Raw genomic sequence first — 57,671 nt, 5'->3', positions numbered from 1 at the left:
TTGAGCTGTTCCAAGTGACTTAAGATAGCCACACAAAGGGTGCCGGAGCCTGCACCAAATTCAAATAAAACAGGCGACTCTAAAGTAGGCAGTATTTGTTGGCATTGGTTAGCAAGAGCCTGACCAAATAAAGGGGTTAATTCGGGGGCTGTAATAAAATCCCCTTGTTTACCCAGTTTTTGCAAGCCCGAACTATAATAGCCTTCACCAGGAGCATAGAGCGCGAGTTGCATGAATTCCACGAACGGCATTTCTTGCTGCTCGGTCAGGTGTGTATGCAGTGTTTGTATTAAACTCATAATGGATTAAATGACTTAAAAATGGGGAACATACCTTGAATCAAGCAAACAAACAAGAAGCGAAGGTGGCTTTGGTGACTGGTGGAGCGCGGCGCATAGGCGCCGCCATTGTAAAAACGGTACATGAAGCAGGGTATAAGGTGGTAATTCATTGTCGTGGGTCTTTGGATGAGGCTCATGCGCTTGCTGTTCATTTGAATCAGCTGCGCATCGATAGTGCCTTTGTTTTATCTAGAGAACTGACGGAAACTGATGCTCCTCAGGAAATGATGACTACCATCATTGACTGGGCTGGTCGTCTGGATTTATTAGTCAATAATGCGTCCACTTTTATTCGTACAGAGTATCCTTTATTTAATCCAGAAGATTGGCAGGCTCTTTTTGATACTAATGTGAAAGCCCCCCTTTTGCTCAGTCTTGCGGCTTATCCTTTCTTAAAGACCCAGCAAGGGGTTATTATTAATATAACCGATATCCATGCCGAAAAACCGCTCAAAGGGTATTCAGTGTATTGCCAAAGCAAAGCCGCTCTAAAAATGCAGACCGAAAGCCTGGCTCGTGAATTTGCTCCAGAGGTTCGAGTTAATGCGGTTGCTCCAGGGGCAACGATTTGGCCCGAGGATGCGAATGTATTGAAAGAGGTTGAAAAAGAAAAAATCATCGCCAATACGCCTTTAAAAGCTCACGGCAAACCCGAGTACATTGCTCAAGCCGTTTTAGCTTTAGCCCAAAATCCATTTATCACCGGGCAGACATTAAAAGTGGATGGCGGCAGGAGCTTGATGGGGTGAGTTAGAGAGGCATCGCTTTTTTAAGCAATAATGCACCTCATAGGGTCCATGGAATATGATTTCCTGCTTTAATGCTAACAACATTTTGTATTAGACTAGGGACGTAAATAATAAATGCCAAGGAGTGAAACACATGCGACAAATGTATCTTTTTTGCGGATTCGTTCTTCTTGGGCTCTGGGCATTTTTTCCCGTTCAAACTGCTGCTGCTCGGTTTACACGCACACTTCCACCTGAATTGGCAACACCAAGCACTCCCATCAATCTAGATGACCTTTATCGTCAAGCAGACGCTGCTAACCAACTGGCAGACCAATTTTTAGCGGCCATGGGGCAAACTAAAAAAGTACATCCTAAAATGTCTATTCATAATGCACAACCGCGTGATATTGAAGTTGTATCCAATGCCCTTTATGATCAGGTTCGTGCATTAGCCTTTGAATATACGCGAGAAACATACGAACCTCAGGTAAAAGGCGATTCGCTAGAAAAGTCCTGGGAGACTCTTAACCAGTTGTTGCGAATTCTATATGAATTACAACCCATATTAGATCAGAGTAAACCACTGTCAATTGCTCAAATTAATGCAAAAACTCCCTCGGATCTGGTGCTTTTGTTAATCAATTTAAATGAAAAAATGGATGATTTGGCATGGTTTGAATACTCTCCTTCAAAGGCTTTTCAAACCGTTACTCAAGGGATCTATATCGCTGCGGTACTTATCGAAAATTCACCCATTCCTCAATCGATTCCACCAGCCCCTGTTTTTATAAGAGGTAAGACTTCCCAGGAAAATTACCAACGCTTATTCGCGATAATGAAGACGCTAAATGACATTGCCAAATTAAAAAATATCCCTTTCATTCAGATTGAGGTAGAAGACGTCTCAAGTGCTATAACATCTGATGTGCATAATTTAGCCACTTTAATTAACGCTCAATTACTTTATCTTTATCATCAAGTCATGCCTGATGGTTCCGTTATGCAAGCTTATTATCCAGGATGGAAATTCCCATCTCACATTTACCAGCGATCCGGCGTATTGGAACAGCAAATCAATCAATTGCTTCACATAGCACGTGTTCATTCCAATTGGTTATTGCATAAGCAAACTCAAAATGGATAAAGAAATGGAACAAAAACTATCCAGGTACAGTCTTTTTTGGCGATGGCTCCTTTTGGGGCGATGGAAAACGCTACAGGGAAAATTTTTACATGCTTTTTTGAATATTACTGTTGCCGCTATTTTGATTTTGGTTGCGGCGATGATTACTTTTTTTTGGTTACAAAATTATGCCCTCTTGCTGGCCGAAAAAAACGCGCCTATGTTTCAAACTGCTGCCGGTCTTGAGATTGGATTACAACGAAGTTTAGCCTCGATTCGCGGCTGGATTTCTGTCGCTGACAAGACCTTTCTGGAACAGCATCAAAACGCGTGGAACAATCAAGTATGGCCAAACTATCAAAAACTCTATGACCTCAGTAAAAAATTTGATGATCAATATAATTTAGCGCTCTTTAAAAAAACAAAAGCCAAACTGGTTAAGCTTTATAACATTCAGTGGTCTGTGGGAGATGTGGCGCATACCTTGGGCAATAATCAAGCGTTCAAGGATATTTATCTGAAAGTCCATCCGGTATATGTTGACTTGATTGGGTTAATTCTGGGTACGAGCGCCATACAGGCGCAATCGAAATCATTTATTCGCTTTGAACAAATCAGGAAATTAAATCAACTGCAAGATAATATCGCATTAAGCTTGCATACATTACAAAATTTCGCTCTGACCGGCAGACGAGTTGATGGCCTGGCATTTGAAGACTATTTAAAGCAGTGCTTGATGATTTTCAGTTCGTATAAAACCATCCAAAATGCAAGCGACCTTAACTCCTGGTTTCGCTTGGAAAAAGAGAGTTTGGAACATTTCTTGGCCTTGGAGTTTAGGGCTTTTCAAAAACTGACAAACCAAGTTCAAAAACAAGCAGACACAGGGGTCTTAAATATCGCAGAGAAGATTTTGCAAGAACAGGCAATACCTCTGGAAAAAGAGGTCTCTGCCATTTTAGCGGATATGGTTTTACATCAGCAAAACATGATGAAGCTGGCAAGAGAGCAAGTCAGCTGGATTAGTCTGCTAGCTCCCTGGGTAATGTTAATCCTGATTATTTCCTTATTAACTATTGCTGTCTCATTAGCTATATTTGGCGCGATGCAGCTGGTTCAACCGATCTCTACTCTTTCAGAAGCAACAAAACTATTGGCAGAGCATCAATTGGGGGAGGATATCCCTATCACCAGCGAAGATGAAATGGGGCAGCTTACCGTATCATTCAATAAAATGAGAGCATCACTCCAGGCTTCTGAAGAACAAACGGAGCGTTTGTTGCTGAATATGTTACCTAAGTCTATTGTAAGGCGTTTGCGAGAGGGGGAGGAGTTCATTGTCGATCCACTGGAAGATGTAAGCGTCATCTTTATAGATATTGTAAAATTTACCAGTCTGGTATCCAATATCTCTCCAAAACTGCTGGTCGATATTTTAAGTCAACTGTTTTCGGAGTTTGATAAATTAGTTGTAAAACATCACTTGGAAAAAATCAAAACCATTGGCGACGCATACATGGTTGTAGGCGGCGCACCAGAGCCTGATCCAAGACATTTGGAGAATGCAATTGAGTTTGCATTGGACGCGCTAAAAACGGTGAAGCCATTTAATGAAAAATATAATCAGGATATTCAGTTAAGAATTGGAATGCACCGCGGTCCGGTAGTAGCCGGCGTGATTGGTCAAAAAAAATTCTCTTATGATTTATGGGGTGATACCGTTAATATTGCCAGCCGCATGGAGTCTCACGGGATTCAAGGCACAATTCAAGTTTCTGAAGCGGTATATCAAAAATTAAAAGATAGATATTCTTTTGAAATACGTGGCAAAATTGAAATTAAAGGGAAAAAAGACACACAGATGGCTTATTTATTAAGGCCAACAAGCAACGACTGATACGTGACAACTGCCTATGATATTTTGCGTCATAACGGCCTGGAAATAGGGAAAATGGATTTTCTGGGTGGCGTTTGATTTTGGTGAATAAATAGAGAAATTAAATAGCAAGTAGCCTGGTTGCTTGCAGCCAGGATTTCCATTCCACTTCACTAGCCCCAGAATATTCACCTTTTGGATGGTTTTACGGCAGGCTTAGGATGCACCAGTTGGCTTTTTATAAAGTCTTGTTGACTTTATTTTGCTCACTGCATATTATTAATATGTATCCTCACATTATGCGTTGGCGCTATGCAAGAAAAAAATGAACGTCCAAACCCCTTTTACTTTATGGCAACTTCTCCTGACGGATGGTTACCCCCCTCGCTTACAAATACTCTTAGCGTTCAAGATTTTCTTAACGACATTCATAGTCATTCGCAAAGCGATATAATAACGCCAGAGTTTCGTAAAAATAATCCTTACATTAGTTACCATCTCTGCAATTTAGGCAATATTCCTTTATTAAGAGCCTGGCATAATGAAGATATGAAGGCTGTTGCCCGTGAGCTTATTATCGCCCCGTTAAGTCATTATGAAGACGAGATGCGTGAGAAAGGGTTAAGGCAAGATGAAATTAATGCGGAGCTAAAAAAAACTACATATTATTTGATTTCACTAGCACTTAGAAACTCCTCCGAAGGCGATGTACGTGAGCTCACCAAAATAGCTTCAGAACTCCTTGCTGCCACCGACTTAAGAAAAGGTTTTAATGAAGGCCAAAAAGATGCATTCAAAGCATTTGAGCGTTGGGGCTGTCAAATTGCCCGCTATAGAAAACCAGAAGAATTGGCACTGCTTAGTGAACGATACTTATCTCCACAGAAAGGTCCTGACTTCATTTCTCTGGATCAAGAAATAGCTTATGGTGAACGTTCCTTTAAAGATGCAGAACAAGCCCTGAAGCTTTGCACAGATGATAAAGAAAAACCGAAAAATAAGAAGTTGGATTTTTTAAACACAACACCAGATAGACAGGGGATGCGCTTAGCTGTTGAATATCTCATCGAACAACATGCAAATATTTCAAGAGAACGAGGCTATCCTAATAATCTAATGAATACAGTCCGTGTCGACCCTGATTGCTATACCCCGTTAAAAGGCTATGTTTGGGCAACACCTATCATCGAAGAAATGGTGCATCTAGCCAAAGATGGAAGCATTCCGGACTTAAAAGCAGTTCAAGAAAATCAATTTGAAGGTTTCGGTTTTGAATGTCTTTATCTTTATGAGAATGAGATATACTCTGTTCATGAATTTCGCTATACACACCCCAATCGCGTCAATAAACAATACGCACTGCCGGCTCTGCACATCCTTCATATCGACAAGTGGACCCATGGGATGGTCTCTCTTGAAAAATTATGGCCCCGTCTTGAAGAACTGCACCATGAAGTGATGACATTTCCATTAGACCGTGACGACGCTGCAAGTTTAATGGAGTTTTATGATAAGGTTATTGAAACAATATGGCTTCTGGGTAATCTTACTCCTACCGTAAGAGGCACGGGTAAAACAGTAGAGCAATGGTTTACTATGGCCCATCTGCAACATGGCCTTAGAACTCCAGCATTGCAGTTAAAAAATCCGCAATTAGACGTCCTTAACATCACGCTTCCCCTAAGCCTTTATAAACAGCGATTTTTTCAGTACTTTGAACCGGAAAGCTTGCCGCGACCTATCGCTCAAATGTTAAAAAAGCAAAGGTCAACAGAGCAATATATTGAAGAACCTGAAACACAAGTCAAAGCAGCAATGCAACCAAGCGAGACCGCAGAGATAGCGGAGACAGCAGTTAGGGTAGAAGAGAAACCCATTGGGACAGTAGGGGCAGTGGAGACAAGCGAGACCGCAGAGATAGCGGGGACAACAGTTAGGGTAGAAGAGAAACCAATTGAGATATTAGAGCGGCAGGAAATTACTTTATTACGTCAGCTCTTATTCAATTTTAGCAATCACATTGAATCATTAGAAGATACACCAGAGAATAGCAATGTTTTAGCCATAGCCGAGGAATTAAAACGAGCATTAACCGGGGCTATCGATATATACGCAGCAAGCCGTCCTTCAAAAAAAGCGCAAGAAACATTTATTACCAGTTGCACAGAAGCTATAGAGAGTGCAAAAGAACTATTAGGAAGGGAATTGGATTGGGGTAATTACTTAACCAATCTCTTAAAGTCTTTGGCTAACATCGTCATTGCCACGACCAACGCCATAGGTGACACTGCAGGATTTAATCCTCGGTATTCTCTTTTCACACCAGTCAAATCACCATTAATACCGGAGGTAGAAGAAATTGAAACAGATCTTAATAAACAATTCCCACCCGCCAACAACTAAACCACATTTAGAAAAGACTTGACCCAATGCCCCACAGTTGGCGGCAAATAAAAACTTATTTTCTACAAGAGATGTTGGAGTATAGAAAATCCTTGTTAAAAAATCAGCGCAATGAATATATAATTTTTGGCAAAGCCGTTTAGGGGACATCGAATTTGAGATGAAACTGATTTTTGCCCGCATGTAAATTATATTGATTACGATCCAGTGAAACATCAATTGGTTTAAGCAGTAGGTAATTGGACTTTGTATCGATGGCTCTGGACATTGGCCTTTTTTACCCAGCTGATTAGTAAATGGTATTAAAATCAAAAAATTAACTTCAATTAGGCTCTCTTACTATGACTATTGATGAAAGATTTAGTCTGCTAACTCTAGGAATAAAAGTAATATTATGGAATAATTATTAACCAATAACGATAATATTTGTCTATTTATATGAAAATAAAAGCAATTTCTTTAATGATCTTTATTTTTTTCCCTGTTGCTTTATTTGCGAGTACTGCAACGTGTCCTTTATCAGACGGAATCAATGTACACACCAAAAAGCGAACTTTAAATATTTGTAAACATGGCTCGGTAATTAAGACCTTTAAAGTCGCTCTCGGATACAAAGGCGTCGGTAAAAAACAAGCGGGAGATAATAAAACTCCAATTGGTTTATATAGATTAGCTCATCCAAGAAAATCCAATCAATTTAAAGTCTTTATTCCGATTCTCTATCCGACTTCAAAGCAATTAGCTGCAGGATATACAGGTAGAGATGTAGGGATCCATGGGCCAACGCAGTCATCTGGTTTGTTGAATTGGTTAAACAACTTACCAAGTTCAACGCGTGGATGCATTGCTGTTGGCAAAAATAACTACATTGAGTATGTGGCTAATTGGGTAAAAGCTAATCCTGGCACTAAGGTTTTAATTATTTAAATTGAGACAAAATCAGTGACCTTTCTCCCCCAAAATAAGACCATGACATTGATGAGATTTCCATTAAAATGGCAGCATTGGAGATCTCAAGATGAAAAAACGATATACAGAAGAACAAATTATAAGAGCCATCAAATCCCATGAAGCTGGGACTAAAGTTGATGACATATGCCAAGATTACAAGATTTCCTCAGGCACTTTTTACAATTGGCGGAGTAAGTATGCAGGGCTCGAGGTAAATGAAGCAAAGAGACTTGGTAATCTTGAGTCCTAGAACAATAAGCTGAAAAGACTTCTAGCTGATACTATATGCCTGATTTCTTGGATAATCAGCCTTAATCACTGTTTTTTGTAACCTAAATCATTTTCTTCATTCAATTGAATGATATTTGCTTTCGCATCCTCAATAATTCGGATAACGGCAATCAAATCCGAGGCACAGTACTCCGGTGGTGGCGTATCATATGCAACCATCTCATGCCAACCCAAACTCTTATAGAATGCAAAACCTGCACCCAACTGAGTTTTTTCATCCAGAAAAGATTCATAGTTCACTGTGATCTGATTGAAAAAGTTCATCTCTCTCTCAAAATCATTCAAATAAGAAGGAAGGGGGTAAAATGGTAAATTCTTCGCACAGTAACATTGCGCAAGCCAAATTACCTTCGTCTGTATTTTTCCAATTTTATCCCAAGAAGCATTAGTATCTAATCCATTAGCCCCTAGCCTCATGCATTCTCTATAAGCACTCGTCAGTTCATTAAATGAATTGCAGCTATCCTGGTAGCTTATTCCATTATCTTCATACCGAATACCTTCACGTTGAAGAGAACAGTTTAGAATTTTGGCAATCAATTCATATTCTTTATTACTTGAACGTCTTCCAGAGTTATTTTCCATTTCTTCAAAAGATTTTTTGAATTCTTTGAAGGCTTGTTGATCTTCATTTGATTCTAAACGAGCGTCAAGTTCCACGATTTTCTTTTCTTTTCGATTAACATAGTAGAAATGTACTAATTGTTTATTATCTTGGTAATAAATAATCCCGTCTGGATTTTCTAATAAAGGGAAAATTACCGAGTGCTGTGTTTCATCAAATAAATTAAAGGTTATTTGGAGTTCAGTAATTCCTACAAAATCCTCTCCTGCTATCAGGTTTGGGTCTGTGTCTAGTTTGATTAAATCACAACCGCCTACCCCCATTTCGTTCTCTTGTACTTGACGTATTTTAAATAGAGTTTTAGGAATGAGAGGATTGATTTTATCCTTCAGGTTTTTATCACATAAAAATAAAATAAGTTGGTAAGCAGAAACATTATAAAAAATCCGTCCCCAATTGTCGGTGGCATGTCCTTTGTTGAATAAGGCTTCGGGTGTATGTTGAGCGATTAAAGATAAGCCGTACTCGTCTCCCAAAAGCGCACAAATCCGGGCTTTCGTTCCTAACGGTGTAAGAAAACTCGGTTGAAATAATTTACCAATAGATTTAGAGGTAAGTATCAGGTTTAGGTGGTCTTTAATGGATAATTGGTTTCCAATCATACCCATAATATCGAAGGGTAAATGTTTAAAAGGGTTATCCTTTGATGAGACTAAAGATGAATCATTTTTACTTTTTGCCATATAACCCTCACAATTAACAATTAGTGACTATTTGGTAGTCATTATGGGCATATATTGTTAACTGTGTATTAAGGCGTCTTAATAATATTTACATCTAACTACTTTTTAGAAAAGTGCAAGTTTTTTGTTAATAGGAATAATGCCTATAAATTAAACAATAAATATAGTGAGCATGAATTAGTTTTAGAAGAGGGAAAGTCGGATGATTAAATTTGCCGTACCGCCGGGTGCGACTTCATGGGGCCTATTATTCTTTTAGCCCAAATAGTATTTCCTGCTACTTTGCGTTAGCTCGATTCAAGCTCCAACACACTCATTAAAAAGTATTTTGATCTATAAAGAAAAATAAGCCTGCAGCGACATATGATCTCGGCTCGACAAGTTAAAGAGCTACCCAAAACAATTACAGAAAATCAATTTATTCAGCTAAGTAATACACGCGTTAATTATCGTGATAAATTTTTAATCTGGTTTTTATATGAAACGGGACTGCGCATAGGTCAGGCTTTATCCTTGCGTCATAAGGATATTATTTCGTGGGATTTTGAATCAATTACCCGATTTATCACGCATCGGGTAATATACAGTCAATTAAAAATGTTTATCGGATACACTTTTGACTACCTTCCTGCTATCAATAATTATTGATAACCAAGAGAAAGGTTATAATCACTAGCTAAGGACTCCATTTGCTCTTCAATTTGGCGAGCTACTTTTATATATTGGTCCTTGTTTTGACTGTCAAACAGTTGGTCCATGAGCTTCTGACCATTGGGGCTATCAATAAAATCACGTTGTTCTTTGGTTGCAACAAGGACGGTGCAATTGTCCATTACCCATTTGAATGGGGTAACTGGCTTGGATGCTTGAAAATAATTTGGTTTAAATCTCATTTCACTTCTCTTAAGAAATAACGGAGTAGCGGATAATAACTTATAAAGGCTTAACAGATTATTAAATGCACATAAAATATGTTCATTTGGAGCATAATTCAATCATATGCGCGGACAATAAAAGGCGCTTATAGGGGGACGACAGTTGTTTAACCTAATTGTCAACTCGTCTTATCCCGTTCATTTGGTAACTACTATGGACTACCCAAACGTTTAGAGAAAACAGTGTAAAAAATGCTATTTAGTGGGGTTTTCTTTAACCCAATTAATTAGCCCACCCAACTCAAGTATTTCTTTTTGACGTTTGGATAGCGTTTGCTGGACAATAATCTCTTTCTCATTAATTTTTATTTTGAACTCTTCTTTTTCTAAAACAGCTGGCAGGTTCTTTATTTCAATGACATCCTTTAAATTAATAGCATCATAATCTTTAGGGTTTTTAAAAACTAAAGGTAAAATGCCAAAATTGATCAAATTTTGCCAATGAATGCGCGCAAAGCTTTTGGCGATCACCACGCGTAAGCCCAAATAACGAGGAGCCAGGGCTGCATGTTCGCGACTGGAACCTTGACCGTAGTTATCCCCTCCTATGATCGCATGACCTCCTTTATGCTTTTTGGTGCGTGCCACATATTCCGCATCAACATGCGTATAGGTGAATTCGCTGATTTTAGGAATATTACTGCGATAAGGAAGTACTTTTGCTCCTGCCGGTGAAATTTCATCGGTTGAAATGTTATCTCCCACAATAAGTAATACAGGTAAGGTTAGTGAATCAGGCAAGGGGGCTAATTCAGGTAATGAAACGATATTAGGCCCTTTGACTAAAGCAACTTTTTGCGCCTCTTTCAACGATAAAGGCGATTCCATACAGGCGCGATTCAATATTCTGTTTTTGGGAAGGGTGACATGAGGATAAGGCATTCCCAAAGTTCTTGGATCAGTAATAACCCCCATTAAGGCTGAGGCCGCAGCAGTTTCAGGACTACACAAAAATACATGATCTTCTGGCGTACCGGAGCGTCCTGGGAAATTACGAGGTACCGTACGCAGACTGTTTTTATCGGTTGCGGGAGCTTGCCCCATACCAATACATCCATTACAACCCGCTTGGTGGATTCGCGCACCAGAGTGGATAAGACTCCCTAAATGCCCATCGCGAGCCAGTTCTTCTAAAATGGTTCTTGAGCTGGGATTAATATCAAAAGATACATTGGGTTTAACAGTTCTTTTTTTTACTATTTCAGCAGCAATGGCAAAATCACGATAACCAGGATTAGCGGATGAGCCAATGTAGGCTTGATAGATTTCTTCACCAGCAATTTCTGCGACAGGAACCACATTACCGGGGCTTGTGGGTTTAGCAATCAGTGGTTCAAGGGTTGATAAATTGATTTCTTCATACCTATCATAAGTTGCTCCTTTATCGGCAACAAGTTCCATCCAATCTGTTTCGCGTCCCTCGCTTTTTAAAAATTCATGAATGATTTCATCGGAAGGGAATACGCTGGTGGTTGCACCTAATTCTGCGCCCATATTGGCGATGACATGCCTGTCCATTGCTGTTAAATAGTTTAGGCCCTCACCATAATATTCAATAATATATCCTACTCCGCCTTTTACATCATGACGGCGTAACATTTCCAGTATTACATCTTTGGCACTAACCCAGTCAGGTAATTTTCCAGTTAATTTAACCCCCAATATTTTGGGCATTTTAATATAAAGAGGATAACCGGCAATAGCCATTGCTACCTCCAAACCACCGGAACCAATCGCGATCATTGCCATTGATCCCGCGGCACAAGTATGGCTGTCCGAACCCGTAAGTGTTTTGCCGGGAATGCCAAAATTTTGCATATGAACGGCATGGCTAATTCCATTTCCTGGTCTACTGAAATAAATACCAAAACGTCTGGCTGCGCTTTCAAGGAAAAGGTGGTCATCAGGATTTTTATTGTCTTCCTGAATTAAATTATGATCGACGTATTGAGCTGAAATTTCGGCTTTGGTGCGCTCCAGACCCATGGCTTCTAATTCAAGCATCACTAAGGTACCCGTAGCATCCTGGCAAAGGGTTTGATCTATCTTCAAGGCTATTTCTGTACCAGGTTCCATCTTGCCTTTAAGAAGATGAGCTTGAATTATTTTTTGAGCGACATTCATTGTCATTGGTTCTTCCTTGCAGCGAGGTTTATTGGTTAATAATAGCACATTTTTTTTGATGAATTTTATGGCTAAGAGGGCATTAGATTCAAGTTTTTATTATGTCAATCTTTAATACATATATGGTTTATATTTAATATTGAAATTCTAGTGTACCTGGAAATTTTTATACTTAAATAAACTTAAGTTTATACTTATGCTAGATGATTTATCCGCTTATCCTGGCGACAATACTATGCAAACCTAGCTTGTTGCAGATAAAGTTTTATTTCTTCTACAGAGCGCAGTTTATAAAATTGAGCCAATTGCGGTTCGTCCAGCTGCTTTTTGAAATAATAACGTACCAGAGACTTACTTTGGAGTACTGCTTTAAATTCATCTTCAAGCTGAGCCAAACCCTCAAGATGCTGGAGGAAAAGCTTTATTTGCTCAGCGGGGGTAAATTTTATTGATTGTTGTTCCAGCAGCTCCTGATAGAGCCAGGGACGACCGCTGCCAGCTCGGGCTATCATAAAGGCATCACAAGTACTGATTTCCAGCGCTTTTTTTAAGGTGACCGAATTACTTATATCGCCATTGGCAATCACCGGAATATGAATGTTTTGTTTGATTTTAGCAATTTGGTGTAAGTCACACTCAATATCATAATCATCCATCCAGCGTCGGCCATGAACGATGAGTGCATCGGCTCCTGCCTCGACTATTTTTTTTGCCAGTACGGTATCGTTTTCATTGCCTTGAATGCGAATTTTAACCGTCAAGGGAATAGAGATTGTTTCCCGCACTTTTTTAATGATGTTGACTAATTTTTCCGGTTCATCCAACAAGGCACTTCCAGCGCCCTTTTTACGAATTTTAGCTTTTGGACAACCACAATTAATATCAATTAAATCGGCACCTTGGTTTTGTAAAAGCAGGGCTGCCTGCGCCATAATTAGTCCGTCATTGCCGGAAATTTGATAAGCAAGAATCTTTTCCTTGGGGGAGCGAAAAAGGTAACGGGATTGAGGCATATGTTTGTGGAGTATGTCGATTGCTGAACTCATTTCCGTGACGCAAAAAGCAGGGGGGGTAAATTGATAAAACAACTCCCGAAATGGCGCACAACTGTAACCGGCCAAAGGCCCCTGAATCAGCCGGTGGGGGAGTGTTAAAGAGCCTATTTGCCAAGGAGTATTAATAAAGGTGTGCATCAAAAGAATTCAAGGATATAATTGCAGTTCATTTTACCATACATCCAGTATGAAAGAGTATGTTATAGGAAAGACTCCATTATGGACAAGCGTTACTTATCTCCTTTGGAATTGCTTAGTATAGCGACGCAGCACGCCTATTCAGCTGATTATCTATTGCAACAGATAACCAGTGGAATGATGAGAGGGACAGATACCATCGATGCATTATCACCTGTTACTTCGATGATGTATGTGGCTTTTCAACTGACGTTCAAAGCGTATTGTTTGCATGAACACAGACCGATAAAGGAATACAAGAATTTAATAGAACTGGTTGAATTAAACAGTCATCTCGGTTTTTCCAGTCAGGAGCTGATCCTTTTAAAAACGTTATCGCGCCAACAAGTGTTTAATAAAGGCATCAATTATGATTTATGGGAAAATCAACAGCAACTGCATGTTTTTTGCGAAGAAATTATCTCTTTGTATGAGCGCGTGCAGGAAATGATGCCCCTGGAATTGCAAAGTGACTACCAAACATGAGCGAACTCTGAAAAAGTCTGAAAACCTAAGTCAGACCAGACTTTCATACCCAGGAACTCTACGATGTATGGAGTCCTCAAGATTAGAAGGGGCCTGACTTTGGCAGAATCACGCAAAACTGCAAATCTCATGCCTAATTAATTTCCTCTATTTTTGAGCATGAGCCATTGATTATGTCTGCTTGATGCGGTCAATGGCGCGTGATAATGTGGGTAACTATTGAGATCCATTCAAGGGATTTATATTATATAATCTCAAGCAATGGACTAGATAATGACTGTGCTTGGCATCTGACTTGATTCACGTTAGGATTAGATTTTTTTTAAAGGGCGAATGTAATGGAGCAGTTAGACGATAAAGTTGTGGCTTCGGTGCAACAACAAGTGTTGCAGCTAAGTAGCCATCTTAATTCACAGATATTAGGTCAAAAGGGCTTGATTTCCCGCCTGTTAATTGCTTTGCTTGCAGACGGCCATTTATTGGTAGAGGGTGCGCCTGGTTTGGCAAAAACGCGAGCAGTTAAAGAGTTATCGGATGGGGTGGAAGGAGACTCTCATCGGATTCAATTTACCCCAGACTTATTACCAGGTGATTTGACTGGTACGGACGTGTACCATCCACAAAATGGTTCTTTTGTTTTTCAACCAGGTCCTATATTTCATCACCTGATTCTGGCAGATGAAATTAACCGCGCTCCAGCTAAAGTACAATCTGCTTTGCTTGAAGCGATGGCAGAAAGACAAGTGACTATTGGTGGTAAAACCTATCCGTTGCCCGAATTATTTTTAGTGATGGCAACACAAAACCCAATTGAACAAGAGGGGACTTATCCTCTACCTGAGGCCCAATTAGATCGATTTTTAATGTACGTGAAGATTGGTTACCCTGATGCCAAAGTGGAGCAGGAGATTTTAACCTTGGCACGAAAAGAAGCCTTGGGAACTTCTGCAGAGAAGGGAATAAAAGTACCTAAATTATCGCAAAAGACACTTTTTGAAGCACGAAATCAAGTCCTTAAAGTGCATACCAGCGAAGCTTTAGAGAATTATCTGGTACAACTGGTAATTGCAACCCGTAATCCCGGGGTCTACAGTGAAGAGTTAGGTCGATGGCTACGTTTTGGAGCCAGTCCACGAGCTACTATCGCTTTGGATCGATGTTCTAAAGCGCATGCCTGGCTTGCTGGACGAGATTATGTGACGCCGGATGACATTCATGCTATTGCCCATGACGTGTTGCGTCATAGAATCCTGTTAAGTTTTGAAGCCGAAGCTGAAGGAATAAGCAGTGATGATTTTATTGATGCTTTATTGCGTTTGGTTGCAATTCCCTAGAGGTTTTTATGGCTGATGGCGTTACCGCAGAATTAAATGAATTGATAGGTCTTCGACGTTATGCTCAATCGGTTCAATATCAACCTGAGATGAAGGCGTTACGCTCTGGAAATCATTTGTCTAAATTACGCGGTCGAGGGATGGATTTTGCTGAAGTAAGAAATTATCAGGCCGGTGATGAAATTCGCCATATGGAATGGCGTGTCACTGCTCGAACGGGAAGGCCTCACGTTAAAATTTATCAAGAAGAACGAGAACGGCCAGTGGTCATTCTCGCCGATTTCAATCCCTCCATGATTTTTGGTACTAAAATCGCCTTTAAATCAGTCATAGCAGCACGGCTAGCCTCCATATTAGCCTGGACTGTCATTAAGCAAGGGGATCGAATTGGCGGATTCTTTTTCTCAGCCACTGAGCACAGTGAATTTACTCCGCGAGGGCGTGATTCTGGAGTGCTTCCATTACTGGCTTCCCTGAGCCATTATACCGCGCAGACTGACGAACAGCGCGAGGAAAAGCCGCGAATGCTTAGCGATGCCTTGGTCAGATTACGTCGGGTAATAAGACCTGGCAGTATTTTAGTATTAATCAGTGATTTTTATTCTATGGACAGTGAGTGTGAGAAACACTTAAATCGGTTGCGCGCCCATAATGATATTCTGGCTTATCAAATTTGTGATCAAGTGGAGCTTGCCCCCCCAAAACCACAGCAATACGCCATTACTAATGGACAACAAGAAATAATTCTCGATACCAGTCTTGGGACTGTGAGTACGGCTTATGAACTTTATTGCCAGCAAAGAATAGAACAATTAAAAGAGCAATTTAAACGCTTGCAAATTCAGTATGTACAAGTCATGTCCGACACTGATCTGGCGCAATTGGTACGCCAGACTTTTCCCCGGAGGACTCGTGGCTAAAGCAGACGCATTAGCGCAATTAAAAGACATACATCTTCCCGAGTCTATCGGATGGTGGCCCTTGGCTCCTGGTTGGTACGTAGTCATGCTGCTTGCTTTGTTTTTACTGATCGCTGTGGCTTGTTGGGCTTATAAAAGACATGCTAATGCCTTAGCAAAAAATCAAGCTTTGGAGTTGCTGAATAGCTATAAAGAACAATATGAAAAAGAGGGTAATGCTCAATTGGCTAGTGCTCGGATTTCAGAATTATTAAGACGAGTGGCCCTCGTATATTATCCGCGAGCTGAGGTTGCCAGTCTTCATGGCGATGCATGGGTAGCATTTTTAAATCAAACCGGTAAGGGAGTTGATTTTGAACCAGTGAAATCGATGCTCTTAGATTCACCGTTTAAAACGTCAGAAACAGTAAATCTTAAGCCGCTGATCATGCGGGCACAACGCTGGATTAAACAAAGAGGAGCACCATGTTCGAATTAGCCGCTCCATGGGTATTAGTGCTTCTTCCCCTTCCTTTGATCTTTTGGTATTTATTACCGCGTGCCAAGGTAAAACTTCCTACCGCCTTAAAAGTTCCTTTTTTTGACGCGATGGTCGGAATAGTGGAGCAAGAGAAGCGCTCTATTTCGGCCCAATCCTTATTATTAATTCCTGCTTTGATTTGGTTATTATTAGTTTTTGCTTTGGCCGGGCCTCGCTGGGTTGGTGAACCAAGGCCGGTCGCTCGCGACGGTTATAACATTATGATGGTTCTTGATTTATCAGGGAGTATGGAAATAAATGATATGCTGTTGCATGGACGGCCAACAAGTCGTTTAAACGTCGTTAAGCGTGCTGCAGAACAATTTGTTCAGGATAGAGTTGGCGATAGAATCGGTTTGATCTTGTTTGGTACTCGTGCCTACTTGCAAACCCCCTTAACCTACGATAGACATAGTGTTTTAATGCGTATTGAAGATGCCACCGCCGGTCTGGCTGGTAAAACAACTTCAATAGGCGATGCTGTCGGCTTAGCGGTTAAACGTTTGGAAAACGTGCCAAATGCAGGACGAGTTATTATTCTGCTAACGGATGGGGCTAATAATTCGGGAGTATTGGCTCCCTTAAAGGCTGCAGAGTTAGCCAAGGACGATGGAATCAAAATTTATACTATAGGTTTGGGTTCTGAAGCCGATCCCAGAGCCCTGAGCAATGACTTTTTAATCATGAATGCCTCGGCAGATCTGGATGAAGACACCTTAAAAAAAATGGCAGCAATGACCGGCGGCCGTTATTTCCGGGCAACCGATACAGAAACATTACAAGCAATCTATAAAACGATTAATGAACTGGAAACAGCCAGTCAAGAACAGGCAACCATTCGTCCGCAAAAAGACTATTATCCCTGGTTTGTGGGTTTTGCTTTACTCTTGTGCTTTTATTGGATGGTGGCAAAAGCCGATTTGGTTTCAGAAACGAACTCTTTGTTTCAGCGGCGGGAGGAATTTAAGTCATGATGGCTGAATTTCACTTTTTAAGGCCATGGTGGCTAATGGCCATAATTCCTTTAATAGGGCTTGCCATCATTTTATGGCGACAAACTCCCCAATTACATGCGTGGAGTGAAGTATGCGATAGTCATTTGCTTGAGCATCTCTTGCAAAAGAAAGGGAAGGGTAAGCGTATGACCTCTTTGTCCTTTTTATTTTTGAGCGCCTTGTTTATGATTTTTAGTATGGCAGGTCCTACCTGGCATAAATTACCGGTGCCAACTTATAAATCCATACTGCCAAGAGTTTTACTATTAGATATGTCTTCTAATATGATGATTTCCGATTTAAGCCCTAACCGTTTGAGTCGCGCGAAATTTAAATTACACGATTTATTTGAGCGTAAAGATGTGGGGCAAATAGGATTAATCGTATTTACAGGAGAGCCTTTTGTGGTATCTCCTTTAACCGATGATGGGCAAACTATTTCTTCTCTGTTATCTACGTTAACCCCCGATATTATGCCCGTAGGAGGGCAAAAATTAGATGTTGCATTGAACGAAGCGAGCCAATTGATTCAGCAAGCGGGTTATAAACAGGGGCAAATTTTAGTTTTAACAGCCGATACCCCTTCGGTTAAAGCGATGGAAACAGCGAAACAATTAGCCCAGGCAGGAATTATTTCCTCCATTATGCCAATAAAAGCCGATAAAGATTTAAATCCCTTGTTCCAGCAATTCGCTAATTCTGGGGATGGACAGTTAATAAAGTATTCCCCCGACTCAAGCGATTTAGAGCAATGGATAAATGCCGGTAGTAAAAACAAACAATTCGCGCTTAGTTCCGAAGATGATATTCCTCTTTGGCGCGATGAGGGGCGTTGGTTTTTAATAGGTGCATTACTTTTTTTATTGCCAGTATTTCAGCGTGGTTGGTTGCAGAGGGTGGCAGTATGATACGTTGTCTGATCGTTTTATTAATCTCATTACTCTCGTCTCCTGTTTTGGCATGGAGCTGGCGAGACTTGTGGTATACACCCGATCAGCAAGGGCAATCTTTAATGGAAAAAGCACAGTTTGCAAAAGCAAAAGAGACGTTTGCACGCAAGGACTGGGCTGCAGCCGCTGCGTATAAATCGGGAGATTATCAGCGTGCCATGGAGTTATTTAAAGAGCTCAACAATGAGCAAGGCTATTATAATCAGGGCAATGCATTAGCTCATTTGGGGCAATACGAACAAGCTATAAAGGCTTATGACAAAGCGTTGGTCTTAAATCCCAATAATCAAGATGCAATTTATAACCGTAAATTAATTGAAGATTTATTGAAGAAAGATAAAGAAAAAAAACAAAATAAAGATCAGCAAAACAAAGATCAACAAAACAAAGATCAACAAAACAAAGATCAGCAAAACAAAGATCAGCAAAACAAAGATCAGCAAAACAAAGATCAGCAAAACAAAGATCAGCAAAACAAAGATCAACAAAACAAAGATCAACAAAACAAAGATCAACAAAACAAAGATCAACAAAACAAAGATCAACAAAACAAAGATCAACAAAACAAAGATCAACAAAACAAAGATCAGCAAAACAAAGATCAACAAAATAAGACTAATAAGAATCAGCAGAATCAAAAACAAGATCAAAATAAAAAAGATAATGAACAGAACGAAGGCGAGGCACAATCCGAAGCGGATCGAGAGAAACAACAAGCAAAAGAACAATGGTTACGCTTAATCCCGGATGATCCGGGTGGATTGATGAGAGAGAAGTTTTTACGTGATCATTTAAGAAGAGAGCGTGGGTGGTATCAATGAAAAAGTTAATCCTGTGGGTTTTTTTAAGCTTATTTAGCGTGCTGGTACATGCCGAAATACAAGTGCAGGTTGATCCTTCTCAGGTTACTATCGGAGAAGCCTTTAAGTTAACCTTAATTCAAGCGGATCCGCAGAATGGAGGTGTACCTGATCTTACTGTCTTGCAAAAAGATTTTGTTATTTTGGGTACGGAAAGAAATGTTAATTATTCCATTATCAATGGACAAGCTCAATCATCCAGTCAGTGGGTGGTAGCCCTAAGAGCGAAAAAGTCAGGTATATTGACGATACCCGCAATAAAAATTGGCTTGGAGCAAAGTACACCAATCACCATTAACGTGGAGGCTGGTTCTAAGACCCAAGACTTACAACTTAGCTCAGAACAATCGCAAGATGTGTTCTTGACTACGGAAGTTGATGAAAAAAATCCCTATGTTAATCAACAAATTATATATACCGTTAAACTTTATTACAGTAAGCAATTATTGAATGCGGATTACCAGGGGCCGCAAGTGGAAGATGCTTTACTGATTCCTTTAGGTGAAGAAAAACGTTATCAAAAAGTACAAAACAATACTAATTACATGGTTGAAGAACAACGTTATGCCATTTTTCCACAAAAAAGCGGCTCTTTAAAAATAAAGTCCCCTATCTTTACTGCTCTGATTTATGACATTGACCCGCAACGAATTCAGGCAAGGGACAAACCTATCAAATTAACGGTGCAATCAATCCCTAATCAATTCAAGGGAAAAATATGGTTACCGGCTAGACAGGTTCGATTGAGCGAACACTATGAAAATTCCAGTCAAAATATTAGCCAAGGAAGTACTTTAACGAGAACAGTTACCTTGGAAGGAGTTGCTATCCCCGCTCAATTACTCCCCTCTCTTGATTTTAAAGAAACGGATGCATTTAGTGTGTATCCTGAGAAGGGTGCTGATCATAATCAAGTAAAAGAAGGGCAATTGGTCGGTAGCACAGAAATTAAAGTGACTTATTTATTTAATAAAGCAGGAAAAATAACTATTCCTGAATTACGTTTGCCCTGGTTTAATACAGAAACTGGCAAGGAAGAAACAGCCATTTTAGCTCCGCGGAGTTTGGAGATTACCCCTTCAAGTTCAGCAGCAGTGAATAATGCTTCCTCTTCTCCGACAGCTAATAAGGTAGGTGCCACCAAGCAACCTTCTTCTGACTCACTATCCCCTATCCAAGCCTCTAATAATTGGGCTTGGGTAGTGGCGGCTCTTTTTGCTCTGGCCTGGCTCCTTACCCTAGGACTATGGGGGTGGCAGCGACGATCAAGAAATTTAGGAAAAGGCCAGTATAAAAGCGCTTTAGACGAATTGGATAAAGCCTGTTCTCAAGGTAATCCCCAGAGTGCTCGTGATGCTTTATTAAAATGGGCTGCTCTGCATTGGCCAGATGCTCCCTTATTAAATCTGACTGACTTGACTAAATTGGTTAGAGACGCGCATTTAAAAAAACAATTGCATGTACTGTCCCAAGTTTTATATGGCAGCGAAGATAAAACTTTATGGCGTGGCGATGAATTATTAAGAGCGGTTCATTCCGTCAAGCGGGCTCAGACCAGATCAAAACGAAAACCACAAGTCTTACCACCAATTAACCCTTTTTAAGTTTTGTCCGACTTCTGCAAGGTCTAACTGGCGTATGATTGGGAACCATCTATATAGGTAAATTACCTCCTATAAACAGGATGTGTTTTTTAAGGAGCATGAATGTTAGTCAAGGAATACATTCGTTGTGATGTCCACGACCTGGTCAGCCTTATCAAAAGCCGCCAGGTAAGTGCTGAAGAAGCACTGGATTGTGCTCTTGCACGAGTAGATGAGGTCAATCCTGCCGTTAATGCCATTGTGATGGATTGCTCACAGTTTGCGCGTCGGTGTCTTGCTAACATGCGCGGTGATGAGCCTTATTACGGCGTTCCACTATTAGTTAAGGATCTGGGGCATGCTATTGAAGGAGTAATAAGTACTGAAGGTTCTCGCTTTTTTTCCAGTAATATCGCTCCTCAATCAAGTGATTTAGTGACCAAACTGATTTCTTTAGGATTCGTTCCTTTTGCTAAAACAAATATTCCTGAACTGGGATTATCCTATGTTACCGAATCTGCTTTGTTTGGTCCTTGCCGTAATCCCTACGATCTCAACAGAACTGCTGGGGGATCTTCGGGAGGATCGGCTGCTGCCGTGGCCACAGGAATTGCACCGGTCGCTACAGCAAGTGATGGGGGTGGCTCTATTCGTATTCCTGCCGCTTGTTGTGGTTTATTTGGTTTCAAGCCGACTACCGGTCTAACGCCTACTGGTCCCCTGGTTGATGAGTTATGGTCTGGGATGGCCACTAATTTTGTGATTAGTCGCTCTGTTCGGGACACCGCGGCTCTTTTTGAACAATTGACAAATCAAAATCGAGCTCATGTCCTACCCCACCACAAAAAATCCTTAACCATTACTTACTTGGAAGGTGCTTTTGCACCTGTAGCTGTTGATCAGCAATACCTGCAGGCAATAGAAAAGGTCACGGAATTATTAAAAAAAGCAGGGCATCATCTTAATAAAAAACATTTAAACTTGGATCTTAATGCTCTAGGAGAGTGTACTATAACTCTAATTGCAGCAAATACTTGTGAGATGATCAATTTACAACAACAGCGATTAGGGAGAAAAGCAAAAAGAGAAGAGTTAGAGCCGATTACCTGGGAGTTCTATCAACGTGGCCAAGCTCTTTTGGCGCATGAATTTATTGCTGCAAAAAACAGACTATATCAATTAGTGCGTCCCTTACATGAATTGTTAAATCACTCTGATGTGGTGCTTACTCCTGCTTTGGCTCAGTTACCTATAGCAATAGGTCAATTAAGAACGGATGATGAGTTTTCCAGTTATTTACAAAAAAATACCGAGTTTTCCCCTTTTACGTCTTTATTTAATCAAGCGGGTTTGCCTGCCATGTCCTTGCCGGTATTATTTCATCATCAATTACCCCTTTCTGTTCAGCTGGGAGCAGGAAAAGGTAAGGATTTACTTCTTTTGTCTTTAGCCCGGGAATTATCCGCTATGGCACCTGATATTATTCCAGTTCCTCCCATCTGATTAATTAAATTTGTATGAATACTTGATAGCTCTTAATTTTATTGTACGTTAATTTATACCGCAGAATAGAACGGATTAATTCATTTGTTGATTTGTTTTATTCGTTGGTTATTAATTATACTGATTATTAATTATAAAAGGACTATTAATGAAAACATTACCATCCAGCGTAATTTTTATTGGAGCAGGCCCCAGCGCATTATTTGCCGCTCGCAGGCTGAAGCAATTGGCCAAAGAACAAGGCAAAGAGATAAAATGTATTCTTGTTGAGCGGGAATTAGAAGTGGGGGGGAAATGCCGTACTTTTTCCGATCCGGATCATCATGAACTTAAAACAGAGTGGGGCGCCGGAGCAGTTGCGGCCAATTATGGTGTGGTGATTGATGCACTAAAGGAGCATGGGATTGCTTTTGAAAACATGTTGCCCATCGAGACTCAAACAATAGAACTAAGGCAGAAATATGACAAGCTGACGATCTCTGAAAAAATGATGTTCATAAAAAAATTGGTTGAAGAGATTACCGTTTTTAATAGTGATTATGATGTTTATAAAAATGCAAAGCAAAATAAAATGGAGCTTCCTGAGGAGTTAAGCAAGCCTTTTGAGAAATATGCAGCACTTAAAAAAATGGAGCATCTGCCTCTTTTTTTGAAACCACTGGTGCCTGGTTTTGGCTATGGATCTTTATCACATTGTCCAACCTACAGCATATTAGAGTATTTAGGTAAAATGACTATTCCCGAGATTCTTATCGCGGAAAATATATTGAAGCAACCTGGTTTGCTGGCAATACATGGCGGCTTTCAGCTTTTAATGGCGAAAATAGCGGCTGGCTTTGATGTTCGTCTGGGAGCCCAAATAACTCAGATTGAAAGAGCGCTTGATAAAGTGACAGTCCACTATCTACAAGATGGTGTAGAGCATAGTGAGACGGCAGAAGTATTGGTACTAGCGACCTCGCCCAAAAATTGGCCATCGTTGAATTTGAAATTAACAGATACGGAAAAAAAATGCGTTAATCAATTGGAGTATTACCGTTATCCTGTAGCTGTTTATCGAATTAAAGGCTTACCGCCAAAACAATATTATTTTCCCAAAGCCTTGGAGGAGTCGGGTTTTGGTCATTTGGCGCTGATCACCTCCAGAGACAATCGCAAAGAGCCAGAAGAGGGGCGTTTATGTACGATTTATATCAATTTGCCTTCCAATAATAATAATTATGTTATCGATCATGAGCTTATTCAGCACGAATTAAAATCTATTGGAGGCGTCACTGGTTCAGTCCTGGTTAAAGATAAAGTTTGGGAAGATTATATGTCTACTCTTCCTTGGGAGGTTCGATTAGAGCTGGATAAAGAGCAGCAAGACAGTAATACCCTTTATTTGGGGTCTTATGCTTTGGGAGGATTTGAAGATGTGGTGTGCGTTGCTAATAAAGCGACAGATACAATTAATGAATTCTTTTCTCCAAATATGAGTTATGAAGAGAATGGTAAGCTTGAAAACATCAAACGCGCTTGGTATTTTTTCAGCGATCCAGTTTATGCCCCTATAAGTTCTTTTGATAAGCATCCGGATCCGACGAATCGATGCATGCTTTTTTAATAAATAGGTCTTTTTTATTTTGATGTAGCTGACGCGATGCAGGATGTAAATCTACTTCATTCCTGTATTCGCTTTTAGTGCAGCTGCACGTTAAAGGCCGTTCAAAACAAAAGGTTAATAATTGGTCATTTTTTGGTAAAATTGTACCTATTTCTCGCCATTTGTGACGCTTTAGATTATACTTATAATTACTTGTAAGAGAGGAATTCTTGGTTAAATCTTGTTTTTCGTGAAAAATCCTTCCTTGGTTGTATTAAGTAACGAATTTATAGCGACCAAAAATGATGAGTTTTACTTTGAAGAACTTCTTGCAAGGATATATTTAATTTTATTTGGAAAGTAGAAATGTCTGTGAAAGAAACTGGCCACGTGAAGTGGTTTAATGATGATAAGGGTTATGGTTTTATTAGTCGTGATAATGGTCAAGATGATGTGTTTGTACATTTTAGAGCCATTATTAGTTCTGCAGGACGTAAAACTTTAGTAGAAGGTCAACGCGTAGAGTTCTTGGTAACCAAGGGCGCCAAAGGTTTGCAGGCGGAGGAAGTCACTGCTATCTGACATCGTTTTTTTTCTACTCCTCATGGAGGGGATGGGTAATCCCCTCAGATTTTTCCAACAGAGGTACAGTTGTTACTCTATGAGTTTTTTCAGCTGAAACCTATAGCCACGCCGTCAGGACAATGCTCGGAGTGCTCATAGCTTGCTGGTCTATTTTTATAGGCGCCCGCAGCAAATAATCCCACCCCTGAGAGGGTTAGTGCAACACCGACACCGGCTACGGCCAGTCCTGCAACACCAAAAGTTGCTGCATTAAGAACGGTAAATGCTACGGCTATTGCGGCAATTCCTGCTGCAGCGATAAAGCCACCTAAAATCATCATGCTGATATTCTTCAAAGAGGACGATTGTGGTTCTTCTCTCGTCTGTTGCGGTGGTTGCTGCTGTTCTTCATGGACTTCTTGCTCATCGTTTTCGTTAGACCCAAGAGTATTATCTTTCTTTGCTATGGCATGATCAATATCTAGAATAATTTCGCCGTTGTCTGAATGATAAATCCTGGAGTTCTCTCTTATGGTCTCGTAACGGTCATTATCATAGGCCATGATAAATTCACCGTTTTTAACTCGATAAAGCCTGGCGCTTACTAACTCTTTAGCTGCCGTATTCCCGTATGCTGCGGCAAAAATTAATATATCCATGGATTCTGTATAGTCCTTTCCACAAAAACCCTTTTCTGTCTCTGTAAATATTTTCTCCAATTTTTGTTGGGCCTGCGAGCATCCATTACTTAGGGCATATAGATAAGGAAGTACTGCGGCTCTTGTGTTTTTGGCAATTCCGCGGCCTTCTTCAAGCATAACTCCCAGCTCGTAATTAGCCATTACATTTCCTTGAGCTGCGGCAAGCTGATACTGTACCACTGCGGCTGCCTCATTTTTGACAACCCCAATGCCATGAGCAAGCATAAATCCCAGATGATATTGCGCCATTGCATCCCCAGACTTTGCAGCCAATTCATACTGCACAAATGCCCCTGTTTCGTCTTTGGCAACACCACGGCCTTCTTGAAGCATCATTCCCAGGCCACATTGAGCCCTTGGATTCCATTGAGCTGCAGCACACCAGAAATGCTCAACTGCTGCTGCCTCGTCTTGGGCTATTCCAATCCCATCGGCAAGCATACATCCCAGGTTATAATGACCTATTGCATCTCCTTTAGCTGCGGCAAGCTGATATTGCACTACTGCTGCTGCCTCATCTTGGTCCACACCCAGGCCATTGGCAAGCATAAATCCCAGGTTACATTGAGCCCTTACATCCCCTTGAGCTGCGGCATGCTGATACAGCACCACTGCTGCAGCCTCGTCTTTTTTCACCCCAATGCCATTGGCAAGCATGCATCCCAGGTTGTATTGAGCTTCAGCATTGTTTTGTTCTGCGGCAAGCCGATACTGCGCCACTGCAGCGGCTTCGTCTTTGGCAACTCCATCACCAGTGGCATATCGTCTCGCTAACTCTAGTTGTGCATTAACATCTCTGTTTGCAGATTTTTGAGCTAAAGTTTCAATAGTATCACGCGGCATAGCACACTCCTCAATTAGTATATAAACGTATTCAATCGACATTGAGGTGTTTTCTTATGATTTTGGATAGTGAATCCATATTCAGTATCCATTAGAAACTAATCAAGACTTAATGAGTGAATAGGTTAGGAATGCTAGAAATAAAAGCTAGTTTCGCTGAACCAAAGCGCCATGAGTGCTGGTGTAACGAATACACCTTTTCTTCATTAGGTCTTTACCTCAGCGACGAACCCGTTTAATGATTAAAACTAGGAAGTACCAGTTCTCCATTAGTCCTTAAGGAGAAGATAGGTCGCGATATCTGACTGATTTTCAATTATATCATGTGTTTAATAATTGCTCAATCGGTAAGGAGATATATTTTAATGATGTATTAACAATTGTAATCTATTATCTTTTGTTTATTAGTGCTTGTACTAGAAAACAGGTGAAGCATTACGGTTGTGGAAATCTTTCATTAACTTGATATGACGGAAAGCACTTAATTTAGTCCTGTTCGCGAGCTAATTAAGCAGAGAGCCATATAAAAAATCGTTATTTATCAAATTTATTCTCTAAAAATTCAAATGCTGGCTTTCGTTTTTCTCTTAGGTATAATGGTTCTTATCAAACTTGGTCAGGATGACGCAATGATAAAAACCATTACCCTGTTTTTGCTTGCCTGTTCCTTCACTGTTAATGCTTCTCACGCGGTCAGCGGTACTTTTGAAGCCACCCAATCATGTCCGGCTTACCTATCTAAAAACCATAAATCTAATCCCGATAATTTAATGGTACAACCGACTTATCATTATCCTCTCAAAGAAATAAATAAAACGCCTCCTAACTGGTTACGAATAGAAATGCCTAATAACCATAATACCTTGCGTTGGGTGAGTTCTGCTTGTGGGATCACCGAATATAATGAGCGTGATACCAATCGATGTATCTCTGATGCTGGAATGGCTGATTCTTATGTTCTAGCCCTGAGTTCACAGTCTGGATTTTGTCAGACCTATGGTTATGAAGCCGGAAAACCTGAATGCATGAACTTGTCGCGGAATTCTTACCAAGCCAGTCATTTAACCCTGCATGGGTTGTGGCCCAACCAGGATGCTTGCGGCCAGCGTTATGGCTTTTGTGGGGTAAGTCCCCGCCCTAATCATTGTGATTATTCTCCCCTGGATTTAAATTCTGCTGTCGCAGAGAAACTAAAAAAAATTATGCCCGGTTATCATTATGGCAGTTGTCTGGAACGACATGAATGGAATAAACACGGCAGCTGTCAGATTTTAACAGCCAATGATTATTTTACCTTGGCAATGCGGTTAACAACAGAAGCCGATCAGACGGCTTTTGGCCAATATTTGACGAAAAATAAAGGTGAAACTGTAAGCTTGGCTACTTTGCGTGAGCTGCTTGCCACGTCCTTTGGTAAGAATAATGCAGAGAAAATTTATCTGGGATGTAAAGACGGGGTATTAGTTGATATTTTCATTCAACTACCTTCATTAATTCCCCTTGATGAACCTTTAAATTCATTAATAGATAAAGCACCTGCTTATCCAGTACGTGATTCTTGTTCCAGTAAAGTAATTCTTTCCAATTTTACTAAAGAGTCCTGGTTTTAGGCACACTGTATTGTTGCACATTGAAGGAACTTACTCTAATGTAGAGAGATTGTTGATACAGGAATTAAGAACATGCTCAAGCGGTACTATTTATTGATTTTAAGTGTCTTTTTATTGGCGGGTTGTACCCATCATGGGCAAAAAATGCCCTCTTCATCAATAGAAGGCTCAGGTCAAAGTACCAAACAATACCGGCAGATTTCTGAATTTACTCAGGTTGATGTTCAAGGACGAGTTAATATTCATTTACATACAGGCTATAAAAAGCCGCAAGTTCTTTTAACAGGAGATCCCAGAGATTTAGCTCAGGTGAAAACTGTCGTAAACGGAACCACCCTCTATTTGATAATAGGTAATGGCTTTCCGCGTTATGGTGCGGTGAATGCCGATATCCGCGGACGATTTCTTAATCGCCTAAGCTATAAAGGGGCGGGCCTCATCACGGGAAGTCAGTTGCATACCAGTTTCCTTGAGCTTTATTTGGCTAATGAAGGCACCACACAATTAGGGGGAACCATTGGTTTGCAAAGATTGGAAGTAGTGGGGAGTGGGCTGACGCAAATCAGCGGTATCACCAGTCATGACTTGCAAATTCGTTTAAAAGGAAAGCCTAAGGTGCAGCTGACAGGGTTTGTGACCCTCTCCAAACTGAACGTTGATGGGCAGGGTTGGTTAAGCCTATATTGGGTAAGAAGTAATCATTTAACGGTTATTGCTAAAAAAGCTGCAAAAATTCAATTAGCGGGTATTGTCAATCGGCTTGAAGTGGAATTATGGGATGCTGCGCGGTTTAAGGGGCGTTATTTACGCGCTCAACGTAGTTTTATAAGGACACATAATAAATCAGTCGCTGAAATTTCTGCCGTTAATCATCAAAGTACTCTGGCCACGGACGCCAGCGATATTTACTATTATAATATTCCTAATACTCGTGCTGATTTCATGGCTTTTAACGGTTCCGTATTGAATATGCGAGAATGGAGCCTGTTTGAGTTAGAAGAGTTCACCCGCTACAATAAACAATTCCCCTAGGCTTTAATTGAATTGGATTCGATAGCTATTGGCTTTATCGAATCCAATCTTCGTGTCCATGGCCGGTGATGAAAGAAATACCTTCCCCATATCCTATTCCTCTTAACCTGATGTCTATAGAGCATGACCCAGAACTACGTTTGCTATCGTTGGGAGTTTACTTTATTAATACACTCAACAATTTCTTTAAAATCATTATCTAGCGGTAGAATATGGGCAGAATTTTTTAACCAATGGATGTGGGCATTGGGAAGTGGGGTAAAAAGTTGCTCTACTTCTGCTGAAGCAACCACCTCATCATGTACTCCCAAAAAGAGATCAACCGGGCAAGTGGGCGGTACCCATTGATACTCTTGAGATAAAGTGAGCATTTCAATAATGGAAGTAACCGGTAGTTTCCGATAAGCGATTTCCGCTTGTTTATTGGTGATAAGGTTGCCCGCATTATTTCGCAATTGATAAAACCCCAAACACTTGAGTATTTGGGCTAGTTTTAACATGAAAGCGACATTCATTTTTAATTTGAGAGCGGGGGCTAAGAGAAAGAGGTGATTTAAGGAAAATCGTTGGCTTAATTCACAAGCCAATAAACCGCCTAAAGATAAGCCCAAGACATCAACTTTGTTGTATTCGTTGACTAATATCTCACAGGTTTTATTCGCCGTGAAGCGCCAATCTTTGGCTGTAGAACGAGCGAAAGCGTCTATGCTCTTTGCATGTCCCTCTAAGACAGGGCAGACTATGGCGTCATAATGTTTTATTTGAGGAATAAGGCAGCGATAAACGGCAGGCGAAGAGGAAAATCCGTGTAGCAGCAGTAATGCCCGTTCAGAGCCTGCTCCCCGTTTATCGACAGGTTCTAGAAGAGACATTTCTTTACTGGTTAAACCAGAAAGTTGTTTCCCTCGCCGCATATAGCGAAAATCGTCATTATTCATGATTAACCTTTTTTACCGATCACCCAATATGCTTTAAGTATGCATAATATAGCGAGATGAAACAAATTTAGATATGCAAGTTTGGCAGTTCGTTTGCAAAATTAATGTAAATTTACCTATAGTCTTAACTCATTATAGAGTTAATTTTGGTATGATGAATTTATTAAATTTATTATTGTACTATTTCACGGGTAAAGTGGGCATCAATTTTGATTAGAGCAGTCAGCCAGTTGGTTATTGATGTGCTATCTTTAAATTAATAGAATAAGATTTTCGAGGTTTATTCCATGTCCAGCACTCCAGAAGACACCGGTCTTGACACAAGTAGTAATCCTGCCCCTGATTCAGGGACAACTCCGGCTCCAACAACGCAAGGTTCAACGACCCCCGGTCCAACAACTCCCGGTCCAACGCCTCCGGCACCAGAACCGGAAAAACCTAGTCTGCTAAAAAAAGCAGCAAAGGGACTTGCATCTGGCGCAAAGTCACTGGCATCTAATGTTGGTAATCAACTAGCCAGCAATCTTGGTAAGCCTGGAGAGGCTAAAAAGGACAATAAAGATAAACCAGAAGATTTGATGAAACTGGTAGACAGTCTTGCCGATACAGTGGGTAATATTAATAAAGGAATAAATGGTTTTTTAGGAAGTGCCATTCAAGCTGGATTTGATAAAATTGTAGCTAAAGTTAAAGGTAATCAGTCGAGTAGTAGTCCAGATGGCCCCAATGATCCGAATAATACGACGACTCCTACAACCCCGACAACAGGTGGCAATACACCAACAACGCCCCCTGCACCTCAGAATACGTCGCCTCCTGCGCCTCAGGACTCAACAGCTCCTGCACCTCAGGACTCAACAGCTCCTGCGCCTCAGGACTCAACAGCTCCTGCGCCTCAGGACTCAACAGCTCCTGCGCCTCAGGACTCAACAACTCCTGCGCCTCAGGACTCAACAGCTCCTGCGCCTCAGGACTCAACAGCTCCTGCGCCTCAGGACTCAACAACTCCTGCACCTCAGGACTCAACAACTCCTACGCCTCAGGACTCAACAACTCCTGCACCTCAGGACTCAACAACTCCTACGCCTCAGGACACGTCAGCACCTACACCTATAGAATCCTCAAATCCTACGCTTACGCAGGGGGACCCTCAGTCAAATCCAACGCCTCCTTTGAGTAGCCTATCTTCTGATACAGTTTCAGATCCTAAAGAGCCGATTCAATCAACCAGTAATGACCAATTTCCTCAAGATAGCGGGCAATCGAAAAATCAAGCTCCTGCCCCCACTGAGACGGAGAGTCTTGACAGTGGTCCGAGCGGCCCACCGATGTAACGTATTTTACAGCTTATCTCTGAGTGATGGGTATCGTTCAGAGATAAGTTGAAAACAACATTTAACGTTCTAATAGTTTATGAGGCAAACTCTCAATACGCCCTGCCTGGGTTACCACCACATAATTTAACTTGCGTTGCAGTTCACTAATCGTATCGGCACCAGCATAAGTAAGCCCTGATCTTAAGCCGCCAACTATGTCCGCAATGATTGCATCGGCGTTCTCTTTGAATGGAACTTCTGCGGCCACACCCTCAGCTGTTTTCCATTCGTGCATTTGACCGAGGAATGCTTCCTGGGCCTCTCGGGATGCCATACCACGATAACGTTTCACTTTAGATCCGTCTTCTTTTTGGATTACTTCACCGGGAGTTGGGGCGGTACCTGCTAACATGCCACCGATCATGACAAAGTCTGCCCCAAAAGCTAAAGCTTTCACTATATCACCAGAAGTTTTAATTCCTCCATCTGCTACAATAGAGCGATCAGAGCGAGAACAATCCTGGATGCACGTAAGCATGGGCACACCAAAACCGGTTTTGATGCGGGTACTGCATACGGAACCCCCTCCAATACCCGCCTTAATAATATCAGCACCACAAGAGGCAAGATAATCTGCGCCGGCATAAGTGGCGACATTCCCAGCCATGATACAACGGTCGCCTAATAGTTGGCGTAAACTTTTCAAGGTTTTGCCCACATATTTGGCATGGGCATGAGCGACATCAACACAGAAAAAATCAGCTCCAGCATCACGCAAAGCCTCAGCTCTTTGTAATTCTGCATCAGTGCAACCTATGGAAACAAAAACATTTCCTTTACACTTTTTAAAGTCTTGAATATTTTCCTCAATGGTCATGAAACGGTGTAAAGCGCCCATGGCTCCTTTACTGTGCATGAAATTAGCCATCGTACTTTCAGTAATGGTATCCATATTGGAACTGATTACCGGAAGATTCAGACTTAGTTTGCCTAATCTGTCTGTACTGATCGTCTCAACTACCCTTCTTGACTCATGGTGGTTGTATGAAGGCACAAGTAAAACGTCATCGAAGGTGATGGCTTGGTCGGTCATTTTTAATCCTCGTAAAACGCGTACTATAAATGCTCAGCAGCATAAAATGCAAGTCTTGAGCGTTCTCCGCGAGTTAATGTCATATGGGCACTATGTTCCCAATGTTTAAATCGGTCGACAGCAAAAGTTAAACCGGAGGTGGTTTCAGTCAAATAGGGCGTATCTATCTGTTTGATGTCTCCCAGACAAATGATTTTACTTCCGGGCCCTGCTCGTGTAACTAAGGTTTTAATTTGCTTGGAGGTCAGATTTTGGGCTTCATCAATAATGATGTAGCGATTTAAAAAGGTGCGTCCGCGCATAAAGTTTAATGAGCGAATTTTAATTTTGTTTTGTAATAGATCCTGAGTTGCCCCACGACCAAAACTTCCACCTACTTGCGAACCATGCAAGACTTCCAGGTTATCCATTAATGCTCCCATCCAGGGAGTCATTTTTTCTTCTTCAGTCCCCGGTAGGAAGCCAATGTCTTCACCTACAGGAATAGTCACGCGAGTCATTAAAATTTCACTGTAGCGGTTTTGATCCAAAACCTGGGTTAATCCTGCAGCAATCGTTAACAGGGTTTTACCTGTTCCGGCTGAGCCTTGTAGGCTAACAAAATCAATGTCAGGATCGAGGAGCAAATTTAGAGAAAAATTCTGTTCCCGATTTCTGGCGTTAATCCCCCACACAGAATGTTTTGATTGAGTATAATCACGCACAATCTGAACGACTGCATTGTCCCCATCCAATTTTTTTACCAAAGCCTGAAATTCATTATCTTCAGTGCTAATGCAATCATTAGGATTCCACTGCCGGACTAGTGGTCCTGAAACGCGATAAAACGTTTTACCGCTTTCCTGCCATGAATCCATATCTTGAGCGTGGGTGTCCCAAAAATTGTTATCCAATATATGTAACCCACGATGAAGAAGATTAACGTCATCCAGTACCTGATCGTTATAATAATCTTCCGCAGGAATTCCAAGTATTCCTGCTTTTATCCGCAAGTTAATATCTTTAGAAATAATAACAACTTGCTTTTTACCCATGAATTTTTTTTGCAGTCCTAAAGCCGTGGCAAGAATGGTATTATCTACTTTATGTCCTGGCAGTGAGGAAGGAATCACCTGATCGAATTCATCCGTTTGAAAAAAAAGTTTGCCGCTGCTGTTTTCTTTGTGGGAATTAACGAAGCTGGGTATCGGAAGTCCGGAAACTATTTGTTCGTGAGATGCGTTACTCATTAATTCCACCAACATCCTGTTGGTTTGCCTTACGTTGCGGGCTACCTCCGAAGTACCTGTTTTATGGTTATCTAACTCCTCCAGAACCACCATAGGTAAATAGATATCGTGTTCATCAAAATGATAGATAGCTGTGGGATCGTGCATTAAAATGTTAGTATCAAGCACGAACAGCTTATGTCCAGTTTTGCTAGTATCCATAGGTCACCCCGTCAGCTAAAATAATATTTCTCAGGATTCAAGTGGCTCGGTGCTGTCTCGATATTTTCTCAAGGCACTCGAAGTTTTTATGCGTTCTTGAACCATAAGATCTACCTTCATTGTGCTAAGGGAGATGGTGCCGCGTCAAGAATTATATTTTTTAATGGAAAGGGATTTATTCGGATGTTTATGACCTATAATTAAAAGACTGCATCGGCCTCAATACGTTCCGCTTTGAGTTCCTTATTATGAAAAACAATCAAAGTACACAACGCCATAAAAAATAGAAAGCAACCTACCTGATAAATATTTTCGTGGCTTATCAATCGTCCTGAATAAGTACCAAAGGCCGCAAAGCAAAGCAGGATAAGACTGCGAATAGCAGAAGCTGAACCGCGATAATCATCAAAACATTGTAAGGCTCTGGAGGTTGTGCCCCCCCAAAGAAGCGCTGAACTTAGAATGTAGATGCCAATATCAATGGCATTAAAAATTTGATGTCCATTCCATTTCATGTATTCGCCGATAATCAGTAATAAGCTGCTTATTAAAGCTAATTGGATGCCCATGTTAATGGTTTTATCAATACCTATCCGTTTGAACAAATGCGATGCTAATAATGAACCGAAGACGAAGCCCATTGAGGTAAGCATTAATAAAAGTCCCATTTGATCGGCAGCAATCTGCTTATGGGCATAATAAAAAGGGGCCATGGTGAGAAAACACCATTCTCCGCAATTTAATAAACCAAAGAGGGCGATATAAGAGACAAACGTCTTATTCTTCATAATACGACCATATATATCCAGTCGTTGTTTCAGCGTAGGAAGTATCCCATTCAGGACGGCTTTTTGCTTGGGCAAAAACAGCATGATCAAGCACAAGGTTGCGGAAAATAGGGCAATACAATACAAATTAGTATGCCAGCCATATAAAACATCAATTTTTCCGCCAATGGCAGGAGCAAACAAGGGAACAATTGCTGTGAGGGTCCCAATCCAGGACATAATGCGAGCACCATCATCTTTGGGAAACAGGTCTTGTACCAGGGCCCAACCCGCTACTGGAACAACCACAGCACCAGCGCCTTGGATGAAACGACAGACTAAAAGAACATTAATCGAAGAGGCAATGACGCTTAAAGCCGAGCCAATAAAAAAAATCAACATGCCGATAAACAACGTTTTCCTTCTGCCTAATTGATCAGCGATAACTCCCCAAAAAAGTACCGTAGCAAATTGCCCAATCATAAAAATGGAAATAAGCATTTTGACATCGCTTGCAGGAACAGCGAAATAATGGGCGATTTGCGGCAGACTGGGCAACAGAATATCGGTGGATATTAAGGTCAGTACGCAAGTCGCAATAACCAGGATTAGCTGAATATTGCGGTTAAACATAGTTCACTCTTGTTAAAGATGGCTTTTTTAGCTTTGGAATCGTACTGATTGTAACAATCTTTAATTCATTATTCCATGAAAATGAGTTGTTTCTGAACTTAATTGGCGGCTTGTTAGCCATAGGTTACTATAAATTACCAAAGTACAATCAGGACTGTAAACTCAATAACAACGGGACCATTATCTTCATCCTTAATTTCCCATAGCATAAAATCTCTATGCACCAAATTATTTGAGTCCTTGTACAAGAATTGATATTCTTCAGACCCCTGAAAATTTGGAGCTAGGAAGTGCCGAGATTGTCCCGATTACACCAAAACAGTATCGCAACGCTGATACGAGACTACAATTCTTTGCCAGGATATCTGAAGTGGTTTTTCCCCGCTGAGCTAGAAATTGCATTGCACGCACATCAAGCGACAACCCATGAAGTCAATAGTGCATGGAATATTGGCAATATTTTTATTAACCATACCTGGTTTTTTCAACGCTGGTTTCTTTCTTGTCTCGATACATTCGCTCAATCCGCTTTAGTCAGAAGGTGTGCCTTATCCCTACGGGCGGGGGAAACTGAAGCCCATCATCCTGCTTTTGATGTTGCAGTGACTCCTGCAGAAGGTCCAGGCCCTCTGACTACTTATTTCGAAAATGCTATCATGAGGCAGAATCTCCGTGATCCTGTAGCGCAGGGGTATTATCATACTGCAGGAAATTATGCTAATGTGGATTCTATTCATGCAGGTCTTTATGAACTAAATGGAGCTGGTTTATTGGTTGGAGACGCAGGAAAGGCTAATTTTGAAACGCTCCTGGTAGAGGGACAATTTACACCTATGACTGTTGCCACCTGTCTTGTTGCCCTTAATGAGGCTGGTTTGTTAAGTGGAGAAAACGCCCAAACAAATCGAGATCTAATCAAAAGACGATCTTCTCTCAGCCTGGAATACCTGGGGAGTGTAATAAATGCTCTTCGGGAACTAAAGTATGCTGGACTTTTTTCCGGGGAAACACCACAGTCCAAAGCTATAGCACAGGCCAATTTTAATGCGGTACTACAACATGACGAAGCTCCTTTGGCTGTTGCCCGTTCACTTATTCAATTAAGCGATGCTGGATTACTCACTCAAAATGAGGGGCAGGAAATTCGTGACATCGTGTCCAGCCATCAAGATCCCACGGTTGCTGCCCATACTATACTCGCTCTACAGGAGAGTGATTCAACCACCGGGCCAAGTAAACTTAGGATTTATACTCAACGTAAAGTGCCTACTCTTTTTCCTCTACCCACTGCTCGAGAAGAGAGTGGATTGAAATATGAGCAAGGAGAACGGAATACGAGCAGTATTGCCACTCCCCAGTTGTAAATGCCATGCAATAACAATTACGGGTCGTACGGGTCGGGCGTTTCGCCTGACTCTCAGCTCTATCTCTCAATCCAGCCAGCTAAGCTAATGCTTTCAACGCAACTAATACTTCTTCTACATGTCCTTTGACACTAACTTTGCGCCATTCATGTTTTAAGACTCCCTTGGCATCAATTAAAAAAGTACTGCGTTCAATGCCGCGAACTTGTTTGCCATACATGGACTTCATTTTAATCACATCGAATAATTGACATAAATGTTCTTCGGGGTCACTGATTAATTCAAAGGGAAAATTTTGTTTGGCCTTAAAATTTTCATGTGACTTTAAGCTGTCTCGAGAAATGCCAAATATTTGAGCATTTAAGGCTTGGAATTGAGGATAAGCATCCCTGAAGTTTTGTCCTTCAGTAGTGCATCCTGGTGTAGCGTCTTTGGGGTAAAAATAAAGCACCACAGGCTTTCCTTTATAATCGTTGAGATGAGCTGTCAGGTTACTGGTGGCATTAAATGCAAAATTAGGCACCACTTCATCTATAGTCACTGAATATCTCCCTGTCTTAATGATTTTTTTTCATGAGCCGTGATTTATCTCTCTGCCATTCTCTGTCTTTAATGGTATCGCGTTTATCATGTTCTTTTTTACCTTTAGCCAGAGCCACTTTTACTTTAATTTTATTTTTTTTCCAATATAAAGAGAGCGGTACTATGGTATATCCCTGGCGCTCAACACTGCCAACCAGATGACTTAACTCTTTTTTATTCAGCAATAATTTGCGGGTACGAATTGGATCCGGAATGGAATGAGTCGATGCCGTAGGAAGGGGGTTGATTTGTGCACCTAACAAAAATGCTTCTCCATATTTAATAATCACATGAGCATCAGATAGATTGACTTTTCCTGCACGTAAGCTTTTTACTTCCCATCCTTCAAGAACAAGCCCAGCTTCGAATTGTTCCTCAATGAAATACTCAAAGCCAGCTTTTCTATTCAGCGCGATACTTGAATCTGAATGTTTTTTGGTAGTCATAAGACACCTGAACTATATAAAAAAAGTTATTATAACTGATGTACAGGTAATTGAGGACTTTCTTTGCTTTTTCTTATGAATATCACTCCTCGTTCCCTGCGATTTCGAGTATAGCGAGAGAGGACGGCTGGCTTGATGCTCAGGAAGGCGCAAGATAACCTATAAACGTATCGTTAGAAATGAACGATACGTTTATAAATAATAGAACAAGGGTATTTTATTTCGGAAACCTTTCGTCTTTATAATCCTGAGGTAATTGGGGATGAACGCGATCTAATTTATGGTCCACTGCTACTCGATCATCAAAAACGAAACATGCTCCCTCCCAGAGTGATTCATTCTCCGGTATCGATTCGATGTAATTGAGGATTCCATCCTGTAAGTGGTAGACATTTTGAAAGCCTTGCTCTTTTAAATAAGCAGTTGATTTTTCACAACGTATGCCGCCGGTGCAAAACATGGCAATTTTTTTGTCTTTCTTATCCTGCAGATGTTTTTCAACATACTCAGGAAACTCTCTGAAATTTTCTGTATTGGGGTTTATTGCGTTTTTAAAAGTACCCAGTTCAAATTCATAATCATTACGAGTATCAATCAGAATAACGTCGGGATCTTTGATAAATTCATGCCATTCATCCGGATTAAGATAGATACCTGCTGATTGAGTCGGATCTACATTTTTTATACCCATAGTGACAATTTCTTTGCGAAGTTTTACTTTTGCCTTATCAAAGGGGTTTTTTTCATCAAAAGTTTCTTTAAACTTTAAATCCGCAAAACGAGAGTCACTGCGCATATATTGATAAAAAAGCTCCATTTCTTCACGTTTACCGGCAAAACCGCCGTTAACGCCCTCTGCGGCTAAAATAATGGTTCCTTTAATATTAATCTCACGCATATGGGCAAGCATAGGCTCCCGCAGGGTTTCAAAATCGGTTAAAGGAACAAATTTATAAAAAGAGGCAATAACTATTTCTTTCACTGGACTACCTAAAAGTAACAAAAATATTCGGTAAAAATTACCATTTACTCACAATTTAATCAATAGGAATGAATTAAATGCATTCTTGCAGACACTGTATTTGTGACGATTCAGGATGTCGGTATATGGTGGGAAAATTGACAATTCTTAAAGTGCGGTCGTATTATTATTGATCAAGCTATGTGTTTTTTTATTAGCTGCTAATTCAAGGAGGAATTATGATCAATTACAAAAGGATTTGTTATTGTTTTTCTCTGATTTTACTTATTATACCTTTATTTAGCTTTGCCTCTACTTCTGTAAAATCCATGGTTGTTTTTGGTGATAGTCTTTCGGATACAGGTAATACTACTCGTCTGCTTAAAAGTCTGCGCCAAGAAGATGATCCTGCTTTTATCGTTGCTCCTTTTAAAGTGTTCGTGCTCAATAAAATGATTGATTTTGCGAATGACTATTATGTACCACAAATGGTACTCGATACAGGCATTAACGTGGTAACCAATTTTTTTGATAATGAATTAGCCCCCTACCTTGCTAACTTAGTAAGCAAAGTCAAACTGGTGCCTATATTGCCTGGTAAACCGTATTGGAACTCAAGATTTTCCAATGGTCGAGTATGGAATGAATATTTAGCTCAAATGTGGTCTATCCAGAAAAGTGATGAAGAGGTCTATACCAATAAGGCTTTTGGCGGAGCATGGGCTGCTACTTATGATTATCAATTGACCGTCTGGAATTTGATTCGTCATCCGTTGGGAACGATTAAAACGTTAATTGTAGGAAAACTGATTCCTCCAAGCCTTGGCCTTACCGTACAAGGTTACTTATTGGAGCATACTCAGCTGGATAGTGAAACAGTGTATTTTGTGTTTTCTGGCAGTAATGACTATTTAAATGTTTTGCTGTTTGAAGATAATTATAACACCACCATTATGAGCAACTATGTAGATAATGTGATTGAAGGTTTAAGTGCCGCTGTTTTAAAATTGGAGCAGGCAGGAGCGAAACGTTTTGTCATTATGGGAATTCCCCATTTAGGTGAAACACCTAAATTTGTGAAGACCGCGGATAGGCAAGTATTAAATGATGCGGTGGATCAGCATAACCAACGTTTGGCAACGCGTATTGAGGAGTGGCAGAAACAGTACCCCCAAGCAGATTTTTTGTTTATAGATACAGAACGATATCTGGCAAAGGCCTTAAATAATCCCGAACAATATGGATTTTCCAACATCTCCGATGCATGTATCGATGTGAAATTTCCTATGTTTGACTCCTTTGCACACTCCCCGTTTGCAAATAACTACGTGTTAAAATATGCACAAGTATTGCAATATAAAGATCCGCAGTTTATGGTTGGGGAGAGTAATTATCATATGTGCGATCTGCCGCAGGATTATATATTCTGGGATGAAATTCACCCAACTACCCGGGCCCACAATTATCTGGCTTTTGAAATCTGCTCTGCGATGAAAGATCATGGATATTCAGTAAGTTGCGAGGCTCCCGATCCTGCCAGTTAATGGACAATCTAATTGCCTGGAGCGTTTTTTTGCAGTTGTTCAGGCAATTTTATCGTTTGCTTTAGTGATTTAATAAGGTTTATGGCATAATTTCTATTTTTTATTGATATACTTCATCTATAGTGAAGTTTTTTTTAGTCACGCAAGTGATGAGCGTCAGGTTGTTATCGGAAACCTTTTTTGTTCTGGATTTAGCTACTATAAATAGGACTAAGAAATACCAATGTTAGCGAAGAGATTGGTTTGGGTCCGGAGAAAAATAGATAGTGAATCTACAGAGTAGTTGCTAATGAGGAGTGATTATGTGTGGAATTATGGGAGCTGTTTCAGAGCGTGATATTAGCAAGGTCTTGCTGGAAGGGTTACGCCGTCTTGAATATAGAGGTTATGACTCGGCAGGTATCGCGGTCATTGACAATCACTCCCGTTTAAAGCGAGTGAGAATGCAAGGGAAAGTACAGAACCTGGCTGATGCGATGCAAGAAACTGCGATTGCGGGAAATACCGGGATTGCCCATACTCGTTGGGCGACGCATGGTAAACCCTCCGAGCAAAACGCTCATCCTCATTTATCGCATGGACAGATTGCTTTGGTTCATAATGGTATCATTGAAAATCATGATCATTTACGCCAGCGTCTTATAAGCAGTGGCTATGAATTTACTTCTGAAACCGATACGGAAGTAGCCGCTCATTTAATTCACTTTCATTACCTGCAACATGAAGATTTATTATTGGCCGTACAAACTGCGGCTGCCGAGATGCACGGTGCTTTTGCATTAGGAGTCATTCATCAACAACGGCCTTTGGAATTAGTTGCAATTCGAAAAGGCAGTCCTTTAGTTCTGGGATTGGGTATAGGCGAGAACTTTATTGCTTCTGATGCCCTGGCTTTAAGATCATTTGCCCAATCTGTTATTTATTTAGCAGAAGGTGATAGTGCGACTATTACGGCACATGAGATAAAGGTTTATGATTCTTCCCGCACTTATGTTGAACGGGCTCTTCATCCATTGAATAATGATTCTGAAGTTGCCAGTAAAGGTCCCTACAGGCATTTTATGCTTAAAGAAATATTTGAGCAGTCCAGGGTGCTAACCGATACTATAGAGGGTCGTATTAACAGTCCTGAAGTGCTGAAAGCCAGTTTTGGTGAACGAGCTTCCCATGTATTTCCCCAAGTAAAACAAATTCACATTGTTGCCTGCGGAACCAGTTATCATGCCGGGATGATTGCCAAATATTGGCTTGAATCTTTGGCCGGACTTCCAACTCAGGTTGAAATTGCTAGTGAATATCGTTATCGCGATGTAGTTGTTCCTGAGGGAACTTTGTTTATCACCATTTCTCAGTCCGGTGAAACAGCAGATACTTTGGCCGCTTTATATAAAGCAAAAAACATGAATTATTTGGCTAGCTTAGCCATTTGTAATGTGGCAACCAGTACCTTGGTCAGAGAAGCCGATTGTGTCTTTTTAACCCGCGCAGGGATTGAGATTGGTGTGGCTTCTACCAAAGCATTTACCACTCAGCTCGCTGCATTTTTGATGTTAACTGCTGCTCTTTGTCCCAATGAGTGTTCACAAGAAATATTGAAACAATTACAAGAATTGCCAGCTTGCTGTGAGCGAGTATTACAGATGAATGGGGAAATTGAGTCGCTGGCTACTTTATTTGTTAATAAGGCCCATGCATTATTTTTGGGGCGCGGCGTGCAATATCCTGTAGCACTGGAAGGTGCTTTAAAATTAAAGGAAATTTCTTATATACATGCCGAAGCCTATCCCGCAGGAGAGTTAAAGCATGGTCCTTTAGCATTGGTTGATAAAAACATGCCGGTCATTGCAGTGGCACCCAATGATGAGTTATTGGATAAATTAAAATCCAATTTGCATGAAGTGAGTGCGCGAGGCGGGCAACTATTTGTTTTTGTAGATGATGGACAAGCGTGGGAGGCCAATGGTGCACGATTAATTAAGGTTCCTTTTTGCGGAACATGGATTGCACCTATAGTCTATACCATTCCCCTGCAGCTCCTGGCCTATCATGTGGCTGTTGCTAAAGGCACCGATGTGGATCAACCACGTAATCTGGCTAAATCGGTGACCGTTGAGTGAATAAAGGGCAACAATTCTGGGTTGATCTGTGGCGTGAAGGGCGAACCCACTTTCATAGGGAAGAGGTTAATCCGGATTTAATTGCCTATTGGTCCCAATTGAATCTAACTCCAAAGGCTACTGTTTTTGTTCCTTTGTGTGGAAAAAGCCTTGATATGCTTTGGTTAGTCCAACAAGGATTTAACGTGGTCGGCATTGAACTTAGTGAACAGGCTGTAATCCAGTTTGCTATGGAACATCAACTGCATTTTCAGAAGGAAACAAGAGGCGGGGCACATCATTATTATACTGACTCTATTAGTTTATGGGTCGCCGATATTTTTGCTTTCGAATCTTCTTTTATAACACCAGTTGATGCCATTTATGACCGGGCAGCATTAATTGCTCTTCCCGCGAAACTACGATCACTTTATGCAGACATTTGTCTACGATGGCTTAAACCGCAGGGAGCCATTTTGTTAAAAACATTAAGTTATAATCAAGACGAATTAGAGGGGCCTCCTTTTAGTGTCTCGGATGAGGAAGTGACCTGTTTATATAAACAGTGTCTGGAAGTGAAGCGCCTAAAAGTTTCTGATCGGCCACAAGACTCTGGTGATAGCTTGTTTCAAAGAGGTTTGAGGGCGATCAAAGATAGTGTATGGTGTATTAGAAAAGCGTAAATCCGGTATAATTAGAATTTAGTAGTATTGTTGTTTTGTAGTTTGGACATATTTTATATCGCAATGTGGACTGCGATGAGTATATAATGTGGCAGTTTTTTATCATGTTTTACGGGGATGTGAATGGCTCAAGAGATGTTGGCGTCAGCTGCGATTATTGCACAGGAACTTAAGGTCAAAGTAGCGCAGGTAGAGACTGCTATTCGTATGCTGGATGAGGGAGCAACAGTTCCTTTTATTGCTCGTTATCGTAAAGAAGCAACTGAAGGCCTTGATGATGTGCAGTTACGTTTTCTTGCCGAGAGATTAATTTATTTGCGTGAACTGGATGAGCGACGTAGTGTTGTCTTGCAATCAATTCGTGAACAAGAAAAATTAACTCCTGAGTTGGAGCAAAGTATTCTGGCTGCAGACACGAAAACGCGTCTGGAAGACTTATATTTGCCCTTCAGACCTAAACGACGGACTAAAGCGCAAATAGCTATTGAGGCTGGACTAGAACCTCTGGCCCTTGCCTTATGGAATAATCCGGATCTTGAGCCAGAAGAAGAGGCTGCAAAATACATCAATGCGGAGTCAGGTATTGACGATGCGAAAGCTGCTCTTGAAGGTGCCAGACATATTTTAATGGAGCATTTTGCTGAGGATGCAGAGCTGATTAATGAGCTGCGTGAGTATTTATGGCAGCATGCTCTGGTGAAATCAGTGGGGAGCAGTAAGAAAAAAGAAGCGGTCAATAAATTTTCAGATTATTTTGATTACTCAGAAGCGATTAAAAAAATTCCTTCTCACCGTGCCCTGGCTTTATTCCGCGGACGACGAGAGAGTATCTTGCAAGTCAATCTCATTTTACCAGAAACAGATGTAAATTATGGTGAAAATAAGGTGGCTGCTCATTTTAAAATTGCAGATCAACAAAGAAAAGCAGACAGCTGGTTATTTGATACCGTACGCATGACCTGGAAAGTAAAATTATTCACTAAATTAGAACTGGAGTTGCTGACGCGCTTACGTGAGATGGCGGATGAAGAGGCCATTAAAGTATTTTCGAGAAACTTGCGTGATTTACTGCTTGCTGCTCCAGCCGGGCCACAAATAACAATAGGACTTGATCCTGGAATTCGCACCGGTGTGAAAGTGGTGGTGGTTGATGCTACCGGAAAACTGCTTGATTACACGGTTATTTTTCCCTTTGCGCCACAAAATGAATGGCATCAATCACTTGCTGAGCTAGCTAAACTAGCGGTGAAACATCAAGTGAACTTGATCAGTATCGGTAATGGTACTGGCTCACGTGAAACAGAGCGGCTGGTTGGCGATATGATTAAAATGTATCCTGATTTGCAACTCAGTAAAATTATTGTCAGTGAAGCCGGCGCCTCTGTCTATTCAGCTTCTGAAATAGCAGCTAATGAATTCCCTGATTTAGATGTCACCCTAAGGGGGGCCGTTTCTATTGCCAGAAGGTTACAAGATCCTTTGGCTGAACTGGTAAAAATAGAAGCTAAATCCATTGGTGTTGGTCAGTACCAACATGACGTCAATCAAACCCGGCTTGCTCGATGTCTTGATGGAGTTGTTGAAGATTGTGTGAATGCAGTAGGGGTTGATATTAATACCGCCTCAGCGGCCTTACTTGCCCATGTTTCTGGTCTTAACGATACTTTGGCAAAAAATATAGTGCAATATCGCGATGAGCACGGTGCCTTTAAGAACAGGAATCAGTTAAAAAATATCAGCAGAATGGGTGAAAAAGCATTTCAGCAGGCGGCGGGCTTTCTCCGCATTATGAATGGCGATAATCCCTTGGATGCCTCTTGTGTTCATCCTGAAGCTTATCCTTTAGTAGAAAAAATTATTGCAGACAAGCAAGTAGATATTCCTCAAATTATTGGTAACAAGGAAATACTTCACAGTGTTAATGCCGATCAATATGTGGATGAACATTATGGATTGCCAACGATAAGAGACGTTCTGCGTGAGTTGGAAAAACCAGGCCGAGATCCGCGACCTGAATTTAAAACGGCACAATTCAAAGAAGGTGTTGAGGACATCAATCATTTGCACGAAGGAATGATTCTTGAAGGTGTGGTGAGCAATGTAACTAATTTTGGTGCCTTTGTGGACATAGGTGTTCACCAAGACGGATTAGTACATATTTCCGCCATGACCAACCGCTTCATTACCGATCCGCGAGCTGTAGTTAAAGCCGGTGACATTGTAAAAGTTAAAGTTGTTGAAGTGGATAAAGAGCGAAAACGTATCGGCCTGAGCATGAAATTAGGCGAAGAAAGCTCTTCTGCAACTGCTCCGAAAAAAGTAGCTAAACCTCAACAAGCTAGAAAGCAGCCTGAAGCTAAAAAAACGGAAGTTAAGAGAAAAACTGAGATGCCTAAAAAGGCCGAACCGGTTAAGAAAACCGTTTTCAATACGGCCATGGCTGATGCTTTGTCTAAACTTAAACGTGGTGGCTAATCATGATAAGAGTGCCTAAAGGTGAGTTGACAATTCAAACCTTGGCAATGCCTGTAAGCACCAATGCAAATGGCGATATATTTGGGGGATGGATAGTCTCCCAAATGGATCTGGCAGCGGGCGTATTGGCAAAACGGTTGTCCCAAGGGCGCGTTGCTACTGTTGCAATTAATTCCATGACTTTTTTAAAACCAGTTCATGTCGGTGATGTCGTTAGTTGTCACGTAGAGTTAATCAAACAAGGCAATACATCAATGACTATAGGCGTTGAAGTGTGGGCCTTGCCAGCAACTCAGGCGGAACGTTATCAAGTTACTGAAGGTGTCTTCGTCTTTGTTGCTATAGATGAAAATCGGAAACCAAGACAGGTATCTAAAATAGTATGACGAATGACCCTGCAGAACTGAATCGCCTCATTGCCGAAATGGCAGTATTAATTGAACAAAATGATGATCCTGACCCTCAATTATATGCTCTTTTTTTTCAACATCCGGAATTTTCTTTTCAGTTGATTGAGTTTATTAATAATTTAGAGGAAGAGTCAATCCACGATGGTCCGCCGATTTATTCAGCCTGTATTTTTGGCTTGGATATTTGTGTCGCACAAATGCAAGCTGCCACAGAAGCTAATAATAAGATAACAGCAAAGTCCTTAATCCAATTGATGAATCGTTTGGCAGAAATTATTAATACCAATAAGCACACTTTAAGTTTTTGGTTGCCCGTATTAAATGCTTTTTATGAAGTGCATGTCGAATTAACCCAAGAATTAAAAGATGCTTATTTTGAATTAGCAAGCCAGGAAGAGGATACTGTTGACGAGGTCGATCAGTTTTCGCATTTAGAGTCGATTAGAGATTTAATTCATGAATTATCTGATCTCTCTATTTTTGATATTGCTGAGAATTTTTTTGCTCAAAGCTATGCAATGCCCCCTGAGTTTTTTGCCGATTTAATTCTTGATTTGTACAGTATTGAAGAGGGGCAAGATATTGCGCTTCTTACTCTCCTACATCCTAAAGCAGAGGTTAGAGCGATTGCAGTGGCTACTCTAGATCAGCTCATGGATAAAGTGACCTTGACGTCAATTTCGTTATCCCGATTACAAGTCATTAAATACTGGTATGCAGAATCTTATTATGGAATGTTTGAGCGATGGATAAAAAACCAGCGAAAAAAAGGGGTAGTATTTGAGCCTGAACCAGTCCTTGCCAAAATGAACATAAAGGCAACTGAAGTAGACGGAACGGGGTCTCAAGGTATTTTTATTCATGCACGTAAAAACAGAAAAAACAGGCTTTGCGGTTTGCTGTTAAAGGATGGTCTTGGATTAAAGGATGCATGGATAACTCCTGTTATCCCTGCCGCCGATGTTGCTGATTATTACAGGCAAGCCTTTGAAGAAAGTGTGACCTTACGAGAAGTCGATCTTGATTATTTTCAGTTAATGGTAGAGCATTTTTTAGCAATAACAGTGGAGCGTGGTGATATTCCGTATCTGCATTTTCTGGAAGTTCAGGAATTACTGGGAGTACGTTTAAGACCAAACAAATTAGATTTAGAATATCTTTTTGAGCAATTAAGCGTTCAAATTACCCCCTTTACTCAAGAAATAATTCAGGAGTCGTTGCAGCGATCTAAATCCTGGCTTAAGACTAAATCGTTCACTGAGTCCTGGTATATAGAAAACCCCACCATTGATAAGATAGTGAATCATAACAGCAGCTTTATTGATGGAGTTAAGGTGTGTCGTTTGGCAAACGCTATGGACGCTGTTTTTGTGGAAGAAATGGAGCTTAACCGAGATAAATGGGAATTTCATTTTTTATGGGTAGCTCTCTGGGTTAAGGCCAAAGCACGAAAGAATGAGAAAGTATGGCAGGACAGTTTTTTAATTGCCTATACTATTCACGAAGGAACTCCTTTAAAAGAGATTCCAGTGATGCGAGAAATTTGTCATCAAACAGTAATTAATAGTGTTGAAACAATGCAAGAACGAAGAACTCATTTGAGTAAAGAATAAATTTAGCCAATAGAGTTCGTTATCATTAAAGGAAATTGCTTTATGCCTCACAGGGAGTGGCCAGCAAACGATTATGCCATTGGCTCATACATTCAAGAAAAAATTGCAGAACCTTATCTTCGTGAATTAGCACTAAATCCAACCGATAGCGTACTTGATATTGGCTGTGGTGATGGTGGTTTTACCAGCAAGATCATGAATCAAATCCCGCATGGCCAGGTTCTGGGAATAGATATATCCAATAACATGGTTCAATTGGCTAGCACCTATAAGAATGAATACCCCAACTTTTCAGTGCAGCAAGGGGATGTGATGGCCATGACTTTTTCGGAGCAATTTGACTGTATCCTTTCTTTTTGGTGTCTGCAATGGTCGCACGATATAGTGGCCGCTTTTAGCAAAATTTATAAGGCGCTTAAAAATAAAGGAGCTCTCTTGGTTTTATGTCCTACTGGTGAAGGTGGGCCTTATTCTCGCGCTTACAGTAGGGTTAAAGAGTCCGGACAGTTCGATGAACTGGCGCATTTCACTATTCCTCCCGGCTATAATAATTTTACCAATCTTCCGCACAAACTGGCTGACTTGCCTTTTACCCAGCTTCATTGTGAGCGGATCCTGGCCAGTATTGTCTTACCTTCACTGGATGTTTTTAGTCGTTATGTGCGTGGTATGGTTCACTTTCATAATCAACTGCCATTGAGGAGCATACAGAACATCAATGCGGCTATTGTCGCTGCATTTGATGATTATTGTCAGCAGCATTATCAAGGTGAATATCGATTTGAATTGGCCTTTTATAAGATTACCGCGCTCAAATAAAAAGAGTTCAGCCTTGCAAGTCCAAGACGGTCAGCGAAGCCTTGCTATACTATAATTAGCTAAGAGTGCTCAACCTGCAATTTGCATTATAGCTACGCTTTCACCCGGGCTACATGTGCAGAGTCTGTAGGCACATTAATGGAGCTTTTTATGCCTCATAGTAATCCTGAATTATGGATGCCTGAATCGCCCATAGATGTCTTTTTCTTTGACTGTGACAGTACTCTCTCCCTCATTGAAGGAATTGACTTACTGGCAAGTATGAATGGCGTAGCAGAGCCTGTGCATGAGATTACTCAACGTTGCATGGCGACAACAGGTTTAACCCTGGCTGACTATAGAAAGCGTCTGGACTTTATTAAACCCTCTAAAATACAAGTTCAACAACTGGCCACAATGTATGGCAGACACCTTGCCCCTGGGGCAACAGACGTGATTAGACTGCTCCATAGTCTTGGGAAAAAAATATATATAATCTCTGGGGGCATTAAATCAGCCATTCTTCCTCTTGCAGAAGAACTGGGTATTAAACCAAGTAGACTGCTTGCCGTTGATGTCTATTTTAATGATGATGGATCATATCAAGGATTTGATGAGCAAAATGAATTAACTCAAGCTAATGGTAAAAGTATATGCATTGCCAATGTTTTAAAAGACAATGAGCGTTCCTTATTACTAGGTGATGGCTTCAGTGACTGGGAAGCGCAGACCACCGTGACTCGATTTGTTGGCTATGCCGGGTTACATCCTAAAGCGTGGGTACAGGAACATTCTAATTTTTATATTTTACATACCAATATAACCCCCGTGCTTGCCCTGGGCTTAACGAATGAAGAGCAAATAAATCTTGTCGGGGAGCACAAAACCAGTTATGACCAGGGGCTATCTGCTATTAGAAAGGGTTTAGTCTTAATTAAGGAGCCTGTTGATGTTCACCATCCAAATTCTTGATAATATATCGGCAAAAGCCCTTAAGTTACTTGAATCATCCAAATATAAAACTGCTGCAGATTTTGAAAACCCTGATGTAATTTTAGTTCGTTCGCGTCAATTGCATGATCATTCTTTTTCCGATCAATTAAAAGCGGTTGGACGTGCGGGTGTTGGTACCGATAATATTCCCGTGGCTTCTCTTACCCGCCTTGGTGTCCCCGTATTTTATGCTCCTGGCGCTAATGCCAATGCCGTTAAGGAATTAGTGCTGGCGGCCATGTTAATTGGCTATCGTCACTTGGATGAAGCGAGAATTTTTCTGTCTCATATAGAAGAACATGATAAAGAATCTCTCTCTCGAGAGATCGAATCGCAAAAAAAGAAATTTGTTGGTCATGAAATTTTAGGAAAAACACTCGGTGTTATTGGTTTGGGAAATATTGGGGTTAAAGTGGCCAATGCAGCACTTGCATTGGGCATGAAGGTAATAGCCTATGATCCGCATATGACTCTGGCTAATGCTTTAGCATTAATGCCAGATATAGAGAAAGTAGTCGATATGAAGACAGCATTGTCCAATGCAGATATCATTACCTTACACGTGCCATTAGCAGCTGATACGACGCATTTAATTAATGAAGAGAATATACAATATCTCAAACCCCATTCTTTACTACTGAATTTTTCTCGGGAACAGGTAGTCAATGAAACAGCAATTATGGAACAATTAAAACAGGGCCGTCTTTTAGGTTATATCACCGACTTCCCAACTCCGTATCTGGCGAATCATCCTAAAGTGTTAAGTTTTCCTCATTTAGGAGCAAGCACCACTGAGGCTGAGGCAAACTCGGCTGAAATGGTGATTCGTAATATGCGTAATTATCTTGAGTTTGGCATTATTGAACATTCGATTAATTTTCCGGATACGTTCCTTCCTCTAATGGACATAGAGAATGTTCATCGTCTCGTCATTATTAACAATAATAAGCCTGGTGCTATTGCTCATTTTACGCAGAAAATTTCTCAGCTAGGTTATAACATTGAACAAATGGTAAATACTTCTCGAGGTAATATAGCTGTTAATCTCCTTGATCTATCGGGTATTAAAGTACAACCGGATGTCTTATCCAGATATTTTGAAGATATTGATCATGTGATTAGAGTGCGTCTTATTGCCTCGCACCAGATGAGTTAATATAACTCTATGCTGCGCAATGACATAGGCAGATTTGTTGTCAATTTTTAATGCGTTACATCATCTATACTATCTTATAGTTTCCATAAAACATGGGAGAGAACATGATGTCTCATCTTGGATTTATGCAAAGTGCTATTGAACAAGCAAACCAAAGTAAAAGGGAAGGTGGAATTCCAATTGGTTCTCTTCTTGTTCATCAAGGGGTGATTATTGGTAAGGGGCATAATCAGCGCATCCAAAAAAATAGCGCTATTTTACATGCTGAAATGGATGCATTGGAGAATGCAGGTCGTCAGCGCGAAGAGATTTATCAGCAATCCATTTTATATACCACCCTTTCGCCCTGTTCTATGTGCAGTGGCGCAATATTACTTTATAAAATTCCTTATGTCGTTATAGGAGAAAATCAAACGTTTATGGGAGATGAGGAGTTATTAAAAGCACATGGAGTTAAAGTTGAAGTACTGCAAAATCAAGAGTGTATTGCTATGATGCAGCATTTTATTTCCAGCAATCCTGCTCTTTGGAATGAAGATATTGGGGAAACATAGGCCATTTCTCCATGCGTCTTACTGTTCCTATTAGTTAATTGTTTCAGAGATGGAAAAACTGACTTATCCCTTTGGTTCAAAAGAACTTGATTGTTTAAACTCCTCCCCGTCATCTTTCTTGGTTTTCCACATGGATGAATTGACCAATGGGGATGATTCTTCTCTACCTGGAGATAAATGCTGGGTTTTTTCACTATTCGTTGGCTTGGAGCGAAGGGCATTTTGGTACAATTTATAACTTTTCAGCGCATTATATAAATTGGCCACATGACGATTAAATCCGGCACCGCAGCCCCCGTTTAATAGATTGCCAATATCAGTAAGGAAATCACAATTTCGGCCCGAGGCTTTTGAATAACTACTGATGGGGCCCTTTTTGTCGGTGAGAAAAAGAAAGACTTTTCTTTCCGATTTTTTTAATTTATCCAGATGCTGCCTCAATTCAGCAAGGGGATCATGCAGCACTGCTGTCAATTTATTCTGATCCGCGCTCACTAATGAGTCCTCTAGAATTTGGGAGGCACTTACCACCCGGTCTAGTAAATCTAGAGTGAGCTCATTAACTCCATCAGCATAGTTTTGCAGTCCGCCATAAATTGGGCTATTTTCAAATGCGTCTCTGATGATTTTATGTGTTAAAAGGGAGGTAATATCTTTTTCACTGAATAAATTTAATGCAAGGTGCTTTCCCTCATAGTTATTATCAATAGTACATTCTTTATTTTTATAATCACGAAACGTGCCAGCAATCTCCTCGGCATTTTGATAGTCAAAAAAAGCCCATTCGCCGGAAATGAACTCCGCAATTTGATTAATATCGTATGCATAACCGCTTTCAGAAATGAATAAGTTCTCTGCCAAGATATCTTGTAAATCAGCTTTATTTTTCACAGCATTAGCTTTCATAGTTAACTATCTCCCGGTACAGAGTGTATTTAATAAATAATAGTACAATTTTATAGTGCAAAATTTTTCTTTATAAGGGCAGGAAGAGGCAAGATTATTAGTTAGGCATGCATGATAAGCACGATTTTGCATGATTAACGTCATCTATCATCATCAAGAATTTTTATCTTCTCGGGTAAAAACATAGAGATAGATGACTCTATTATTGTGACTTAATTATTTAAAGTTCCATTTGCTATGAGTTTTGGTTTACTTTGCAGAGTCGCTTTACCAACGATTTGCGCCTGAATCTTAAGATGAAGCGTTGGTTGCCACCCATTTTGCATAGGTGTCGATAAACTTACGTAAAAATTTACGTGTGTCTTCATTGCTAATTTCACCTTTGTCATTAAATAAATTTGCCGCTTGTCCTATATAGGATTCAGGCTGCTGCAGGGTGGGCACATCTAAAAATACCATTGATTGCCTTAAGTGATGATTGGCGCCGAAGCCACCGATTGCGCCGGGGGAAACACTAATTACTGCACCGGGTTTTCCTCCCCAGACACTTTGACCATAAGGACGCGAGCCTACGTCAATAGCATTTTTAAGGACGCCAGGCACTGAACGATTATACTCTGGAGTAACAAATAAGACCCCTTGGCATGGTTTTACCTGTTCTCGAAATTTTGTCCAGGCTGCAGGGATTGGTCCCTCATCATCCAGATCCTGGTTGTATAATGGCAAATCGCCAATGGCAATGATTTCGGGTTTTATTGAGCTGGGCGCAAGAGAGATGAGTACTTTAGCCATTTTCATATTAAGCGATTCTTTACGTAAGCTCCCTACTATAACTGCAATTTTTTTACTCATTCCAACTCCTTGTAATTTTATGGAGACTAAATACTTGGTGTATTTGCTCTCGATGGATTTGCTAAGAACTTAATTTATTTTAAGGAAAATTGCAATTGAGTAGTGTTAGGGAAGAATAAGTCGTTTGAAGCAATCGTACAGTTAATTTTAAAAAATCAATTAACGGCATTTTATTATGCAGGAAGAGTGGTATGAAGACGGGTATTAGTTTATCACAAGGAATTTCAGGTAAAAAAACGCCCTATTTAATGTAAGACATTGCTGCCTTAAAAAGAATAGGGCGAAAAATAAATGATTAGACTACTTCAACTTCTTCAGCTTGAGGACCTTTTTGTCCGTTGCTAGCTTTGAACATTACAGTTGCACCTTCAGCAAGAGTTTTGAAACCACTGCTTTGGATTGCGCTGAAATGCACAAAATAATCTTTACCGCCACTTTCTAAAAAACCGAAACCTTTGGACTCATTAAACCATTTTACTGTACCGCGTATTTTATCTGACATTTTAATTTCCTAAATTGTTACCGAACCATTGTAGCATTATTTTATTAATTGTGCTGTTTTTTTATTAATTATTTTTAAATCTTTTTAAATTTAATTCTAATTGGTATGAAAATCAAGCAGATTCATAAGATTTTTATCTCAAACAACTATTTCATTGCTTTGATCTAACAGTTCTTTAGCATGTGAACGCGTTTGTTCGGTCACTGTTAATCCCCCCAGCATGCGTGCAATCTCATTAATTTTTTCTGCCGTGCAGAGTTTGCTAATGCGGGTCAGCGTTTGTTTATTGTCACTTTGCTTTTCTACCCTAAAATGGTTGTGTGCTGCAGCCGCTACTTGAGGCTGATGTGTGACACAGAATACTTGCAGGCGATCGCCCAATTTGCGGAGCATTTGACCTACCAACGCTGCTGTAGCGCCTCCTATGCCCACATCGACTTCGTCAAATAATAAAGTGGGAGTGGAGCCTCTTTGCGCTGTTATCATTTGGATGGCCAGGCCAATCCGTGATAATTCTCCACCTGAAGCGATTTTATTCAGCGCATCTGGTTCCATACCAGGGTTAGTGCACACTTTATATTCTATTTTATCCAGTCCATGAGCCTGCATTTTCTCGAGAGGTGAAATCTCTATTTCTATCCAACCTTTAGGCATGCCAAGTTGTTGAATACTGGATGTTATTTCTTCAGCTAATTTTGTGGCATGAATTTTTCTTGAGTCTCTTAGCTTTAATGCAGCAGTGTCATAGGATTTAGTGAGTTGGCTTAGTTGTAACTCAAGGTAGGCTAATCGACATTCTGCATCTTGCAGACTTGCCAGCTCTGCTTGTAGTTTTTGTTCATGAGCGGGGAGCAGCGAGCTATCAAGGTGGTATTTACGTGCCAAATGATGGATGGCGCTCATTCGCGCTTCAACTTCATGTAAGCGTTCAGGCTCAATTTGGATGCGGTCAGCAAACTGTTGCATTTCAGTTATTGCTTCTTCACATTGAATTATGGCTCCATTAATGAGCTCATAGGCATTCTTAATTTGAGCTTGTTCCTGAGGCAGTTGACTGATTAATTGCATTACATGATTTAAACCAGAGCAAATATTGGGTTGATCATCACCTGTTAAAAGCTCATTAATGTGTTGACTGTGTTCCAGGTATTCTTTGGCGTGATGCAACATCTGATGTTCTTGATGCAAGGCTTGGATTTCATCTTCTTGAAGATTAAGCGCACCTAATTCTTCGATTTGGAATTGCAATAATTTTATTCTATCTGTTTGCTGTTCCTGATCGTGCAGGGTGTCCATTTCTTGTTTGATGGACTGACATTGTTTGTATAATTTTGCCACGTCTGCCAATAAATGGAGGTGATTGGCATATTGGTCTAGCTGCTGTCTGTGAGTAGGGTGCTGCATGAGCGTTTGGTGTTGATGCTGTCCATGAATATGCACTAGTTTTTCACTTAACTCTTTTATTTTCTGTAAGGGGAACGGTTGGCCATTAATATACGATTTAGAACGGCCTTCTGCATAAATAATGCGCCTTAAATAGATCTCTCCCTCATCGCAATGGATATCATGTTCGGCCAACCATTGAGCGGGTTCAGATTCTTTATCAAAGTTAAATCCGGCGGTGATATCACATTTTTCTTCGCCTGGACGAATCACTGAAGCATCAGCGCGGCCACCTAATGCCAGCATCAAGGCATCTATCATAATGGATTTACCGGCGCCCGTTTCACCAGTAAAGGCGGTCATGCCTTGGGTGAAATCTAATTCTAAGTGTTTAACAATGGCGAAATGTTCAATGCACAAGGTTGTGAGCATGATTTATCCCTGATGTTTGGATTCCCAGCCAAGTTTACTACGCAATGTATCATAATAATGGTAATCGAGGGGATGTAACAAGCGTAGCTGAGTGCTATTTTTTTTAATGGATACTTTTTGTCCTGGCTTCACCATTCTTGACTCATGGCCATCACAACTAATACGCAATTCAGTCTCGTTAAACGCACTGATATGCAATTCAATTTTAGCTTCTCCATCAACTACCAGGGGGCGTGAACTCAAACTATGAGAAAACATAGGAACTAAGACTATAGCATTGAGTTGCGGGTGCATAATCGGCCCCCCAGCAGACAAGGCATATGCGGTAGAACCCGTGGGGGTTGATAAAATCATTCCATCGGAGCGGAAATGGCTCACCAATTGTTGATTGACGTAGACGTCAAACTCAATTAAATGAGTTTCGCTACCTCTTCCTAACACGACATCATTTAAAGCATCTCCCTCAAAATATGTGTTTTCTGCATCGAAAATTCGGGTTTGCAGTAAGAAACGTTTCTCTTCTTCGTAGCGACCTTGCAGTACTGCACTTAGATGCGTTTCTATATCCTGAGGTAAAATATCAGTGAGGAAACCTAAACGGCCTCGGTTAATTCCAATGACGGGTGTATTCACTTTAATTGCCATTCGTGCCGCAGAGAGCAAACTGCCATCTCCTCCGACGACGATGATTAAGTCATTCGCCTCACCCATGGCATTAAGCGTTAATACCGGTATATTCATATCGAAACTGGTTGAAGTCTCTATATCCTGATAAATCTGAATGTTTTGGGTTTTTAAAAAATCAACCAAGCGGTGCAAGCTTTCGCTGACCCCTTGGTTGGCTCTATGTTGCCGAGCGTATAAGATGACTCTCTTAAATTTTTGTTTCATGGTAGCTATTATTCGTCACTTTTATCTGCTCGTGATGCTTTTTTTCTATCATGTTCTTTTAATGCTTTTTTGCGCAGGCGAATAGATTGAGGAGTGACTTCTACTAATTCATCATCATCAATAAATTCTAATGCCTGTTCTAAAGTTAATTTTACGGCAGGGGTCAGGATGATGTTTTCATCAGTACCGGAAGCACGCATGTTGGTTAATTGTTTTTCTTTAGTGACATTCACCACTAAATCATTATCACGGGCATGAATACCGACAATCATTCCTTCATAGCATACTGATTGTGGCTCTACAAACAAGCGTCCACGCTCTTGTAAATTAAAGAGAGCAAAGCCACGCGCGGTACCTTGGCAATTAGCTATCATTACTCCATTGGCGCGTTTGCCTATACGTCCTTTAATCGCTGGGCCGTAATGATCATAGACGTGATACATTAAACCAGTACCTGAAGTACACGATAAAAATTCATTATGGAAACCAATTAAGCCGCGAGTCGGGATAATATAATCTAAACGAACTCGTCCTTTGCCATCTGGAACCATATCTTGCATCTCACCGCGACGCTCACCTAATTTTTCCATGATGGTCCCTTGGTGCGTTTCTTCAACGTCTACCGTCAGGCGCTCATAGGGTTCTTCTTTAACCCCATCGACTTCTTTAATGATTACTTCTGGTTTGCAAATAGCCAACTCATAGCCTTCACGACGCATGGTTTCAATTAAAATAGATAAATGCAGCTCTCCGCGTCCTGATACCCTGAATTTATCAGGATCTTCACTGTCTTCTACGCGTAGTGCTACGTTGTGCAATAATTCAGTATCTAAACGTTCACGAATTTTTCGCGATGTTACAAATTTACCTTCTTGTCCCGCAAAAGGTGAATCGTTGACCTGAAAAGTCATGCTAATAGTCGGTTCATCAACAGTCAGGGCAGGTAAGCCTTCAACCATACCAGGGTCACAAACTGTGTCAGAGATATTCAAGTTCTCGATACCAGTAATCGCAATGATGTCACCTGCGCCAGCTTCCTCAATTTCTACACGTTCCAGACCTTTAAAGCCTAATAATTGTAACAAGCGACCGGTACGGATGTTGCCATCTTTATCAATAATTTTGACCGCAGATTTTGCTTTGATTTGCCCACGAGTGACTCGTCCTATACCTATAGTACCTACATAAGAAGAATAATCCAGAGAGCTGATTTGCATTTGGAAGGGGCCATTGGAATCAACATCTGGTGGCGGCACTTTATCAATGATCGTTTGTAGTAACGCGCTCATATCCGTCGCTTCATCTTCTAAATTCAGTTTTGCATAACCGTTTAATGCAGAAGCATAAACAACAGGGAAATCGAGTTGTGTGTCGTTGGCGCCCAAATTGTCAAACAAATCAAATACCTGATCCATCACCCAATCAGGTCTGGCCCCTGGTCTATCAATTTTATTGATAACGACGATGGGATTTAAACCGCGAGCGAATGCTTTTTGAGTAACAAAACGAGTTTGAGGCATAGGGCCGTCTACGGCGTCGACTAAGAGAAGCACACTATCCACCATCGATAGAATACGTTCAACTTCTCCACCAAAATCAGCATGTCCTGGGGTGTCAACAATGTTAATTTGATGATCTTTCCAGTAAACGCAGGTATTTTTGGCCAGAATGGTAATGCCTCGTTCTTTTTCGAGAGCATTGGAGTCCATCATACGCTCCACAGTAGGTGCTCTTTCATTCAAGGTACCTGTTTGTTGGAGTAATTTATCTACAAGGGTAGTTTTACCATGGTCAACGTGTGCGATGATGGCAATATTGCGAATCTGTTCAATCATAAATAACCTTTAGTTGGGAATAGCGAGATTTAATTATTATAGGCAAAAGCTAGGCATTTGTTCATAGATTCAACATTATACACGAATTGCTGACTAAATCCTATCCGCTGGCAAGTGATAATTGAATTAATCGATCTAAAAAGTGCCCATCCTGCGTATTGAAGCAGTCTTTCTTAACTTGACGTGAGCTCGGGATAAGAAACATAACCGTCAGGCT

The 57,671-nt window shown here is 40.7% G+C and carries 51 protein-coding genes and 1 pseudogene (1 of these 52 running past the window's edge); 33 read left to right on the top strand and 19 right to left on the bottom strand.

The features are described from left to right. Positions 1 to 299, bottom strand: partial view of a class I SAM-dependent methyltransferase gene (locus LOX96_RS02550; RefSeq protein ID WP_250420261.1) — the 5' end (the start) only. It extends 814 nt beyond the left edge of the window; the window shows 299 of its 1,113 coding nt (coding positions 1-299); its start codon is at positions 297 to 299; its stop codon lies off the left edge, out of view. A 35-nt stretch (positions 300 to 334) separates the two neighbouring features. Between LOX96_RS02550 and LOX96_RS02545 the strand changes: the two genes are divergently transcribed. From LOX96_RS02545 to LOX96_RS02520, 7 genes and pseudogenes are all read left to right on the top strand, one after another. After that, on the top strand, positions 335 to 1,090 hold the full coding sequence (locus LOX96_RS02545; protein WP_250420258.1) for a pteridine reductase: 756 nt from the start codon (positions 335 to 337) through the stop codon (positions 1,088 to 1,090). 133 nt (positions 1,091 to 1,223) lie between these two features. After that, positions 1,224 to 2,216: a hypothetical protein gene (locus LOX96_RS02540; RefSeq protein ID WP_250420255.1), complete on the top strand. Its 993-nt coding sequence runs from the start codon at positions 1,224 to 1,226 to the stop codon at positions 2,214 to 2,216. A 4-nt stretch (positions 2,217 to 2,220) separates the two neighbouring features. After that, positions 2,221 to 4,092 carry an adenylate/guanylate cyclase domain-containing protein gene (locus tag LOX96_RS02535; protein WP_250420252.1) on the top strand — a complete coding sequence of 624 codons (1,872 nt, stop codon included), beginning with the start codon at positions 2,221 to 2,223 and terminating at the stop codon, positions 4,090 to 4,092. Positions 4,093 to 4,095: 3 nt separating this feature from the next. Then, complete coding sequence (locus LOX96_RS17675; RefSeq protein WP_431606627.1) at positions 4,096 to 4,170, top strand: DUF1993 family protein; 75 nt, start codon at positions 4,096 to 4,098, stop codon at positions 4,168 to 4,170. Positions 4,171 to 4,383: 213 nt separating this feature from the next. Further along, positions 4,384 to 6,474 carry a hypothetical protein gene (locus LOX96_RS02530; protein WP_250420250.1) on the top strand — a complete coding sequence of 697 codons (2,091 nt, stop codon included), beginning with the start codon at positions 4,384 to 4,386 and terminating at the stop codon, positions 6,472 to 6,474. Between the two features lie 438 nt (positions 6,475 to 6,912). Then, positions 6,913 to 7,401 carry a L,D-transpeptidase family protein gene (locus tag LOX96_RS02525; RefSeq protein ID WP_250420247.1) on the top strand — a complete coding sequence of 163 codons (489 nt, stop codon included), beginning with the start codon at positions 6,913 to 6,915 and terminating at the stop codon, positions 7,399 to 7,401. A gap of 91 nt (positions 7,402 to 7,492) precedes the next feature. Beyond that, positions 7,493 to 7,672 (top strand): annotated as a pseudogene (locus tag LOX96_RS02520) (transposase); the annotation flags it as partial. Positions 7,673 to 7,740: 68 nt separating this feature from the next. Here the strand turns inward: LOX96_RS02520 and LOX96_RS02515 are convergent. After that, positions 7,741 to 9,024, bottom strand: coding sequence for a hypothetical protein (locus LOX96_RS02515; RefSeq protein WP_250420244.1), 1,284 nt, complete (start codon positions 9,022 to 9,024; stop codon positions 7,741 to 7,743). Between the two features lie 363 nt (positions 9,025 to 9,387). Here LOX96_RS02515 and LOX96_RS02510 point away from each other — a divergent pair, with 363 nt between their 5' ends. Continuing rightward, on the top strand, positions 9,388 to 9,672 hold the full coding sequence (locus tag LOX96_RS02510; protein ID WP_250420241.1) for a site-specific integrase: 285 nt from the start codon (positions 9,388 to 9,390) through the stop codon (positions 9,670 to 9,672). Here LOX96_RS02510 and LOX96_RS02505 read toward each other — a convergent pair. The 3 genes from LOX96_RS02505 to LOX96_RS02495 all read right to left on the bottom strand — a co-directional run bounded on the left by LOX96_RS02505 (position 9,666) and on the right by LOX96_RS02495 (position 13,276). Then, a complete protein-coding gene (locus tag LOX96_RS02505) occupies positions 9,666 to 9,917 on the bottom strand; it encodes a hypothetical protein (RefSeq protein ID WP_250420239.1) in 252 nt (83 codons plus the stop codon). The two genes, LOX96_RS02510 and LOX96_RS02505, sit on opposite strands and share 7 nt — an antisense overlap. 237 nt (positions 9,918 to 10,154) lie before the next feature. Further along, a complete protein-coding gene (locus tag LOX96_RS02500) occupies positions 10,155 to 12,083 on the bottom strand; it encodes an aconitate hydratase (protein WP_348645820.1) in 1,929 nt (642 codons plus the stop codon). A 233-nt stretch (positions 12,084 to 12,316) separates the two neighbouring features. Then, complete coding sequence (locus LOX96_RS02495; protein ID WP_250420233.1) at positions 12,317 to 13,276, bottom strand: tRNA dihydrouridine synthase; 960 nt, start codon at positions 13,274 to 13,276, stop codon at positions 12,317 to 12,319. Positions 13,277 to 13,357: 81 nt separating this feature from the next. Between LOX96_RS02495 and LOX96_RS02490 the strand changes: the two genes are divergently transcribed. The 11 genes from LOX96_RS02490 to LOX96_RS02440 all read left to right on the top strand — a co-directional run bounded on the left by LOX96_RS02490 (position 13,358) and on the right by LOX96_RS02440 (position 24,633). Beyond that, the gene (locus LOX96_RS02490; RefSeq protein ID WP_250420230.1) at positions 13,358 to 13,801 is read left to right on the top strand and encodes a hypothetical protein; all 444 of its coding nucleotides are present in this window, start codon (positions 13,358 to 13,360) and stop codon (positions 13,799 to 13,801) included. 338 nt (positions 13,802 to 14,139) lie between these two features. Further along, the gene (locus LOX96_RS02485) at positions 14,140 to 15,135 is read left to right on the top strand and encodes an AAA family ATPase (protein ID WP_250420226.1); all 996 of its coding nucleotides are present in this window, start codon (positions 14,140 to 14,142) and stop codon (positions 15,133 to 15,135) included. Between the two features lie 8 nt (positions 15,136 to 15,143). Further along, a complete protein-coding gene (locus tag LOX96_RS02480) occupies positions 15,144 to 16,055 on the top strand; it encodes a DUF58 domain-containing protein (RefSeq protein WP_250420223.1) in 912 nt (303 codons plus the stop codon). After that, positions 16,048 to 16,533, top strand: coding sequence for a DUF4381 domain-containing protein (locus LOX96_RS02475; protein ID WP_250420220.1), 486 nt, complete (start codon positions 16,048 to 16,050; stop codon positions 16,531 to 16,533). Before LOX96_RS02480 ends, LOX96_RS02475 begins: the two co-directional genes overlap by 8 nt. Then, positions 16,521 to 17,549, top strand: coding sequence for a VWA domain-containing protein (locus LOX96_RS02470; RefSeq protein WP_250420217.1), 1,029 nt, complete (start codon positions 16,521 to 16,523; stop codon positions 17,547 to 17,549). Before LOX96_RS02475 ends, LOX96_RS02470 begins: the two co-directional genes overlap by 13 nt. Next, entirely contained in the window at positions 17,546 to 18,478 is a 933-nt protein-coding gene (locus LOX96_RS02465; RefSeq protein WP_250420214.1) for a vWA domain-containing protein, read from the top strand. The genes LOX96_RS02470 and LOX96_RS02465 overlap by 4 nt, the downstream gene beginning before the upstream one ends. Continuing rightward, positions 18,475 to 19,341 (top strand): tetratricopeptide repeat protein, encoded by an 867-nt coding sequence (locus tag LOX96_RS02460; RefSeq protein WP_250456346.1) that lies wholly within the window; start codon positions 18,475 to 18,477, stop codon positions 19,339 to 19,341. Before LOX96_RS02465 ends, LOX96_RS02460 begins: the two co-directional genes overlap by 4 nt. Beyond that, on the top strand, positions 19,338 to 20,984 hold the full coding sequence (locus tag LOX96_RS02455) for a BatD family protein (protein ID WP_250420205.1): 1,647 nt from the start codon (positions 19,338 to 19,340) through the stop codon (positions 20,982 to 20,984). The genes LOX96_RS02460 and LOX96_RS02455 overlap by 4 nt, the downstream gene beginning before the upstream one ends. Positions 20,985 to 21,086: 102 nt before the next feature. Continuing rightward, the gene (locus LOX96_RS02450) at positions 21,087 to 22,466 is read left to right on the top strand and encodes an amidase (protein WP_250420202.1); all 1,380 of its coding nucleotides are present in this window, start codon (positions 21,087 to 21,089) and stop codon (positions 22,464 to 22,466) included. Positions 22,467 to 22,614: 148 nt separating this feature from the next. Beyond that, entirely contained in the window at positions 22,615 to 24,072 is a 1,458-nt protein-coding gene (locus LOX96_RS02445; protein WP_250420199.1) for an FAD-dependent oxidoreductase, read from the top strand. A gap of 345 nt (positions 24,073 to 24,417) precedes the next feature. Continuing rightward, entirely contained in the window at positions 24,418 to 24,633 is a 216-nt protein-coding gene (locus LOX96_RS02440) for a cold-shock protein (protein WP_250420196.1), read from the top strand. A gap of 89 nt (positions 24,634 to 24,722) precedes the next feature. Here the strand turns inward: LOX96_RS02440 and LOX96_RS02435 are convergent, their stop codons facing one another. Next, a complete protein-coding gene (locus tag LOX96_RS02435) occupies positions 24,723 to 26,159 on the bottom strand; it encodes a tetratricopeptide repeat protein (protein ID WP_250420193.1) in 1,437 nt (478 codons plus the stop codon). 629 nt (positions 26,160 to 26,788) lie between these two features. Between LOX96_RS02435 and LOX96_RS02430 the strand changes: the two genes are divergently transcribed. Together LOX96_RS02430 and LOX96_RS02425 are read left to right on the top strand one after the other, a co-directional pair. Beyond that, on the top strand, positions 26,789 to 27,769 hold the full coding sequence (locus LOX96_RS02430; protein ID WP_250420191.1) for a ribonuclease T2 family protein: 981 nt from the start codon (positions 26,789 to 26,791) through the stop codon (positions 27,767 to 27,769). Between the two features lie 72 nt (positions 27,770 to 27,841). Continuing rightward, on the top strand, positions 27,842 to 28,801 hold the full coding sequence (locus LOX96_RS02425) for a GIN domain-containing protein (protein WP_250420188.1): 960 nt from the start codon (positions 27,842 to 27,844) through the stop codon (positions 28,799 to 28,801). A 143-nt stretch (positions 28,802 to 28,944) separates the two neighbouring features. Here LOX96_RS02425 and LOX96_RS02420 read toward each other — a convergent pair whose 3' ends face one another. Further along, complete coding sequence (locus LOX96_RS02420; protein ID WP_250420185.1) at positions 28,945 to 29,739, bottom strand: alpha/beta hydrolase; 795 nt, start codon at positions 29,737 to 29,739, stop codon at positions 28,945 to 28,947. Between the two features lie 287 nt (positions 29,740 to 30,026). On the opposite strand from LOX96_RS02420, the gene LOX96_RS02415 reads away from it, so the two are divergent. Further along, a complete protein-coding gene (locus LOX96_RS02415) occupies positions 30,027 to 31,073 on the top strand; it encodes a hypothetical protein (RefSeq protein WP_250456345.1) in 1,047 nt (348 codons plus the stop codon). A 61-nt stretch (positions 31,074 to 31,134) separates the two neighbouring features. On the opposite strand, the gene LOX96_RS02410 is transcribed toward LOX96_RS02415, so the two are convergent. The 3 genes from LOX96_RS02410 to LOX96_RS02400 all read right to left on the bottom strand — a co-directional run bounded on the left by LOX96_RS02410 (position 31,135) and on the right by LOX96_RS02400 (position 34,978). Next, positions 31,135 to 32,148: a guanosine monophosphate reductase gene (locus LOX96_RS02410; RefSeq protein ID WP_250424594.1), complete on the bottom strand. Its 1,014-nt coding sequence runs from the start codon at positions 32,146 to 32,148 to the stop codon at positions 31,135 to 31,137. Between the two features lie 23 nt (positions 32,149 to 32,171). Next, positions 32,172 to 33,578 carry a PhoH family protein gene (locus LOX96_RS02405; protein ID WP_250424593.1) on the bottom strand — a complete coding sequence of 469 codons (1,407 nt, stop codon included), beginning with the start codon at positions 33,576 to 33,578 and terminating at the stop codon, positions 32,172 to 32,174. A gap of 200 nt (positions 33,579 to 33,778) precedes the next feature. Beyond that, positions 33,779 to 34,978, bottom strand: a complete 1,200-nt coding sequence (locus tag LOX96_RS02400; RefSeq protein ID WP_250424592.1) for an MFS transporter — start codon at positions 34,976 to 34,978, stop codon at positions 33,779 to 33,781. A 290-nt stretch (positions 34,979 to 35,268) separates the two neighbouring features. On the opposite strand from LOX96_RS02400, the gene LOX96_RS02395 reads away from it, so the two are divergent. After that, entirely contained in the window at positions 35,269 to 36,342 is a 1,074-nt protein-coding gene (locus LOX96_RS02395) for a hypothetical protein (RefSeq protein ID WP_250424591.1), read from the top strand. A gap of 79 nt (positions 36,343 to 36,421) precedes the next feature. On the opposite strand, the gene LOX96_RS02390 is transcribed toward LOX96_RS02395, so the two are convergent. From LOX96_RS02390 to trhO, 3 genes are all read right to left on the bottom strand, one after another. Continuing rightward, positions 36,422 to 36,883 (bottom strand): peroxiredoxin, encoded by a 462-nt coding sequence (locus tag LOX96_RS02390; RefSeq protein ID WP_250424590.1) that lies wholly within the window; start codon positions 36,881 to 36,883, stop codon positions 36,422 to 36,424. Between the two features lie 16 nt (positions 36,884 to 36,899). Beyond that, positions 36,900 to 37,370, bottom strand: coding sequence for an SsrA-binding protein SmpB (smpB, locus tag LOX96_RS02385; RefSeq protein ID WP_250424589.1), 471 nt, complete (start codon positions 37,368 to 37,370; stop codon positions 36,900 to 36,902). A gap of 217 nt (positions 37,371 to 37,587) precedes the next feature. Beyond that, positions 37,588 to 38,352: an oxygen-dependent tRNA uridine(34) hydroxylase TrhO gene (gene trhO / locus LOX96_RS02380; protein WP_250424588.1), complete on the bottom strand. Its 765-nt coding sequence runs from the start codon at positions 38,350 to 38,352 to the stop codon at positions 37,588 to 37,590. Positions 38,353 to 38,570: 218 nt separating this feature from the next. Between trhO and plaC the strand changes: the two genes are divergently transcribed. The 10 genes from plaC to LOX96_RS02330 all read left to right on the top strand — a co-directional run bounded on the left by plaC (position 38,571) and on the right by LOX96_RS02330 (position 50,653). Beyond that, entirely contained in the window at positions 38,571 to 39,875 is a 1,305-nt protein-coding gene (gene plaC, locus LOX96_RS02375) for a lysophospholipase/glycerophospholipid:cholesterol acyltransferase PlaC (RefSeq protein WP_250424587.1), read from the top strand. 302 nt (positions 39,876 to 40,177) lie between these two features. Next, positions 40,178 to 41,992 (top strand): glutamine--fructose-6-phosphate transaminase (isomerizing), encoded by a 1,815-nt coding sequence (gene glmS / locus LOX96_RS02370; protein ID WP_250424586.1) that lies wholly within the window; start codon positions 40,178 to 40,180, stop codon positions 41,990 to 41,992. Continuing rightward, complete coding sequence (locus tag LOX96_RS02365; RefSeq protein ID WP_250424585.1) at positions 41,989 to 42,654, top strand: thiopurine S-methyltransferase; 666 nt, start codon at positions 41,989 to 41,991, stop codon at positions 42,652 to 42,654. Before glmS ends, LOX96_RS02365 begins: the two co-directional genes overlap by 4 nt. 123 nt (positions 42,655 to 42,777) lie before the next feature. Then, a complete protein-coding gene (locus LOX96_RS02360; RefSeq protein WP_250424584.1) occupies positions 42,778 to 45,129 on the top strand; it encodes a Tex family protein in 2,352 nt (783 codons plus the stop codon). A 2-nt stretch (positions 45,130 to 45,131) separates the two neighbouring features. Further along, positions 45,132 to 45,515 carry an acyl-CoA thioesterase gene (locus LOX96_RS02355; RefSeq protein WP_250424583.1) on the top strand — a complete coding sequence of 128 codons (384 nt, stop codon included), beginning with the start codon at positions 45,132 to 45,134 and terminating at the stop codon, positions 45,513 to 45,515. Continuing rightward, positions 45,512 to 47,152: a hypothetical protein gene (locus tag LOX96_RS02350; protein WP_250424582.1), complete on the top strand. Its 1,641-nt coding sequence runs from the start codon at positions 45,512 to 45,514 to the stop codon at positions 47,150 to 47,152. Before LOX96_RS02355 ends, LOX96_RS02350 begins: the two co-directional genes overlap by 4 nt. Positions 47,153 to 47,194: 42 nt before the next feature. Continuing rightward, the gene (locus tag LOX96_RS02345; protein WP_250424581.1) at positions 47,195 to 47,971 is read left to right on the top strand and encodes a class I SAM-dependent methyltransferase; all 777 of its coding nucleotides are present in this window, start codon (positions 47,195 to 47,197) and stop codon (positions 47,969 to 47,971) included. 150 nt (positions 47,972 to 48,121) lie between these two features. Continuing rightward, a complete protein-coding gene (locus LOX96_RS02340; protein ID WP_250424580.1) occupies positions 48,122 to 48,922 on the top strand; it encodes an HAD-IB family phosphatase in 801 nt (266 codons plus the stop codon). Continuing rightward, entirely contained in the window at positions 48,900 to 50,099 is a 1,200-nt protein-coding gene (locus LOX96_RS02335) for a 3-phosphoglycerate dehydrogenase family protein (RefSeq protein ID WP_250424579.1), read from the top strand. Before LOX96_RS02340 ends, LOX96_RS02335 begins: the two co-directional genes overlap by 23 nt. 104 nt (positions 50,100 to 50,203) lie before the next feature. Further along, positions 50,204 to 50,653 (top strand): nucleoside deaminase, encoded by a 450-nt coding sequence (locus tag LOX96_RS02330; RefSeq protein WP_250424578.1) that lies wholly within the window; start codon positions 50,204 to 50,206, stop codon positions 50,651 to 50,653. Positions 50,654 to 50,716: 63 nt separating this feature from the next. Here the strand turns inward: LOX96_RS02330 and LOX96_RS02325 are convergent, their stop codons facing one another. From LOX96_RS02325 to typA, 6 genes are all read right to left on the bottom strand, one after another. Beyond that, a complete protein-coding gene (locus LOX96_RS02325) occupies positions 50,717 to 51,559 on the bottom strand; it encodes a hypothetical protein (protein ID WP_250424577.1) in 843 nt (280 codons plus the stop codon). 291 nt (positions 51,560 to 51,850) lie between these two features. Then, on the bottom strand, positions 51,851 to 52,411 hold the full coding sequence (locus tag LOX96_RS02320; RefSeq protein WP_250424576.1) for an NADPH-dependent FMN reductase: 561 nt from the start codon (positions 52,409 to 52,411) through the stop codon (positions 51,851 to 51,853). 295 nt (positions 52,412 to 52,706) lie between these two features. Next, positions 52,707 to 52,913: a cold-shock protein gene (locus LOX96_RS02315; RefSeq protein WP_028382754.1), complete on the bottom strand. Its 207-nt coding sequence runs from the start codon at positions 52,911 to 52,913 to the stop codon at positions 52,707 to 52,709. A 138-nt stretch (positions 52,914 to 53,051) separates the two neighbouring features. Continuing rightward, positions 53,052 to 54,728: a DNA repair protein RecN gene (recN, locus tag LOX96_RS02310; RefSeq protein WP_250424575.1), complete on the bottom strand. Its 1,677-nt coding sequence runs from the start codon at positions 54,726 to 54,728 to the stop codon at positions 53,052 to 53,054. Between the two features lie 3 nt (positions 54,729 to 54,731). Then, entirely contained in the window at positions 54,732 to 55,619 is an 888-nt protein-coding gene (locus LOX96_RS02305) for an NAD(+) kinase (protein ID WP_250424574.1), read from the bottom strand. An 8-nt stretch (positions 55,620 to 55,627) separates the two neighbouring features. Further along, complete coding sequence (gene typA, locus LOX96_RS02300; protein WP_250424573.1) at positions 55,628 to 57,454, bottom strand: translational GTPase TypA; 1,827 nt, start codon at positions 57,452 to 57,454, stop codon at positions 55,628 to 55,630. Positions 57,455 to 57,671: the final 217 nt, after the last annotated feature.

The sequence above is a fragment of the Legionella maioricensis genome (assembly GCF_023618015.1).
GTDB lineage: Bacteria > Pseudomonadota > Gammaproteobacteria > Legionellales > Legionellaceae > Legionella > Legionella maioricensis.
This window is presented reverse-complemented; position numbering and strand designations above follow the sequence as displayed.

Coding starts and splice junctions, on each gene's coding strand:
- LOX96_RS02540 (WP_250420255.1), top strand. CDS start 1,224: ATGCGACAAATGTATCTTTTTTGCGGATTCGTTCTTCTTGGGCTCTGG.
- LOX96_RS02535 (WP_250420252.1), top strand. CDS start 2,221: ATGGAACAAAAACTATCCAGGTACAGTCTTTTTTGGCGATGGCTCCTT.
- LOX96_RS02530 (WP_250420250.1), top strand. CDS start 4,384: ATGCAAGAAAAAAATGAACGTCCAAACCCCTTTTACTTTATGGCAACT.
- LOX96_RS02525 (WP_250420247.1), top strand. CDS start 6,913: ATGAAAATAAAAGCAATTTCTTTAATGATCTTTATTTTTTTCCCTGTT.
- LOX96_RS02515 (WP_250420244.1), bottom strand. CDS start 9,024: ATGGCAAAAAGTAAAAATGATTCATCTTTAGTCTCATCAAAGGATAAC.
- LOX96_RS02510 (WP_250420241.1), top strand. CDS start 9,388: ATGATCTCGGCTCGACAAGTTAAAGAGCTACCCAAAACAATTACAGAA.
- LOX96_RS02505 (WP_250420239.1), bottom strand. CDS start 9,917: ATGAGATTTAAACCAAATTATTTTCAAGCATCCAAGCCAGTTACCCCA.
- LOX96_RS02500 (WP_348645820.1), bottom strand. CDS start 12,083: ATGAATGTCGCTCAAAAAATAATTCAAGCTCATCTTCTTAAAGGCAAG.
- LOX96_RS02495 (WP_250420233.1), bottom strand. CDS start 13,276: ATGCACACCTTTATTAATACTCCTTGGCAAATAGGCTCTTTAACACTC.
- LOX96_RS02490 (WP_250420230.1), top strand. CDS start 13,358: ATGGACAAGCGTTACTTATCTCCTTTGGAATTGCTTAGTATAGCGACG.
- LOX96_RS02485 (WP_250420226.1), top strand. CDS start 14,140: ATGGAGCAGTTAGACGATAAAGTTGTGGCTTCGGTGCAACAACAAGTG.
- LOX96_RS02480 (WP_250420223.1), top strand. CDS start 15,144: ATGGCTGATGGCGTTACCGCAGAATTAAATGAATTGATAGGTCTTCGA.
- LOX96_RS02470 (WP_250420217.1), top strand. CDS start 16,521: ATGTTCGAATTAGCCGCTCCATGGGTATTAGTGCTTCTTCCCCTTCCT.
- LOX96_RS02465 (WP_250420214.1), top strand. CDS start 17,546: ATGATGGCTGAATTTCACTTTTTAAGGCCATGGTGGCTAATGGCCATA.
- LOX96_RS02460 (WP_250456346.1), top strand. CDS start 18,475: ATGATACGTTGTCTGATCGTTTTATTAATCTCATTACTCTCGTCTCCT.
- LOX96_RS02455 (WP_250420205.1), top strand. CDS start 19,338: ATGAAAAAGTTAATCCTGTGGGTTTTTTTAAGCTTATTTAGCGTGCTG.
- LOX96_RS02450 (WP_250420202.1), top strand. CDS start 21,087: ATGTTAGTCAAGGAATACATTCGTTGTGATGTCCACGACCTGGTCAGC.
- LOX96_RS02445 (WP_250420199.1), top strand. CDS start 22,615: ATGAAAACATTACCATCCAGCGTAATTTTTATTGGAGCAGGCCCCAGC.
- LOX96_RS02440 (WP_250420196.1), top strand. CDS start 24,418: ATGTCTGTGAAAGAAACTGGCCACGTGAAGTGGTTTAATGATGATAAG.
- LOX96_RS02435 (WP_250420193.1), bottom strand. CDS start 26,159: ATGCCGCGTGATACTATTGAAACTTTAGCTCAAAAATCTGCAAACAGA.
- LOX96_RS02430 (WP_250420191.1), top strand. CDS start 26,789: ATGATAAAAACCATTACCCTGTTTTTGCTTGCCTGTTCCTTCACTGTT.
- LOX96_RS02425 (WP_250420188.1), top strand. CDS start 27,842: ATGCTCAAGCGGTACTATTTATTGATTTTAAGTGTCTTTTTATTGGCG.
- LOX96_RS02420 (WP_250420185.1), bottom strand. CDS start 29,739: ATGAATAATGACGATTTTCGCTATATGCGGCGAGGGAAACAACTTTCT.
- LOX96_RS02415 (WP_250456345.1), top strand. CDS start 30,027: ATGTCCAGCACTCCAGAAGACACCGGTCTTGACACAAGTAGTAATCCT.
- LOX96_RS02410 (WP_250424594.1), bottom strand. CDS start 32,148: ATGACCGACCAAGCCATCACCTTCGATGACGTTTTACTTGTGCCTTCA.
- LOX96_RS02405 (WP_250424593.1), bottom strand. CDS start 33,578: ATGGATACTAGCAAAACTGGACATAAGCTGTTCGTGCTTGATACTAAC.
- LOX96_RS02400 (WP_250424592.1), bottom strand. CDS start 34,978: ATGTTTAACCGCAATATTCAGCTAATCCTGGTTATTGCGACTTGCGTA.
- smpB (WP_250424589.1), bottom strand. CDS start 37,370: ATGACTACCAAAAAACATTCAGATTCAAGTATCGCGCTGAATAGAAAA.
- plaC (WP_250424587.1), top strand. CDS start 38,571: ATGATCAATTACAAAAGGATTTGTTATTGTTTTTCTCTGATTTTACTT.
- glmS (WP_250424586.1), top strand. CDS start 40,178: ATGTGTGGAATTATGGGAGCTGTTTCAGAGCGTGATATTAGCAAGGTC.
- LOX96_RS02360 (WP_250424584.1), top strand. CDS start 42,778: ATGGCTCAAGAGATGTTGGCGTCAGCTGCGATTATTGCACAGGAACTT.
- LOX96_RS02355 (WP_250424583.1), top strand. CDS start 45,132: ATGATAAGAGTGCCTAAAGGTGAGTTGACAATTCAAACCTTGGCAATG.
- LOX96_RS02350 (WP_250424582.1), top strand. CDS start 45,512: ATGACGAATGACCCTGCAGAACTGAATCGCCTCATTGCCGAAATGGCA.
- LOX96_RS02345 (WP_250424581.1), top strand. CDS start 47,195: ATGCCTCACAGGGAGTGGCCAGCAAACGATTATGCCATTGGCTCATAC.
- LOX96_RS02340 (WP_250424580.1), top strand. CDS start 48,122: ATGCCTCATAGTAATCCTGAATTATGGATGCCTGAATCGCCCATAGAT.
- LOX96_RS02335 (WP_250424579.1), top strand. CDS start 48,900: ATGTTCACCATCCAAATTCTTGATAATATATCGGCAAAAGCCCTTAAG.
- LOX96_RS02330 (WP_250424578.1), top strand. CDS start 50,204: ATGATGTCTCATCTTGGATTTATGCAAAGTGCTATTGAACAAGCAAAC.
- LOX96_RS02325 (WP_250424577.1), bottom strand. CDS start 51,559: ATGAAAGCTAATGCTGTGAAAAATAAAGCTGATTTACAAGATATCTTG.
- LOX96_RS02320 (WP_250424576.1), bottom strand. CDS start 52,411: ATGAGTAAAAAAATTGCAGTTATAGTAGGGAGCTTACGTAAAGAATCG.
- LOX96_RS02315 (WP_028382754.1), bottom strand. CDS start 52,913: ATGTCAGATAAAATACGCGGTACAGTAAAATGGTTTAATGAGTCCAAA.
- recN (WP_250424575.1), bottom strand. CDS start 54,728: ATGCTCACAACCTTGTGCATTGAACATTTCGCCATTGTTAAACACTTA.
- LOX96_RS02305 (WP_250424574.1), bottom strand. CDS start 55,619: ATGAAACAAAAATTTAAGAGAGTCATCTTATACGCTCGGCAACATAGA.
- typA (WP_250424573.1), bottom strand. CDS start 57,454: ATGATTGAACAGATTCGCAATATTGCCATCATCGCACACGTTGACCAT.